Source organism: Photorhabdus caribbeanensis, from assembly GCF_018448885.1.
Classification (GTDB): Bacteria; Pseudomonadota; Gammaproteobacteria; order Enterobacterales; family Enterobacteriaceae; genus Photorhabdus; species Photorhabdus caribbeanensis.
The window spans coordinates 1-57,671 of record NZ_RCWB01000007.1; the positions used below are offsets into that span (position 1 = coordinate 1).

The 57,671-nt window shown below is 42.9% G+C and carries 44 protein-coding genes and 1 pseudogene (1 of these 45 running past the window's edge); 15 read left to right on the forward strand and 30 right to left on the reverse strand.

Translation table 11 applies throughout. The annotated features are described in order from the left end of the window. The 9 genes from EAE90_RS23675 to EAE90_RS06815 all read right to left on the reverse strand — a co-directional run. A partial coding sequence (locus EAE90_RS23675; RefSeq protein WP_246550447.1) for a DcrB-related protein occupies positions 1 to 258 on the reverse strand: 258 nt, incomplete at its 3' end. A gap of 2,054 nt (positions 259 to 2,312) precedes the next feature. Further along, positions 2,313 to 12,248, reverse strand: a complete 9,936-nt coding sequence (locus EAE90_RS06780; RefSeq protein ID WP_214052864.1) for a non-ribosomal peptide synthetase — start codon at positions 12,246 to 12,248, stop codon at positions 2,313 to 2,315. A gap of 975 nt (positions 12,249 to 13,223) precedes the next feature. Then, complete coding sequence (locus EAE90_RS06785; RefSeq protein WP_214052865.1) at positions 13,224 to 14,552, reverse strand: MFS transporter; 1,329 nt, start codon at positions 14,550 to 14,552, stop codon at positions 13,224 to 13,226. Positions 14,553 to 14,860: 308 nt separating this feature from the next. Then, on the reverse strand, positions 14,861 to 16,471 hold the full coding sequence (locus tag EAE90_RS06790; RefSeq protein WP_214052866.1) for an AMP-binding protein: 1,611 nt from the start codon (positions 16,469 to 16,471) through the stop codon (positions 14,861 to 14,863). Beyond that, positions 16,464 to 17,630: an MFS transporter gene (locus EAE90_RS06795; RefSeq protein ID WP_214052867.1), complete on the reverse strand. Its 1,167-nt coding sequence runs from the start codon at positions 17,628 to 17,630 to the stop codon at positions 16,464 to 16,466. The genes EAE90_RS06790 and EAE90_RS06795 overlap by 8 nt, the downstream gene beginning before the upstream one ends. A 27-nt stretch (positions 17,631 to 17,657) precedes the next feature. After that, positions 17,658 to 19,019: a Gfo/Idh/MocA family oxidoreductase gene (locus EAE90_RS06800; RefSeq protein ID WP_214052868.1), complete on the reverse strand. Its 1,362-nt coding sequence runs from the start codon at positions 19,017 to 19,019 to the stop codon at positions 17,658 to 17,660. Then, entirely contained in the window at positions 19,016 to 20,227 is a 1,212-nt protein-coding gene (locus tag EAE90_RS06805; protein WP_214052869.1) for a citrate/2-methylcitrate synthase, read from the reverse strand. Before EAE90_RS06805 ends, EAE90_RS06800 begins: the two co-directional genes overlap by 4 nt. 286 nt (positions 20,228 to 20,513) lie before the next feature. Further along, complete coding sequence (locus EAE90_RS06810; RefSeq protein ID WP_214052870.1) at positions 20,514 to 21,980, reverse strand: nucleotidyltransferase domain-containing protein; 1,467 nt, start codon at positions 21,978 to 21,980, stop codon at positions 20,514 to 20,516. A gap of 47 nt (positions 21,981 to 22,027) precedes the next feature. Next, entirely contained in the window at positions 22,028 to 23,026 is a 999-nt protein-coding gene (locus tag EAE90_RS06815; RefSeq protein WP_281422322.1) for a thiamine pyrophosphate-dependent enzyme, read from the reverse strand. A gap of 335 nt (positions 23,027 to 23,361) precedes the next feature. On the opposite strand from EAE90_RS06815, the gene EAE90_RS06820 reads away from it, so the two are divergent. Continuing rightward, the gene (locus tag EAE90_RS06820; protein ID WP_246550449.1) at positions 23,362 to 23,619 is read left to right on the forward strand and encodes a type II toxin-antitoxin system ParD family antitoxin; all 258 of its coding nucleotides are present in this window, start codon (positions 23,362 to 23,364) and stop codon (positions 23,617 to 23,619) included. Further along, on the forward strand, positions 23,612 to 23,911 hold the full coding sequence (locus tag EAE90_RS06825) for a type II toxin-antitoxin system RelE/ParE family toxin (RefSeq protein ID WP_214052873.1): 300 nt from the start codon (positions 23,612 to 23,614) through the stop codon (positions 23,909 to 23,911). The genes EAE90_RS06820 and EAE90_RS06825 overlap by 8 nt, the downstream gene beginning before the upstream one ends. Before the next feature lie 477 nt (positions 23,912 to 24,388). Here EAE90_RS06825 and lsrK read toward each other — a convergent pair whose 3' ends face one another. Both lsrK and lsrR read right to left on the reverse strand, forming a co-directional pair. After that, complete coding sequence (lsrK, locus tag EAE90_RS06830) at positions 24,389 to 25,981, reverse strand: autoinducer-2 kinase (RefSeq protein WP_214052874.1); 1,593 nt, start codon at positions 25,979 to 25,981, stop codon at positions 24,389 to 24,391. Between the two features lie 89 nt (positions 25,982 to 26,070). After that, positions 26,071 to 27,072, reverse strand: coding sequence for a transcriptional regulator LsrR (gene lsrR, locus EAE90_RS06835; protein WP_214052875.1), 1,002 nt, complete (start codon positions 27,070 to 27,072; stop codon positions 26,071 to 26,073). Between the two features lie 231 nt (positions 27,073 to 27,303). On the opposite strand from lsrR, the gene lsrA reads away from it, so the two are divergent. From lsrA to lsrG, 6 genes are all read left to right on the forward strand, one after another. After that, a complete protein-coding gene (gene lsrA, locus EAE90_RS06840; RefSeq protein WP_214052876.1) occupies positions 27,304 to 28,839 on the forward strand; it encodes an autoinducer 2 ABC transporter ATP-binding protein LsrA in 1,536 nt (511 codons plus the stop codon). After that, on the forward strand, positions 28,833 to 29,834 hold the full coding sequence (lsrC, locus tag EAE90_RS06845; RefSeq protein ID WP_214052877.1) for an autoinducer 2 ABC transporter permease LsrC: 1,002 nt from the start codon (positions 28,833 to 28,835) through the stop codon (positions 29,832 to 29,834). The genes lsrA and lsrC overlap by 7 nt, the downstream gene beginning before the upstream one ends. Beyond that, positions 29,834 to 30,835, forward strand: a complete 1,002-nt coding sequence (gene lsrD, locus EAE90_RS06850; protein WP_214052878.1) for an autoinducer 2 ABC transporter permease LsrD — start codon at positions 29,834 to 29,836, stop codon at positions 30,833 to 30,835. Before lsrC ends, lsrD begins: the two co-directional genes overlap by 1 nt. Positions 30,836 to 30,897: 62 nt before the next feature. Next, positions 30,898 to 31,917 carry an autoinducer 2 ABC transporter substrate-binding protein LsrB gene (gene lsrB / locus EAE90_RS06855; RefSeq protein WP_214052879.1) on the forward strand — a complete coding sequence of 340 codons (1,020 nt, stop codon included), beginning with the start codon at positions 30,898 to 30,900 and terminating at the stop codon, positions 31,915 to 31,917. A 68-nt stretch (positions 31,918 to 31,985) separates the two neighbouring features. Beyond that, positions 31,986 to 32,861 carry a 3-hydroxy-5-phosphonooxypentane-2,4-dione thiolase gene (gene lsrF / locus EAE90_RS06860; protein ID WP_214052880.1) on the forward strand — a complete coding sequence of 292 codons (876 nt, stop codon included), beginning with the start codon at positions 31,986 to 31,988 and terminating at the stop codon, positions 32,859 to 32,861. 11 nt (positions 32,862 to 32,872) lie between these two features. Then, positions 32,873 to 33,172, forward strand: coding sequence for a (4S)-4-hydroxy-5-phosphonooxypentane-2,3-dione isomerase (gene lsrG, locus EAE90_RS06865; RefSeq protein WP_214052881.1), 300 nt, complete (start codon positions 32,873 to 32,875; stop codon positions 33,170 to 33,172). A gap of 317 nt (positions 33,173 to 33,489) precedes the next feature. Here the strand turns inward: lsrG and EAE90_RS06870 are convergent, their stop codons facing one another. Genes EAE90_RS06870 through EAE90_RS06880 form a run of 3 tightly spaced genes read right to left on the reverse strand, consistent with a single transcriptional unit; the run spans position 33,490 to position 34,381 of the window. Beyond that, complete coding sequence (locus EAE90_RS06870; protein ID WP_011147360.1) at positions 33,490 to 33,894, reverse strand: type II toxin-antitoxin system YafO family toxin; 405 nt, start codon at positions 33,892 to 33,894, stop codon at positions 33,490 to 33,492. A 2-nt stretch (positions 33,895 to 33,896) separates the two neighbouring features. Continuing rightward, positions 33,897 to 34,076, reverse strand: a complete 180-nt coding sequence (locus EAE90_RS06875; protein WP_011147361.1) for a hypothetical protein — start codon at positions 34,074 to 34,076, stop codon at positions 33,897 to 33,899. Continuing rightward, positions 34,067 to 34,381, reverse strand: coding sequence for a hypothetical protein (locus EAE90_RS06880; protein ID WP_011147362.1), 315 nt, complete (start codon positions 34,379 to 34,381; stop codon positions 34,067 to 34,069). Before EAE90_RS06880 ends, EAE90_RS06875 begins: the two co-directional genes overlap by 10 nt. Positions 34,382 to 35,067: 686 nt before the next feature. On the opposite strand from EAE90_RS06880, the pseudogene EAE90_RS06885 reads away from it, so the two are divergent. Next, positions 35,068 to 35,547 (forward strand): annotated as a pseudogene (locus EAE90_RS06885) (Hcp family type VI secretion system effector). A gap of 97 nt (positions 35,548 to 35,644) precedes the next feature. Here EAE90_RS06885 and EAE90_RS06890 read toward each other — a convergent pair. The 3 genes from EAE90_RS06890 to EAE90_RS06900 are packed head-to-tail and all read right to left on the reverse strand — an operon-like array spanning position 35,645 to position 37,098. After that, positions 35,645 to 35,989 carry a hypothetical protein gene (locus tag EAE90_RS06890; protein ID WP_214052882.1) on the reverse strand — a complete coding sequence of 115 codons (345 nt, stop codon included), beginning with the start codon at positions 35,987 to 35,989 and terminating at the stop codon, positions 35,645 to 35,647. Then, positions 35,982 to 36,335, reverse strand: coding sequence for a hypothetical protein (locus tag EAE90_RS06895; protein ID WP_041380192.1), 354 nt, complete (start codon positions 36,333 to 36,335; stop codon positions 35,982 to 35,984). The genes EAE90_RS06890 and EAE90_RS06895 overlap by 8 nt, the downstream gene beginning before the upstream one ends. Beyond that, positions 36,328 to 37,098, reverse strand: a complete 771-nt coding sequence (locus tag EAE90_RS06900) for a DUF4225 domain-containing protein (protein ID WP_214052883.1) — start codon at positions 37,096 to 37,098, stop codon at positions 36,328 to 36,330. The genes EAE90_RS06895 and EAE90_RS06900 overlap by 8 nt, the downstream gene beginning before the upstream one ends. 700 nt (positions 37,099 to 37,798) lie before the next feature. Here EAE90_RS06900 and EAE90_RS06905 point away from each other — a divergent pair. Beyond that, positions 37,799 to 38,668, forward strand: a complete 870-nt coding sequence (locus EAE90_RS06905) for an AraC family transcriptional regulator (protein WP_214052884.1) — start codon at positions 37,799 to 37,801, stop codon at positions 38,666 to 38,668. A 302-nt stretch (positions 38,669 to 38,970) separates the two neighbouring features. Here EAE90_RS06905 and yfcD read toward each other — a convergent pair whose 3' ends face one another. Beyond that, entirely contained in the window at positions 38,971 to 39,522 is a 552-nt protein-coding gene (gene yfcD, locus EAE90_RS06910; protein ID WP_214052885.1) for an NUDIX hydrolase YfcD, read from the reverse strand. A gap of 357 nt (positions 39,523 to 39,879) precedes the next feature. After that, positions 39,880 to 41,757: a lipase family protein gene (locus tag EAE90_RS06915; RefSeq protein WP_214052886.1), complete on the reverse strand. Its 1,878-nt coding sequence runs from the start codon at positions 41,755 to 41,757 to the stop codon at positions 39,880 to 39,882. Between the two features lie 887 nt (positions 41,758 to 42,644). Here EAE90_RS06915 and EAE90_RS06920 point away from each other — a divergent pair. The 4 genes from EAE90_RS06920 (at position 42,645) to EAE90_RS06935 (ending at position 46,502) form a co-directional block, all read left to right on the forward strand. Next, complete coding sequence (locus EAE90_RS06920; protein WP_214052887.1) at positions 42,645 to 43,055, forward strand: type III secretion system chaperone; 411 nt, start codon at positions 42,645 to 42,647, stop codon at positions 43,053 to 43,055. 56 nt (positions 43,056 to 43,111) lie between these two features. Next, on the forward strand, positions 43,112 to 44,641 hold the full coding sequence (locus tag EAE90_RS06925) for a hypothetical protein (RefSeq protein WP_214052888.1): 1,530 nt from the start codon (positions 43,112 to 43,114) through the stop codon (positions 44,639 to 44,641). A gap of 171 nt (positions 44,642 to 44,812) precedes the next feature. Further along, positions 44,813 to 45,433, forward strand: coding sequence for a GSH-dependent disulfide bond oxidoreductase (gene yfcG / locus EAE90_RS06930; RefSeq protein WP_214052889.1), 621 nt, complete (start codon positions 44,813 to 44,815; stop codon positions 45,431 to 45,433). 154 nt (positions 45,434 to 45,587) lie between these two features. Next, positions 45,588 to 46,502, forward strand: coding sequence for a TIGR01777 family oxidoreductase (locus EAE90_RS06935; protein ID WP_214052890.1), 915 nt, complete (start codon positions 45,588 to 45,590; stop codon positions 46,500 to 46,502). Here EAE90_RS06935 and EAE90_RS06940 read toward each other — a convergent pair. The 11 genes from EAE90_RS06940 to EAE90_RS06990 all read right to left on the reverse strand — a co-directional run bounded on the left by EAE90_RS06940 (position 46,483) and on the right by EAE90_RS06990 (position 57,006). Continuing rightward, positions 46,483 to 47,067, reverse strand: coding sequence for a UbiX family flavin prenyltransferase (locus EAE90_RS06940; RefSeq protein WP_214052891.1), 585 nt, complete (start codon positions 47,065 to 47,067; stop codon positions 46,483 to 46,485). The two genes, EAE90_RS06935 and EAE90_RS06940, sit on opposite strands and share 20 nt — an antisense overlap. A 45-nt stretch (positions 47,068 to 47,112) precedes the next feature. Next, a complete protein-coding gene (gene purF / locus EAE90_RS06945) occupies positions 47,113 to 48,630 on the reverse strand; it encodes an amidophosphoribosyltransferase (RefSeq protein ID WP_214052892.1) in 1,518 nt (505 codons plus the stop codon). A 14-nt stretch (positions 48,631 to 48,644) separates the two neighbouring features. Then, a complete protein-coding gene (gene cvpA / locus EAE90_RS06950) occupies positions 48,645 to 49,151 on the reverse strand; it encodes a colicin V production protein (protein WP_036778783.1) in 507 nt (168 codons plus the stop codon). Positions 49,152 to 49,370: 219 nt separating this feature from the next. After that, entirely contained in the window at positions 49,371 to 50,054 is a 684-nt protein-coding gene (gene dedD / locus EAE90_RS06955) for a cell division protein DedD (protein WP_214052893.1), read from the reverse strand. Further along, positions 50,044 to 51,342, reverse strand: coding sequence for a bifunctional tetrahydrofolate synthase/dihydrofolate synthase (gene folC, locus EAE90_RS06960; RefSeq protein ID WP_214052894.1), 1,299 nt, complete (start codon positions 51,340 to 51,342; stop codon positions 50,044 to 50,046). The genes dedD and folC overlap by 11 nt, the downstream gene beginning before the upstream one ends. After that, positions 51,335 to 52,279 carry an acetyl-CoA carboxylase, carboxyltransferase subunit beta gene (gene accD, locus EAE90_RS06965; RefSeq protein ID WP_214052895.1) on the reverse strand — a complete coding sequence of 315 codons (945 nt, stop codon included), beginning with the start codon at positions 52,277 to 52,279 and terminating at the stop codon, positions 51,335 to 51,337. The genes folC and accD overlap by 8 nt, the downstream gene beginning before the upstream one ends. A gap of 102 nt (positions 52,280 to 52,381) precedes the next feature. Further along, positions 52,382 to 53,071 (reverse strand): DedA family protein, encoded by a 690-nt coding sequence (locus EAE90_RS06970; RefSeq protein WP_214052896.1) that lies wholly within the window; start codon positions 53,069 to 53,071, stop codon positions 52,382 to 52,384. 46 nt (positions 53,072 to 53,117) lie between these two features. Further along, positions 53,118 to 53,912 carry a tRNA pseudouridine(38-40) synthase TruA gene (gene truA / locus EAE90_RS06975; protein ID WP_214052967.1) on the reverse strand — a complete coding sequence of 265 codons (795 nt, stop codon included), beginning with the start codon at positions 53,910 to 53,912 and terminating at the stop codon, positions 53,118 to 53,120. A gap of 41 nt (positions 53,913 to 53,953) precedes the next feature. Continuing rightward, positions 53,954 to 54,964 carry an aspartate-semialdehyde dehydrogenase gene (locus EAE90_RS06980; RefSeq protein ID WP_214052897.1) on the reverse strand — a complete coding sequence of 337 codons (1,011 nt, stop codon included), beginning with the start codon at positions 54,962 to 54,964 and terminating at the stop codon, positions 53,954 to 53,956. Between the two features lie 51 nt (positions 54,965 to 55,015). Continuing rightward, complete coding sequence (gene pdxB, locus EAE90_RS06985) at positions 55,016 to 56,143, reverse strand: 4-phosphoerythronate dehydrogenase PdxB (RefSeq protein WP_214052898.1); 1,128 nt, start codon at positions 56,141 to 56,143, stop codon at positions 55,016 to 55,018. 89 nt (positions 56,144 to 56,232) lie between these two features. After that, on the reverse strand, positions 56,233 to 57,006 hold the full coding sequence (locus EAE90_RS06990; protein ID WP_214052899.1) for an AraC family transcriptional regulator: 774 nt from the start codon (positions 57,004 to 57,006) through the stop codon (positions 56,233 to 56,235). Positions 57,007 to 57,108: 102 nt separating this feature from the next. On the opposite strand from EAE90_RS06990, the gene EAE90_RS06995 reads away from it, so the two are divergent. Next, positions 57,109 to 57,671 carry the 5' portion of a DMT family transporter gene (locus EAE90_RS06995; protein ID WP_214052900.1) on the forward strand. Its footprint extends 352 nt past the window's final position, so the window shows 563 of its 915 coding nt (coding positions 1-563); it begins with the start codon at positions 57,109 to 57,111; its stop codon lies beyond the right edge, outside the window.

Sequence of the window (57,671 nt, forward strand, 5' to 3'; positions counted from 1 at the left end):
GGCGGGGACCGGGGTGCGGCTGACCACCAGATTGATGCCGCTGTCGTCCGGCAGCACAAATACATTCATGGATTCATCCCGCCAGTTGTCCGGGATAGCCAGTGAGCCTTCATTCATCTGATAGGTTGTGTTTTCCATGCTTTTTCCGTTGTTGATTGAAACAGGTTGTAATGTTCCAGTGAACTCCCCTGGCGTGGTCAGATAACAACAAGATGAGATGTTAACTGAACGCATTATCAGGCCAGGAGAGCAGCTCATAAGCTCCTCAAGGGTTAAAGAGCCTCGGGCAAGTTTCAGAACTATAAAGGCGCCAGCAGTTTGTCGCTGATAGTCTTATTGATAACCTGTATGAACAGGCAACGTCGGGGATATTCCATTACTGTTAAGATAACTGAACTGATAAGTCATTTTATGTGTTTAATATCCAGTCAGGAACATATAACAAAAAACTTAGGTTGTCCCGTCTGTTTAGGTGATGAATATTTGATTAACTTAATAAATGTGACATAAATCCCAAATTTTTAACCCACTACGCTCACCCAAAACCCGAATTTTATTCAATGGAAGCAATGATAAAACCTGAGGCTTCCTAACAAGGAATCCTAAAAAAGCCAAGAGTAGCAACTTGGCATGGGCATTAAACTCTTTTTTTATCGTATTTTGCTACCACCGGCGGGGTTTTAACGTTGTTTTTACTGTCTTTAATCTTTCGTTTTAGCGTTTTTTATATCGTTTGAAAGCCAGAGGGTCAGAAATTTTCACTCATTCAGGCAAGATAAGAGACGCTTTATCTGGATATGATAAAACCGTCGTTAAAAAGCAGTTTAGGGTCTGTCAGTATCGTTTTAACATCTGGAAAAAATAGTCAGTGTGTGATGAAAAAACAGGTGAAAACTTTAATCATTAACGGTGAAAATAAGTGATTAAGGCTTTTAAAAACGGGTAAAAAATTCGCTGCTATATTGATATTGGCAGAGAAAACATCAGGCAAAACCAGTCCTGAGTTGATTAACAAAGTGACCGCGTTAATCCAATAATAAAAGTAAAAATATTTAACAGGATTAACCGAATTAAGCTAATGTGCTTAAATAAGCGGTTTTGCATGGGCTGTAAGGGGTTTACGAAAAACAGAGACAATCATTAAAGAAAATCGATAAGTTTTTAGATTGATTAGATTAGCATTATTAAACATGACGAAATAATCAGGCATTAAGCTTAAATATGATTAGCATCCCGGTTATCTGCTTGGGTTTTAATGTTGAAGAGTTAAATACAGGGAAGAGAGAAAACTTAAACATCAGTTTAATGAACATAGGGCAGTTAAATGCGTATCAGGAAACGAAAAATCATTAGGTTGATAAAAACTGCTTAATCAAAACCATCTATTGGATGCATTTTTGCTTTAAAAAAATAGGAAAAACCTAGGAATGATAATGGTTTTACAGATCCCTTCTCTTTTAACATGGTCAACTTTCTCTTTTTACTTGTATTTCCCGTTCTTAGCGATTGCAAGCGATTTTTTATCGGTAATTAACTCAGCTAAGTATTAAAAAAGTAGGTATCCCGTTAATAACAGCTTTTTAACAGGGATTAAAGTGCATAAAAAAGCGCTTATTCCTTGCTGTGGTCATTTAAAAGTGAGAATACAAAGAATTTAAAGGTTTTATGTGAAAGTAAAAGGCGGATTTAACGCAATAGATGTACTTTTTATAAAGGCAGTTAATTACATTTAATCAAATGCTATTAACCATTACACAGAGAGTTGAAAAGCAATCAGCAGATAAAATAATATTACCCGGCCTGTTGATATTAACGTGTTTTCTCACTGTTATTTTACTCAGCAAGTTATAAACATAACGCAATAAAAAGAGGGGTAAAACGGTTAGTGTGGCAGGATTTAAACTCTAAACAGCACGTTGATTATCCGAGAAAATATAAATGGGCATCTTTAATATTATCAGGCTAAATAGCCTCAGCAAAGATAAAAAGCGGGTATGATTAATGTTTGTTAAATGTAAAATACGATATGCCATAATGATTAAACTGAATAAAAATCAGGTAGTAAATGTGATAAAAACAACGGTTAAAACCTGATACCGATTAAAATCAGAGATTAAAACAAGGTTTTTAAAAACAGTTTAAAACCTGCCTACCATAAAGCCATCAGTGAAAAATGAAAATCGGCTTTGTTTTTGTTAATGCGCATACACCTTGGAGAAAAGGATAAACAAGAAAAATAATCCGGTATAAAAAGCATATACCGGATTATCATATCAAGGTTAAATTATTCAGAACTTCTGACTATATCAGTATTACGATGTCTCCTCATCACAACTGATTGCCAGCGCCCTATTTAAAGCCTGAGCTAAAGCCATTTTATTCTCATCATCCTCCAATAAACTAAAATGATTACCCGGCATTGCAATCAGTTTAAGCGAAGTATCAGCTATTATCTGCGCCCAACCTAGCGATGGATCGATATTTAAAGGCTCTGATTTTTCATCCGTCACAAAAGAAATAGATGGGTAAGGTTCCATCGCATAAAACTGATGCAACGTTGCCGCTAAGGCTGGTGGCTCATAATCTTTGACTATTTGATCATAATGTTCTATCTGTTCCCAACGTTTTGCTATTAAGTCAGCACTCAAATTGGCGGGATATAACGCCAGTTCCTGAGCCGCTGCAATAAATTGCACCAAATTCAATTCATCGATTCGCTGATATAACGTCGCAATCTCTTCAGCGTGTTCTTCCCCTAATTGCCTGACCAATTCGGCAAAGAATTGGTGTTTTGGTTGCGCTACCTGCTCACCAAGGCTCTGTCCACCAAAACAATGAGGAGCAAGCGTGTCAATCAGCCCCAGGAAATTAACCTGTTCGCCAGCACTCAAAAGCTGTTGGGCTATGGCATAAGCCAATATTCCACCAGAAGAGTAACCACCTATCCGATATGGACCTACCGGTTGAACGGTTTTCATCAAGGTGATCATTCTGGCAGCCTGCTCTTCCATCGTTGACATCGGTTCTTCATTGATGGAAGGCCAAGGCAGCGCATAAATCGGATAGCCTGACGAAATATGTTGAGCTAGCCCGAAAGCATAGGAGTAGTCACCCATGCCACTGGGAACAAAGAACAGCGGCAGTTCTGTTCCATCAAGTCGTACCGATATAGCACTGTTTTGCGGTTGAGACAGTAAATCTGAGGTGATTTTCGCAGCCAGTTCAGCCAGCACCGGGAATTGGAACAAGGTATTCAATGTGCAAACCATCCCTCGACCAGCGACAATATTGGTCATTCGCATAGCAAGCAGTGAATGGCCGCCTAATGAGAAGAAGTTGTCATATCGACTGATCTGTTCAACACCCAATAGCTCACTCCAAATAGCCGCCAATGCAATTTCCGTTTCCCCTTGCGGCGCTTCATAGACCTGACGGGAAAAATCTTCCTCCCTCGGTGCCGGTAATGCCCGGCGATCTAGCTTGCCGTTCGGAGTTTGCGGGAAGGCATCCAGACGCACAAAAGCTGATGGCACCATATAGTCTGGTAAAATGGCGCTCAGATGAGCACGCAAACTGGCCGTCAAACCTTCATTCGCCTCCGCTACCATATAGGCGACCAAATGTTTGTCTCTACCATCCTCCCACACCGACACCGCCGCCTCTTGCACTTCCGGGTGTTCCAACAACCGGATTTCAATCTCCCCTAGCTCAATTCGGAAGCCCCGAATTTTAACCTGCTCGTCGTTACGTCCCAGAAATTCCAGATTACCGTTCGGTAAGTAACGAGCCAAATCCCCCGTGCGATACATCCGTGCACCGGATACCGGACTAAAAGGATCAGCTATAAAACGTTCCGTACTCAATTCCGGCTGATTAAGATAACCCCGTGCTACACCGACGCCACCAATATACATTTCGCCAATGCAGCCTAATGGGACGGGTTGACCATATCTGTCCAGTAGGTAGATGCAGGTATTTTTAAGCGGCCGACCGATAGAACTATCATCCGCCAAGGATAATATCTCCTTACAGGTCGCCGTCACGGTATTTTCTGTCGGGCCATAGGCGTTCAACAGGCGAGGTCGGTAGGTTTCCCGCGCAAACCAGTCGTGAATAGCGCTCTTTTTAACCGCTTCACCACCAATAATGATAAACCTGAGGCAATCCGGTAGCGGTAATGTATTGTCTCCAGCAATCAGTTCAGACCAAAATAACGCCGGCAGAGACATCACTGTGATACGATTCTGCCAGGCTAAGGTAATAAATTCCTGCATCGAAGTCAGCCAGCGATCATCACGTATGACCAATGTGGCGCCATTACATAATGACAAGCAGCACTCTTCTACTGAAACGTCAAACGCAAAAGAGGCAAATTGTAACAACCGGTCTTGCGCAGTCACCGCATAGGTCTCATTAAAACCCAGATGACGCTGATACACCGCTTGATGTTCTATCATCACCCCTTTCGGCTGCCCAGTTGAGCCGGAGGTATAGATAACATAAGCGAGATGTTGTGGCATCAACCCAGTTACCTGTGGGTTACTGTCCGGCTGGTCTGGCAGGGTATTCAAATCAAGTACCATCAGCCCGGCCAATGCCTGTTCGCCAAGCGCCGTCCGGCCAGCTTCATCAACCAGTACCACTGATGGGGCCGTATCATCCAGAATATACGCCAGGCGTTCTCCCGGATAAGTCGGGTCCAGCGGCACATAAGCCCCGCCCGCTTTCAGCACCGCCAACAAAGCCTCCACTATCGCCGGTGAACGCGCCATGCAAATCGCCACCCGTTGATCCGGTATGACGCCCAGTGCAATCAGTTGATGGGCAAGCCGGTTGGCGCGGGCATTTAATTCGGCATAGCTGAAACGCTGCTCTTCATATACTAACGCGGTCGCCTCCGGGGCTTTCTCCACCTGTTGTTCAAACAGTTGGTGAATACATAGTGGGTCAGGATACGGGTTTTCCGTGGTATTCCAGGTTTCCAGCAACAATGTGCGTTCCGTTTCAGGCAGGATGTTCAGCGCACGTACCGGCGTTTCAGGCGCCTGTTCAAGCGCTTCCACCAGACTTTCCAGAGCCTGCTGCATATAACCACATAGTCTCTCTGGCTCAAACGGCTGCACCACCAGAGCGGTCAGCCCCAGTGTGGAACCACCATCCTCCACCGACAGCCCAAATGGATAGTTAGTCCGCTCCTGTCCATCCAGAAATTCAACACCTGTGATGATGTCATCCGACATTGCCGATAAGACATTATGTCGATAGTTGAACAAAGCGCTAAAAAGTGGCGTACCGCTGGCAATGCCACTGCACCGTTGGGCCAGCGCCAGCGAAGCATGCTCATGTTCCAGCAACCCAGCCAATCGCAAATGTACCGCACGCACACTATCCCGAACCGAGGTATCATCGATATCCAGTCGCAACGGCAGGGTATTCATAAACAGCCCCATGCCATTGTCTGCCCCCTCTCCCGCTTCCATGCGCCCAAATAGAACGGTGCCAAACACCACTTTCTCTTGCCCGCTGGTATGCGATAGTACCTGTGCCCAGGCCAGATGACACAACGCCGCCAAACTGACACCAAAACGCCGAGCCAGGCTGCGCAAACGGTCATTCAGCTCAGGCGCCAACATCCGGTGAAATTCCCTCATTTGAGAGCCGTCGCGATGCACTTCCGCCAGTCCGAATGGGAATGTTGGCTCATCCACCTCCGCCAACATGTCGGTAAAGAAACGGGTATGTGCTGCCTGATCCCCCTTCAACCGGGTCTGAGCCACCAGATTGCGGAAAGGAACCGGCACCGGCAAGCTATCCCCCTGCTCGGTAAAGTAGGCCCGCACCTCACGGTGCATCACTTCCAGTGTTTCATGGTCGCCAATCAAGTGATGTTGCAATTCCAGTAAGAACCAGCGGCCATCGGTTTCCTGAGCAATGACAAAATGCAGTAATGGTGCCTGACTCAAATTAAGACGATGATGCCCCGGATCAAAACGCCGGGTTAACTGGTCAATGACAGGGCCGTCAGCCGGGTCTAACGTCAGTTCCGTCACAGGCAACCGAGCCTGACGCCAAACCACCTGCGCCGGAACTGATAATCCTTCCCAGATAAAAGCCGTACGCAAGATGTCATGGCGATCAATCGCCTGTTGTACCGCCGCCAGATAACGCTCCAATAGCGAGCGATTCTCAAAGATCACCGGATAGAGCAGCAGATACGGGTCGCCTTTCTGCTCTAACAAGTGGTGGAACAGGATACCGTCCTGCAATGGTGACAAGGCATAGATATCCTGAATATTAGCCACGCCACCCGGCACCTGCCCGACAATGCGATCAATATCAGTCTGATTCAGATCAATCAGCGGCAACATTTCCGGCGTCAGCGTCATCGTGGCCGGGGTGATGACGTTAGGCGGCACCACGACAGCCTGATGCTGTCCCAATGTTTGGGCCAAGTCTGACAACACCGGAAATTGGAACAGATCCCGCGCCGTCAGAGTTAACCCCAAGTGACGCAGACGTTCAATCATGCGTACAGCGAGCAATGAATGGCCGCCCAATACAAAGAAGCTGTCATGCCGACTAATCTGCTCAATACCCAATAACTGACTCCAAATAGCAGCCAAGGCGATCTCAGCCTCCCCTTGCGGCGCTTCATAGACCTGACGGACAAAATCCTCTTCCTGCGGTGCCGGTAATGCCCGGCGATCTAGCTTGCCGTTCGGGGTCTGCGGGAAAGCATCCAGACGAACAAAGGCCACTGGAACCATATAGTCAGGTAAAATCGCACTCAAGTATTCACGTAAATCAGCCGCTAATCTCTCATGTGCCTCCGCTGCCACATAGGCGACCAGCCGTTTGTGCTGCCCATCATCCAATGCCAGCACTGCCGCCTCTCGTACCATCGGGTGTTCTATCAACCGGGTTTCAATCTCCCCTAGTTCGATCCGGAAGCCCCGAATTTTTACCTGTTCGTCGTTACGGCCCAGGAATTCCAGTTCACCATCCGGCAGGTAGCGGGCCAAATCGCCCGTACGATACATTCGCGCACCAGATGCCGGGCTAAAAGGATCGGGTATAAAACGTTCCGTACTCAATTCCGGCTGGTTAAGATAGCTCCGTGCCACACCCACGCCGCCAATATACATTTCGCCAATACAGCCTAATGGAACGGGCCGACCATATTTATCCAGCAGGTAAATACAGGTATTTTTAACCGGTCGACCGATAGAACTATCATCAGTCGGGAATAATATCTCCTTACAGGTCGCCGTCACGGTATTTTCCGTCGGGCCATAAGCATTCAACAGGCGAGGTCGGTGGATTTCCCGTGCAAACCAGTCCTGAACGGCGCTCTTTTTCACCGCCTCCCCGCCAATAATGATGAGCCGGAGGCAATCTGGTAACGGCAATCCATTATCTCTGACAACCAGTTCGGACCAAAATAACGCCGGCAGAGACATCACTGTGATACGGTTTTGCCGGGCTAAGGTAATAAATTCCTGCATCGAAGTTAGCCAACGCTCATCACGCATCACTAATGTGGCGCCATTACACAGTGACAAGCAGCACTCCTCTACCGAAACATCAAATGCAAAAGAGGCAAATTGTAATAACCGGTCCTGCTCAGTGACGCCATAGACATCATTAAAACCCAGATGACGTTGATACAGCGCCTGATGTTCTATCAGTACCCCTTTAGGCTGCCCGGTTGAACCGGAGGTATAGATGACATAAGCCAAATGTTGTGGCGTCAATTCGGCTACCTGTGGGTTCCTGTCTGGCTGGTCTGGCAGAATATTCGGGTCAAGTACCGTCAACCCGGCCAGTGCCTGTTCGCCAAGCGCCGCCCGACCAGCTTCATCAACCAATACCACTGATGGGGCCGTATCATTCAGGATATATGCCAGACGTTCTCCCGGATAAGTCGGGTCCAGCGGCACATAAGCCCCGCCCGCTTTCAGCACCGCCAACAAAGCCACCACTACCGCCGGTGAACGTGCCATGCAAATCACTACCCGCTGATCCGGTATCACGCCCAATGCAATCAGTTGATGGGCAAAACGGTTGGCGCGATCATTTAATTCAGCATAACTGAGGCTCTGCCCTTGGTACTCTAACGCCGTGGCCTCCGGTTTTTTTTCTACCTGTTGTTCAAACAGTTGGTGAATACATAATGGGTCAGGATAGGGGATTGCTATGGCATTCAAGGTTTCCAGTAATAGTGTACGCTCCGTTTCAGGCAGGACATTTAACTCGCGTATCGGCGTCTCCGGGGACTGTTCAAGCGCTTCCACCAGACTTTCCAGCGCCTGCTGCATATAACCGCATAGTCTCTCTGGTTCAAACGGCTGCACCACCTGAGCAGTCAATCCCAACGTGGAACCACCATCCTCTACCGACAATCCAAATGGATAGTTGGTCCGTTCCTGTTCCCCCAAGAATTCAATCCCGGCCATCGTCTCATCGAGCATTTCCGGTTGCTCATTATGGCGATAGTTGAATAGGGCGCTAAAGAGTGGGCTTTCACCTTGTACCCCGCTGCACCGCTGGGCCAGCGCTAGTGAAGCATGCTCATGCTCCAGCAATTCAGCCAATCGTAGATGAACCGCACGCACGCTATCCTGTACCGGGGTATCATCAATATCCAGTCGTAACGGCAAGGTATTCATAAACAGCCCCATGCCATTATCTGCCCCTTCCCCCGCCGCCATTCGCCCAAACAGGACGGTGCCAAACACCACTTTCTCTTGTCCACTGATACGCGATAACACTTGCGCCCAGGCCAGATGACACAACGCCGCCAGACTGATACCCAAACGCCGAGCTTGGCTACGTAGACGGTCATTTAATGAGGTGGTTAGCATCCGGTAGGATTCCGTCATTCGAGATCCGTCACGATGCACCTCCGCGAGTCCGAATGGCAATGTTGGCTCATCCACCGCCGCCAACATGTCGGTAAAGAAACGGGTATGCTCTGCCTGACTCACCCCCAGCCGGAATTGAGCTACCAGATTGCGGAAAGGAGTCGGCGTAGGCAGGTTCTCTTCCTGCCCTGAAAAATAGGCCCGTACTTCACGGTGCATCACTTCCATCGTTTCATGATCGCCAATCAGGTGATGCTGCACTTCCAGCAAGAACCAACGACCATCCGTTTCCTGAGCGATAACAAAATGCAATAACGGGGCCTGCCCCAGATCAAGACGATACTGACTCGGGTCAAAACGCCGAGTTAATTGATCAATGACTGGGCCGTCAGCCGGATCTAGCGTCAGTTCCGTTACGGGCAACCGTGCCCGGCGCAAGACCACTTGTGCCGGGACTGACAATCCTTGCCAAATAAAAGCCGTTCGCAGGGTGTCATGACGATCAATCGCCTGTTGCACCGCCGCCAGATAACGCTCCAGCAGAGAGCGGTTAGCAAAGACCACCGGATAGAGCAACAGATACGGGTCGCCTTCTTGTTCCAATAGGTGGTGGAACAGAATACCATCCTGCAACGGCGACAACGCATAGATATCCTGAATATTGGTCATCCCGCCCGGCACCAGTTCAACGATGCGATCGATATCAGTCTGAGTCAGATCAATCAGTGGCAACATCTCCGGCGTCAGCGCCGTAGTAGTGGGAGTGATAATGTTAGGCGGTATTATCACCTCTTGGTGCTGTCCCAATACTTGGGCCAGCGCTGACAGCACCGGCGACTGGAACAGATCACGCGCAGTTAATGTCAATCCCCAGTGACGCAGGCGTTCAATCATGCGTACAGCAAGCAGTGAATGGCCGCCCAACGCAAAGAAACTGTCATGCCGACTTATCTGCTCAATGCCCAATAATTCACGCCAGATAGCAGCCAGAGCAATCTCAGCCTCCCCTTGTGGGGCTTCATAAATCTGACGGGCAAAATCTTCCTCTCTTGGCGCCGGTAATGCCCGGCGATCCAGTTTGCCGCTCGGAGTCTGCGGGAAGGTATCCAGACGCACAAAAGCGACCGGAACCATATAGTCAGGTAAAATCGCACTCAAGTATTCACGTAAATCAGCCGCTAATCTCTCGTGTGCTTCCGCCGCCACATAGGCGACCAGCCGTTTGTGCTGCCCATCATCCAATGCCAGCACTGCCGCCTCTTGTACCGCCGGGTGTTCCACTAAACGGGTTTCGATTTCCCCCAACTCAACCCGGAAGCCACGGATTTTAACCTGCTCATCGTTACGGCCCAAGAATTCCAGATCACCGTCCGGCAGGAAGCGGGCCAAATCCCCTGAGCGATACATCCGCGCATCAGATTCCGGACTAAAGGGATCAGGTAGAAAACGTTCCGAGCTCAATGTAGGTCGATTCAGATAACCCCGTGCCACCCCCACACCGCCAATGTACATTTCACCAATGCCACCCAGAGGAACCAATTGCCCCTCTCTGTCCAACAGATAGATGCGGGAATTTTTAACTGGTCGGCCAATAGAACGGGCATCTTCCGGGGATAATAGGTCCTTATAAGTCACTGTCACAGTATTTTCCGTCGGACCGTAACCGTTCAATAACCGGGGCCGATAACCTTCCTGCATAAACCAGTCCTGAACGGCGCTCTTTTTTACCGCCTCACCGCCAATCATGATGAGTCGAAGGCAATCCGGCAGTGGCAACCCAGACTCTCTGGCCGCCAGTTCAGACCAGAATAGAGTCGGTAGAGAAACGATCGTAATACGATGTTGCCGGGCTAAAGCAATAAATTCCTGTACCGAAGCCAGCCAGCTATCATCCCGGATCACCAGTGTGGCCCCATTGCATAATGTCGAGAAAAATTCTTCTACTGAAACATCAAACGCAAAAGCGGCAAATTGCAATACCCGATCTTGCGCTGTGACGGCATAGGTGTCATTAAAGCCCAGATAACGTTGATAAATCGCCTGATGTTCTATCATCACCCCTTTCGGCTGCCCGGTTGAACCGGAGGTGTAAATCACATAGGCCAGATGCTGTGGCGTCAACGCAGCCACCAATGGATTGCTGTCCGGTTGGTCAGGCAGGGTATTCGGATCAAGCACTGTCAACCCGACCAGCGCAGTTTCACCCAACGCGGCCCGTCCGGTTGCATCAGCCAAGACCACTGGCGGGGCAGTATCATTCAGGATATACGCCAGACGTTCCGCCGGGTAGGTTGAGTCCAGCGGCACATAAGCCCCGCCAGCTTTCAACACTGCCAGCAGCGCCACCACCATCGCCGGGGAGCGTGCTACACAGATCGCTACTCGCTGGTCCGGTATGACACCCAATGCAATCAACTGGTGTGCCAGCCGGTTAGCGCGAGCATTTAATTCAGCATAACTGAGGCTCTGTCCTTGATGCTCTAACGCCGTGGCCCCCGGAGTTCGTTCTACCTGTTGCTCAAATAACTGATGAATACATAACGGGTCTGGATAAGGGGTTTCAGTCGCATTCCAAGTTTCCAGTAATAATGTACGTTCAGCCTTAGGCAACAAATTAAGCTGCCCGACGGGAATTTCGTCCCCCATCCTGTTCGATGCTGCCAGCACCTGTAAGTGTTCACTCATCCGTAAAACAACTTCCGTGCTCAGGCGGTTTTCATCGTAGATCCAACGAAAACCCCCCTGTTCATTTATCTGGAAAGTCAGCAATTCGCCAGATACCTTCTTATCTCGCGGCCTACCATCCTTTATTAACGAGACGGCGATTCGCCACGGCCGACTGGTTGCCAACGCCGGGATATCATGCAATGAAGGAGAACAAGAGAAGAGATCACAACTAAATGTACCGTGCTGCGCCAACCGGGACAGCTCGCCATCAACCCAGCCAGCTACCTCACGCCAAGGCTTATCAAGCGCTACCTCAACGGCCATAGGCACCACCGTCGCCAGATTTGCTGATTTATCTTTTACCTCATCCACACGCCAACCGATTTGGAATTCAGTCTGTTGAGTCAAGCGTGCAAGGTAAATGACAAAAGTCTGCAACAACGTTCGCAATGGCTCCTCTTCACGATTTTTAGGCAGAGGGGGCAGCCAAGCGCTCATTGTCCATCTGGGTTCTGTTTGTTCTCCGGCGGTTTCGAAAGGTAACTGGAGGGGTTGCAAAGCAGTAAGACGCTCATACCAGAATAATTCACTGGGTGTGAGTCTTTGAAGGATATTCTTTGTATTTCGAGTCTGTTGTGAAACGTCATTTGCGTCGGTCATATTTTCTGACGTCTGAGTTTTAAACGCACTTCCCACTTTAGCAATGTTATTTTTCATCTACTACTACCTCAATGAATCTGTTAGAAATTTGAAAACCGTCATTCCCGACAGTCATCACTAATGTTTCTCTCCTACTTCTTGCCCAAAAATAAAAATAGACACATCTGCTATCCATCCAAGAGACTCAGATACCGGATGCCACAACTCGATTAATTAATCGCAATTTTTGTTGACTGACGCTGAATTACATAATCAAAAACTTAATCATTAACTGTATTTATTATCCATGACTACCCAATAACCTTTATATTTTATCCGTTTTCCATTAATACCCAATTAAAACTATTTAGAAAACAAACCAAGCGTTTTTAAAGACAAAACAGACCAACTCACATTTAATTATCAAAGTATTACTTTGACAATCACCTATAAAACAGTCTCCATTCCAATAATAAAAAGATATACTAATTACAAATGCAGTTATTGAATAGGCATAAAATAATTCTGTGTATTCAATTATATCAAAATATAACACCAAGTTAAAAATAATTCATAAAAAATCATTTTTCAACAATAAGACAATACCACTAATGAATATACCACAAATGGATAAATGAAAATTATATTTAAATTAATTACATATATCCCGTAATAATTAAAAAATAAAAAAATACAAATGTTACTATATCAATAACCATCAAAAAATAATTTCAAATTAGAACAACTTAATTTTTCATTGCTTTATAATAATACACAATGCAATCTATATACTACTCAATAGTATTTACCATCGCACAAATTAACCTCCCATTTAAATGATTTAACTTTAAGACATCTTATACCTCATTCAAATTTTAAATGTAATTTTCATCACATATATTTACAACTAAATACCTATATTAAATCATTTATTAAAATCATAAGAAAACGACAACATTAATTTAAATTTCATGATTAATGCTATTTTAAAAACAGCATGGATATTAACACCAGCTATTTTTAAAATATTAATTGCTATTTTTATAAAATTATCTATTTATGTCTTCTATAACTCACCCCCTTAAATGTTAGTGATAAAGCAGCTATAATAGCCGGAATAGATAAAATGGCAAAAATAGTGCTATAACTTAATCCAAGCTTGATCAATTCCGCGCCAAATAAAGTACCGAAAATCCCACCGAATCTTCCAAATCCTAACATCCAGGCAACACCCGTTGCCCGACAATGAGTAGGATAAAATTGTGCAGAGATTGCTCCCATCGACGCCTGAGCGCCATTCATCGTTATCCCTGCAAGAAATATAAGAATACTCAATAATAATACATTTTCTTCCCGGCCAATAAAAAAGACCAAAACACCAGCCAAGGCATAACTCGTTGCAACGACTTTATGAGGATTAATGCGATCCATTAGCCAACCGGAAAAAACCGTGCTTATCACGCCTCCCAAAGGGAATAATGCTGTCAGTGTTGCCGCCATACTAATACTGAAACCAACATCGTTCATTAAAAACGGCATCCAACTTGTCAGAACATAAAAAACCAATGCTCCCATGCAATAGGTTATCCATAACATTATCGTCCCAACTAAGAATCGATTAGATAAAACCGTTTTAATTGACGACTTATGTATAACTTCTTCTCCCTCAAAGGTAAACTTGTTTATATCATTTAAATTATTGCCGGTCATTTTAGACAAAATTCGTCTTATATTATTATTATCCTCTGGACCACCTTTCAAAACCAAATACCTAAGTGATTCAGGTAACAGAGAAAAGAGAAATAGCGCCAGCAATAACGGCAGAATACCCCCTAAAATCAAAACTCCCTGCCAACCAAAATGGGGAATAATCCATGCGGAAATGATCCCACCCACTGCTGCACCAAGAAGAAAACCACAAAAAACGATATTTATTAACAAAGATCGCCGATTCTCTGGTGCATATTCAGATATTAAGGTTATTGCATTTGACATTGCGGCACCAAGACCTAACCCAGTCAAAAAACGCAAAATAATTAATATCTGTATTGAATCTGCGGCAGCGGTAGCAAGACTAAAAAGGCCAAAAACAGTGACGGATATTGTCAACACTGACTTTCGACCAAACCGATCCGCAAGTGGACCGGCAAAAATCGAGCCTAACGATAACCCAACAAGAGCGGCGTTCATAGCCAGCCCAAGAATAGCACCGTCTACTTTAAAATCATTTACCACGGCTGGTGCAATATACCCCATTAATACCGTGTCAAAACCATCAATAACAACAATTAAAAAACATAAAATTAAGACTTGCCATTGAACTTTCGAGAATTTTTGATTATCAATAATATGTTGGACACTGACTGTTTTAGTGCTATTCATCTTGAATCACCAATGTCATAAAATTCACTCCCTTTGACTATAAAGATAAATTATCAGTTTAATATTAGATGTAAAGAAAATTTATTTTCAATGTTACCTAAGTTAATTTCATCAATATCCATATTATCACCATGAAAATATAACTAACGTTATTATTTTCAATTTATAATATTTACCTGAAATATTTCCATTGACTGACAGTCATACCTTTAATTTAAAATCTCTGTCCTCTTAATTCACAGATAAAAATCCGCATTAATAATAACGAAAGACATGTGATTCTAATAATCCATCCCTCTCTTGGGATCTCAGGAATTCCTAATCAACTTTCTTAATTGCTCTTTTATAATTTTTCCACTCGCGTTTCTAGGTAAAGTTAAAAAAGTATATCCTTTAGGGCGCTTATACCGTGCTATTACCGTACAAATATAATTATTCAGTTCATTCTCAGTAACTGATGAATTTTCTTCGAGCTCTATAAATGCATACGGTACTTCACCCCAATGTGAATCTGGCTTTGCTACAACGGCGGCAGCTAAAACACCGGGATAGTTTGACAGCATATTTTCCAATTCCAGACTAGAAATATTTTCACCACCAGAAATAATGATATCTTTCTTCCTATCTATAATTCTGACATAGCCGTCATTTTCAACAACAGCCAAGTCCCCCGTAAAAAGCCATTGACTTGCTGTGTCAAAAGTCACATGCCGATCTGGGTCATAAGATGCAACCATATTTCCACGAATTACGAGCTCACCAACAGTCTTTCCATCAAAAGGCACCTGTAGTCCCGTATTTTCCTCAATAACACAAACTTGACCTTGTAAATTTGAGACAATGCCTTGACGCATCCTCTTGGATATTCTTACGGATTTATAGAGCTTCTCCCAATCGCTCTTCTCTTCACACACAACGACCGGCCCATATGTCTCAGTCATACCATAGACTTGCGTTACTGCTATTCCAATGGAATCTAATAGAGAAAACATCATCTCTGTAGGCGGCGCACCTGCGACTAATCCATGAATTTTCTCCTTAAAATGCAGCCCTTGTTTCCGCGCCATAGTACCTAATGCACAATGGACAATAGGCGCTCCACAATAGTGTGTTACCTTATGCTTCTGCATTAGCAATATCGCTTCTTCTGCGTCAAACTTGCGCATACAGATGTGTGTACCTCCCCGAGCAGTGATAGCCCACGGAAAACACCACCCATTACAGTGAAACATTGGTAACGTCCATAAGAACGTCGGTCGTTTTGGTATATCCCAATCCAGAACATTAGAAATAGAATTAAGAAACACGCCACGGTGAGAATAGACAATAAGTTTAGGTTGTCCACTTGTTCCTGAAGTTACATTTATGCTGATCGCCTCTTGTTCATCTCGTAGAGAAAAAGACAGCTCTCCCGATTTATGCGTAGTTATCAGCGATTCATATTGAATAAATTCCCGGTCAAAAATTGATTCTGAAATGACTGCGCCATCTACATCAACAACGATGATCTTTACTTGTTTGTCTAGGGAAACATCGTCCAACAGTGAAATAAAGGTTCTATCAATGAATAATACCTTAGGATTAAGTTTTTTAAATATAAAATTTAAAGTATTTGAGTCTGTTCGGGTACTGAGCGCATTCAAGATACCGCCTGCCATTGGAACCGCAAAATGTAATTCAAGAAGTTCGTGTATATTAGGTAGAAGCGCGGACACAACTGTTTCTTTACAAACGCCAATATTTTTCAGAGCTATTGCAAGCCTTTCGCACCGAGATGCATATTGGCTCCAAGTCCAACGATATTCTCCATCTATTACCGCAATATCATCTACGTTACTCAGTACTGCTCGTCTTAGAAATGAAATAGGTGAAAGTGCGACACCATCATATTCACTCAAGAAGAAATTAAAATCAGTCATATTTCTCACTCCCTTTTTTATATATTCTAAAAGCGATTGATATCATGATAAGAAGCAATATAGCGTCGATAATAATTGGTGCATCGACTCCACCAAATTGCTGAGCATATGGTGTTACAGCTTGACCGACTGCTTGAGCTAAAAAAGTACTTGTGCCTAAGAATCCATAAATTACAGGTATGTGTTCAACAGGATAAGTCTTCGATATAAACTGATGAAAGGCAGTGAAATAAATGGTACTACCAAGACCACCCAATAGTAACATTATCCAAAGACCTAAGTGAGCTGATACCAAAAGAGCACCGCTCGGTTGTAAAAACAAAAGCATAAGAGAGATGACGAATCGTGCCTCTAAAGCTGTTTTTCGTAACAACTTACGCAGTGGTAAAACCAAAAAACCTCCCGCAGCCGCAACAGCAAACGAATAACCAACCTCTGTTGGATTGAATCCACTAGCGTATATAGCAAAGATAGGCCATGAGGCTAACCATAAACCAAGACATATAAATTCCAGATGGTGAACTAGGAGTAGTCTCCAATTACGACTAAAGAGCTGAGCGTACGTTATCCGAATATGTTCACGACTATGATTGTCAGTAGGTGTAATTGCAGTTTTTTGGGGCAATATTATCAGACACAAAGAATACAGAATTGCTGAGAGTAAGAAAACACTATAAAGGTCAAATTTCGCAACGATAATCCCACCGGCCATTGGACCTGCTAAACGTCCAGCATTTTGGGAAATAACATAGCTATCATTCACCGACTCAAAATTCGGAGATTGGGAAAATCTATTAAGCTGTGTTCGCCAAGAGATAATGAATCCTGAAAAAAAAGCCCCTTCCAGCAGCTTGGAACACAATAGTAAACTAACAGGGTTGCTAAAAAGGAATAGACAGAGGCTGCAAGACATAAGTCCAATTAATGCACCGGTATATACCTGTAAACAGTTTTTAGGTGAGATAAATTGCCCCATAATAGGCTGGAATACCATTCTTCCAATAGCAGTTCCCGATAGGAAGACGGCTGCTTGTGTTGTGGAAAAACCCGTCGTTTCTACAAGCAAAGGCATATAACCCACGGCCGCAGTAGCTGCGGCCCAAAAAAGGAAACCTCGAACAAATGTAGTAAAAGGTAGCAGATCTAATTTTCCATTCATAACTCGGCCTCTACTCTACTTGAGCTATTAAGGAACTGTATTTGTCTTAGAGACCTGTTCATAAACCGCAGCAAGCAATGCAACTGAATTTTCGTGAGTTGATAATTCTGAATTCGCATCTCCACCACTTAAAAAATCGCGAAGCTGCTCTTTTCTTGCGTGGACATTCAAGCCCGCGCATAGAGGGAGGCTTGGATTTAACTGTGATAGATCTTTACGGTTGATTCGTAACACAGTTCGTTCCCCCCTCCGGGTAAACATTGGATGGGTAGCAATAGTTATATTAAAATCTTCCGGTATCGTGTTACCCCCTGTCAGTTTCCTGAAAGAATTCGATACGATGCTAATTGAGCAGAAATGCCCTAGATGAATATTTACGATTTCCTGTCGTATTCGTCCATCGCTTGGAATACTATTCGGCATTATCCTGCCAGTTAAGGTTGTTTCTATCAGATCCATGCTGAAAAACATTCTATGCTGAATACCTTTGGAATAATTTCCTATTACTGAGAAGTCTAATTCACCATAGTCCGATAATTGATGTGCAATTTGATCTTGGCTTTTATCCTCTTTCTTAAGGACATGTGAATAAGTCGTAAATGGTAGAGCTTCCGCCAGCGCATTTGGGCGTACTACCATTGTTTTGACATGTGGTTTCAGGAGGTCTATCTCCTGTATTTTTTTATTGTAGAATGCAAAGCGAGCAACCAGATCTAAATAATGATACCCAGAATAAAATAATACTCCATAACCGTATTTAAGTGGATGGTTTTCCAAATTGAGCATTTCCGATGGAATTACCCACCACCCGCCACCAAAATGAACATGCATTGATGTGATAGGTATTTGGAATGAGCCCATGAATTCAGTTAGAAACTTTTCCACATATCTATATCCAAATTGCATTCGACGTTCACAACTGATTACAAATCTACTGTTGGTTTTTCTTGAGGCAGCCAATAGTTCTGCAAAATCTACCATTAAATTTTCTGCGTTTGATGAATAAGGGGCGGTTATTGGTTTATCCATGAACACGTTCAATCCATTTTCGGCTGCCCATAGAGCATACACTTTATGAGCTTTTGGTTCAGTACTCACTATAACAGCATCAGCTTGATGGGCTTCTGGAATTGTAGAAAGTAACCTGTAAATTTCGTCTGAATCTGGATAATTTCTATATTGTTCATCAAGAAACAAGTATGCTCTGGGCTTTAATCCTTTCTCATTTAATGCACAACGAATTTTCATTTCTCGGCATTTCAAGTCAACTATAAGCATAACCTCAATGGTATCTCGGTACTCCAATAGAACATCCAAATATCTATTTAAAAAGTGAGGACCACATCCAAATACGATTAGTTTCCGTACTGGTTTATGCTTTGTTTTCATAAATATAGCTCCTGTGGTCGCAGAATTGGCGCTTTACTGTCAATACTGTCATAGTAATGAGCCAACCAACCAGCGGCACGGCTAAAGCAAAGGAGAGCAGTATTCATGTGCGACTTGAAACCAGCCCTACGAAGTAGCAACCCATTAAATAGATCCGGATTTGGATATAATCCCCGTTGCGAAAAATACGGCCTTTTCGATACTTCTGATGCAAGTTCCTGCGAAATATTTACATAGGAAGAAATAACATCGAATTTTTCCTTCTGTTTGATAAGAATATCGCTCATGTAAGAAGCTCTAGGGTCTGGTTGTTTATAAATTCGATGACCAAATCCCATAAGACGTTGCTTTCTTTCTACTAGCTCATCAATAAAAGTACTAATATTTTTAGAATTGTCGTGTATATCATCGATCATTAAACCAACTTCCCCACTCGCTCCTCCATGAAGAGGGCCACTGAATGCGCAAATACCCGCAGCTACAGCATTAAATGGATCTGCACCGGAACTCGCTACAGCTCTAACGGTTGCAGTTGAGCAGTTCAGCCCATGTTCTGCATGAAGAATTAAAAACTTGTTTAACATTTCTTCTGCTACATCGTCACACTGTTGTCCAAAACATGTTGCTAAAAAGCTTGCCAAGAATCGATGCTTAGTACCGAAAAAAGTTTTAAATACAGGTTCGGATATAGCATATTTCTGAACATATATAGCAATTGCGGCAGCTATTGCTGCCAAAATAGATGCAGTAATTATCAAACGTTCGTCCTTTGTTTTTACAGAACAGTCAGAAAGCCATTTACCCTGCAAAGATAGAACTGCAATTGTAAGGAAATCAGTAGGAGTAGTATCGAATATTACTGGTGTTAACTTTTCAATATGCTTGAGTGCTGATAGGTAATTGTTATGGAGCATATCTAAAAACTCCTCACTTCCTTCTGAATTTAGTTTTCCTGTAATTAGAAGATACACAACATCACTAAAAGAATAGTTATTTGCCAGATCTCTGACATTATGGCCTCGGTACTCAAGCTTCAACTCTTTTTCATCGATTCGTCCTACATTACTTCTACAGATGGCTGTTTGCATTAAACCTTCATCGAGGATCTTCATCTTTATTTTTCTATTTGGCTTGAGAATAGTTTGGTCTGATAATTGTTGTACTTCAAAAAATTCATTAATTGATTTTGGTAAGATTTTGGACGTCATACTTTATTCCTCTTAATAATATATGTGCATTAAACTGACACATTGATTTAAATAGGATTACAATAATCAAATTATTACACTAGCTAATGACGATGTTTGGATACGAATCAATACCTTACTGATCGTAATATGTTTATACCCGTTATCTTTCAAGTTGCCTCTTTGTTGGCTGCACTCGCTCACCCCGGTCACATAGTTTGCTATGCCCCCGGGGATTCTCTCCCTTACCGTCGCGATGCATCTTGAAATCCGTAGGGTATAGTTAAAAGAACTAGCGTCATTCCGTCTATAAAATTGACTTCTCGACCTGTACCATATTTAATCTCTCTGCCACTATTTCACATGCGTCAAGTAATAAATAGAATAAATTTTCTAATTCCGCTCGACTTCCAATAAGCAATTTTTGCTTCAGCGTATTCTCACATTCTTTTAGGTTTTGCGTATATTTAATAATGTCGGTGAGGATTTCGTTGTCTCTGTAATATTCCAAAACCTGAGTTTTCTTTGTTGGATAGAAACCACTTTTTAGGATTTGCAAAGGGCGTAAGCAACCGTGATCGGTAAGTTTCATCATCAGCCCAAGCATATAATGTGCTCGATGTCCATATGTACCAGAAATCAGATAAGAACGAGCTATTTGCCTTATAGTAAATAAGTTATTAATAATGCCATATATATCGCTTTTCAATGACGGTTTCATTTCTAAAGCAAGATTACCATAGACACGCTTAGTTCCATTAATGAGCGCATATGCTCTGAAACTAGGATACTGGTGAACATTCGATTTACTATATACAGAGATGGATAAATCCTTGAACCTAGATTGTGTTGAGCGAATTGCTTCAAGGATAACTGTATCGACTTTATCCACGATAACAATAGAGTCTATATCTGAACCACTTCGCATATCACCCCGGGCAGCACTACCGTGGAGATAAAAGGCTAATAATCTACCTCCAATAAACTGTCTTAAAAGAATAATCACTTGATCAATAAGCGGTTGTAATGAAAGAAGATCGTCTACTTTACCCTGTGTTGAAACAATACGTGTCTCCGGGTAAAAGTGCTGCAACAACGTCGAATAGTACTCCGCGATTCCACTTAACCGTGCCGCTGCATCACGAAAAATATTAATATTGGACAAAAGTTCTTTTTCAAATTTTTGCCAAGATGTATTGCAAGTGACCAGCCAATTAAGATCTTCTGTTGGTATTTTCAAAACATATGCACTATTTTTGTGAATACAAGATAGTTCCTCCGATTCGAGCAAACGATATAGCCCCAATTCGGCGTAACGCATTGCCCAACCAAGCTGGCGTACTCCCCAAACGTGAGTCTTTGGCGTCAAGTTTCTGAGGTAGTAAAGACGTGCAATATGGGCAACGCTAAAAACTGCTTGTCTATATATATCAAGATTTCCTTTGATATTAGGGAGTACCACATCACTTATTTTTTCCGACCGTAAGAGCCAAGGATTCTTAGTAAATTGCCACATACAATGAGGCGGATAATATGACAACTCACTAATCGTAAGATAATTTAGGGTAAACTCAAAAAACTCTGCCTGAAGGTATCTTAGCGATGTAATGCAACCTGTGACGAAATTATCAGGTAAAATCACGTAGAAATGCCTCACACACCGAGAAGAATAATCGGGTTGACGGAGATATGAATCAGTTTCCACAATACCAAGGAGATTCTCTCCAAAAACTTCTAATGCGGACTGAATAAAATAGTCAGTTCTTGCGTCCATATAAATTTACCCTATAAGTATATCAAATCTATAAATCATGCATCGAATCAAGCTACATGCTTTAATAAGTTATAGTCGTAAGCAACAGGGATCTCAATTAAAAACGGTTCATTAAGAAGATATGCCTGTTCCAAGACTTTCGGAAGTTCTTCTGGATTCCTGAGTAAAACAGATTTCATGCCGTTAGCATTCGCCAATAAATGAAATTGAACCGGCCCTAGCTCCGTCATGCCTTTTGCCGGTTCTTCACTGTGTAAGCCTTGATAATACTTTATTAAACCGAAACAAGAATCTGACAGTACTATGATGATAACTGGCAATTTATATCTAACAGCTGTTTCCAAGTCTTGACTTGTAGAATGAAAACCGCCATCGCCACAAATGGCTACAACTTTTTCTGAGGGATTACAAAGCTTCGCGGCTAACGCTGCGGGAAGGCCGAAACCAAAACTTCCACACACGTTGGAACAGATGAATCTATTAGGCATATGAGTACGGGCTAATAAACCAGCATACTGTTTGTGCAAACCGACATCACTGCATAGAATACCACTATCCCCCAAATAGTTGCTGATTACCTTCATAATCCTAGGAATATCAGTCGTTCCAGGCTTAACACTAATTGCTTTTCGTTCATCGAAGATCTCTTTAAGCTCTTTATGCTTTTCAGAGAAACCTTGGTTCCTCACAGTACAAACATTCCTGAGATAACGCAATGACTGCTCAATATTGCCTAAACAATTCACTTTTGGCTGAAAAACTTCTTCCATCGGAATATCGAAACTATTTATTACAATAGTATCCTTATTACAGCCCCACAAAGATGGTTTTAGATCTTCCCCAAAGTCGTAACCGATTAAAATAAGAAGATCAACATCGTCGAAAAGGTCTGATACTATTGGCCGACGATATACTCCATCAAGATATTTATTAGCTGCGGTTAAAAATAAACGATGTTTTTCAGATATTGCACCTTTTGCAGCCAAAGAACATATTATTGGAACATTGAGCTGTTCTGCAAAGAGTCTTACTTCGTTATGAAACAGTTGCCGGGTATGGGCCTATTAGCACCTCAGCCCTGATAACTGGACAGTCTTTCCATCAAAAGGCACCTGTCGTCCCGTATTTTCCTCAAAAACACAAATTTGACCTTGTAAATTTGAGGCAATGCCCTGACGCATCCTCTTGGATATTCTTGCAGATTTATGGAGCTTCTCCCAATCGCTCTTCTCTTCACACATAACGACAAGTCATACCATAGACTTATGTTACTGTTATTCCAATGGAATCTAATAATGAACGTCCTACGTGATGAAATATTTTCGAAGTGTAAGAATATGTCTTATACTATAGAATATTAATTATCTGAATGAGGTGTATTATGGTATCGCGTACAATGACAGTAGATACCGGCGAAGAATTACGTGGTTTTGTAGAAAGCTTGGTTAAATCAGGTTATTACAAAACTAATAGTGAAGTCGTTCGGGAAGGATTACGGTTATTACAGGAAAAACAAGCTGAGTCCAAACTGGAAGCGCTTCGTCAGCTAATTGATGAAGGTGATAACAGTGGCGAAGTTGTAGCGTGGAATCTCAATACTTTCCTTACACGTATGAAAAATAAAACACACAATGTCTAGTAAAACATTTTTTCTAAAGCCTAAAGCTGAACAGGATTTAGAAGCCATTTTTGAATACAGTTATCAAGAATTTGGCCTAGAAAAAGCGTATCAATATATCAAGAATATCGACAGGGCTTTTCATACACTTGTTGAAGCTCCCGGGCTGGCCCGGAATTACAACCATGTTCGACTTGGGCTAAAGGCATTCCCGGTTGCTTCACATATTATCTTTTTTCGTTTAATGGCAAATGGGATCACAATTGTAAGAGTCTTACATCAATCTATGGATTATCAACAGCACATGGAATGAATACTGAGGTTTCGCAAAAACCAGCCTGGCAGGAAGGAGGGGAAGATCAGGATCTCTAATGATCGGGTTTTGAGATTCAATCGTGTAAAAAATCACTTAACACGTGCTGAACATTTGGCATTGGCATCTTGATCGTCATAGTTAAATATAGAGGCTGTCCTAGATAAGTCATTTGCTCTAGGATATCCAAATGAGAAAAATCCTGATTATTAAGAAGATATGCTTGTTCCAAGACTTTCGGAAGTTCTTCTTTTTGAATTTGTTCCCATATTAAGAAATACAGTCGGTACCTTTCAATTCCAGATCCACATCACAGTATTATTGAAGCAGCCAGACCATGAATACTGGTAAATTCACTGTTATCACAAACCACTACCACGACATCACACAATTTCAGGTATTAAGGGAATACTTGGTGCACCAGTCGCCTATCAGCACAAGCGCACCTAGCAATACGGTAGATCAATCCATTGCAAGCTATAATCCCGGCGCTTTCCATAATGAAGTTGTCAAACCATGATCGACCAACGTTAATTGATCGGCATATATCGCCTGCCAGTCCTGTTTAGCCTTTTGATACACTTCATAATGTTCAGGATTTGGCTGATATTCATGCTGCCAACGCACCAGTTTTTCCCCTGTCGTTCCCATTGCATCATAAAGCCCAACCCCCACTCCGGCGGCAATGGCACACCCCAAAGCAGTTGATTCTTTAACCATCGGCACCCGAACCGGCAATCCTGTCACATCAGATAAAATCTGGCTCCATAATTTTCCTTTTGAACCACCACCAGCGAATACCAGTGAATCCGGTTTCACTGCGGAAAAAGCAGAAATCAGATCCAGATTACAGGCCGAGACAATCGCTGCGTTCTCTTCCAACGCACGAAATAGGGTCGCTTTATTACATTTTTCAGGATCAATGGAAAGGTTAATAAAGGAAGGCGCGGCGTGATACCAAGCTTTAAATCGCATCACATCAGAGAAAATTGGCATGATACCGTAAGAGCCTGCCGGGACTCTGGCCGCCATATCTTCCAGTAAGCTATAAGTATCAACACCAAGACGCTCCGCCAACAGCTTTTCTTCTGCGCAAAATGCATCCCTAAACCAACGCATGGTTAAGCCAGTAAAGAAACTAATGGACTCCGCCTGAACCATGCCGGGAATAACATGAGGATTTATCCGTGTATTCATATTTGGGTCAGTGACCGGTTCCGGCAGATTGACCACCTGCTGCCAAAATGTGCCGCCAATCACGGCGGTCTGAGCTGGCTTGACAACACCTAAACCAAGGCAGCCGAGCTGTACATCACCACCCCCCATAATGACCGGTGTGCCAACGTTCAGTCCACATTGAGTAGCGGCTTTCTCAGTGACGTAACCTAACAAGGTTCCCGTCTCTTTTACCGGCGAAAGAATATCAGAGCGCAATCCTGCCATCTCAAGGAGATCAGGACGCCAATCACGGCTTGCCAGATCCAGCATGCCTGTCGTACCGGCATTGGAGGGATCAACCGCCAACTCACCACTGAGCATACTTGCCAGCCAGTCGCTGATCATGGTTAAGGCCGTCGCCTGATGATAGATATCCGGGCGATGATGAGCCAACCATAACAGACGAGGCATCGCACCCAAGGCTAATGTTTGCCCTGAACACTGATAAACATCATACTCAAAAGTGTTGTTATACAGCGCCTTCAATTCACTCACTTCATGGCTGGAACGCGCATCCACATTGGCACAAGCCCAAATCGGCTCACCATTGCGGTTATAAAGCACAATGCCTTCCCGCATGGAACAGGATGCCACCCCCTGAATAGCACTGGCAGGCAATCCCGCGGTTTTTAGCGCCTGGCGAATACATTGGCATGCAAGTTGCCAGTTCGTCGCTAAATCAAATTCCATTGATCCCGGTACATCAGGCACAGGCTGATGTATCCATTCAGCCTGCCCTGCGGCGATCTGATTCCCTTCAAGATCAAATATCACTGCACGAACACTCCCTGTTCCTGCATCAAGCGCCATCAGATATTTTCCCGATGGATTAGCACTACGGCGTTGATTCATGATGCTATCCTCAGTTTAATTACTTTTTGAACTTATAGCTTTACCTCAAATTTTTTCTGCTTATTTCACGGATAGAATCAATACAGGGTTCAGCGCAGCAAATTCAACATTGCTTTGGCAGTCTGTTCTTCTGTCACCAGTCCATTGATATATTGACCATTCAGCGCAGCAATAATGGCTTCCGCTTTCTCTTCCCCTCCCGCAACGCCAATCACTGTCGGGATGGTTTTCAGTTCTGGCATGGAGATGCCAATCAGCTCCTGATGAATCTGCATATCCTCCACCAATTCACCATCAGCGCGCATAAAATAGCCAAGAATATCGCCCACAGCGCCTTTCCGGCCAAACATTAGCTGTTCACCACCACTGATATAACCAGAACGCATAATTGTCGCCTGCTGTTGCTGATTAACTGCGCCAATGCCAACGATAGCAATATCAGCCGCGCAAGCCGCTAGCAATACATCTCGGACACTGCTTTCCTGACGGAATGTCTCAGCAACCTGAGCCGTGGAAGCGCGTAATGGGGCGGGGATAATACTGATTGAACAAGCTGCATCCAGTTGACCAATACCGGTCATATAAGGACCGACTCCACCGGATAATGTGACTAGCCTAATTTGTTGCGATGAGATAAAACCACTTAAATGTTGCAATGTGCACATGGTCGTTTCACCAAATCCCACTGCTAATAATTGCTGGGGTTCAATCAATGCCATCAGCAAATGTGCCGCGCCAACCCCCAATCTGGCATTAAGATTCATATTCGCCAGCGCAGGTAAAACGCGCACCTGTTTCAAAGAGAAATGTTTTTGCAGGGTATCTTCCAGCTCCAGACACCCCTCATAACGAGAGTTAATTTGTACCCGAATGACACCTGATTGCCGCCCTTTCTCCAGTAATCTGGAAACTTTTAACCGGCTCAAACCAAGCAAATCGCCGATGTCGCCTTGTGTCAGGCCATCGTGATAGTAAAACCATGCAATACGCGCAAGCAGCTCTTCTTCACTCATGCTATTACCCGGATAGGTGTCCTCAGACGATATATTTTTCTCTTTAGCTGATTTTTCTTTCACTGATTTTATCGACATAACCACTTTCTTTTATCCGCACTCAACAGATAACCATTAAAACGTATAACACGCCAGAGTCTTACTGCAAAAATTTGAACACAATGCAATTAATATGTAAATTTTTCACAAAGTGTGATCTAAATATTGCCAATATCATAATTTAACAGCTACCATGTTGAACAATTGTTTTTCAAATATATAAATGTTCATTTTATTTGCCTCCGCACCTGTATGTAAGAGGATGCCGCGATGTTACATAACAACACCGCAGTACCACCGCTATTAGAAGTCAGTGGCATCAGTAAGCAATTTTCCGGCGTAATGGTACTGAAACATATTGATTTTACTCTGCTTCCAGGGCAGATACATGCTCTGTTAGGGGGTAATGGCGCGGGCAAATCAACACTGATGAAGATTATTGCCGGTCTCGAACAGCCGGATAAAGGCATTCTCAAGATCAGCGGTAATCATGTTAGCCATCTTAATCCCACTAAAGCCCATCAATTCGGTATTTATCTGATACCACAAGAACCATTGCTATTTCCGAATTTGTCTGTACAGGAAAACATCCTGTTTTGTTTGCCAAAGCATCAGGTAGATAAGTCTAAAATGAAACAGCTACTGGCATTACTTGGCTGTCAACTAGATCTACATGTCAGTGCTAGCAGCCTTAATGTTGCCGATCAGCAATTGGTCGAAATTATGCGTGGCCTGATGCGTAATTCAAAAATCTTAATCCTTGATGAACCAACCGCCTCCCTGACGCCAGCAGAAACCGAACGCCTATTTGCCCAGCTCCGCGAGTTACAACAGCAAGGGGTCGGCATCATTTTTATTTCTCACAAGATCCCTGAAATTTACCAATTAGCGGATCAGGTCAGTGTCATGCGTGACGGTAGTATTGCTTTAAGTGGCAAAATCCACGATTACACAACCGATGACATTATTCAGGCCATTACACCAATCACGAAAAATCAGCCATTAAATGGCGCCCCAAAATTGAGCCTGGATCTCGGCAATAACCGGTGCCAAACAGCACCCGATCAACCAATACTGACAGTCACAAAACTGAGCGGCGAGGGTTTCAGTAATATCACTTTCTCAGTGAAACCGGGTGAAATTCTTGGCTTGGCCGGGGTTGTTGGCGCAGGTCGTACAGAACTGGCTGAAACACTTTATGGCCTGCGCCCTGCAATATCCGGTGAAATCAAGTTAAAACAACATGCTGTTAATGGGCTAACAACCGCTCAACGTCTGGCTCAGGGTTTGGTTTATTTGCCGGAAGATCGGCAATCATCAGGGTTATTTCTGGATTCATCACTCGGCTGGAATATCTGCTCTCTAACCCACAACCGCAATACATTCTGGATACGCCCTGCCTATGACAACGCGGTACTTGAACGCTATTGTCAAATTCTGAATATCAAATTCAGCCATATCAACCAACCGATTAAAACGCTATCCGGCGGTAATCAACAAAAAATTCTGATTGCTAAATGTCTGGAAGCTCACCCCGCCGTCCTTATTATTGATGAACCTACACGTGGTGTGGATGTCGCGGCCCGCAATGATATTTATCAACTGATTCGTCATATCGCCCAACAGCAAGTGGCCATTATTTTTATTTCATCGGATCTGGATGAGGTGGTGCGCATGGCTGATCGGGTATTAGTCATGCATCAAGGAGAAATCAGTGGCGAATTAACTAAGCAACAGATGGATGTTGACACCATTATGCATATCGCCTTCGGCGAACATAAATCACAACAGGCGGCATCATGTTGAAACTTATCCAGAATAACCGCGAAATTACCGCATTGATTGCCATTCTCGGTCTATTTGGCTTACTTAGTATCATCGACCACCAATATTTTAGCTTACAAACTGTCACCCTCGTTTTCAGCAGTGCGCAGATCCTTATCTTGCTTGCCATAGGGGCAACACTGGTCATGCTGACTCGCAATATTGATGTCTCTGTCGGTTCCATTGCCGGTTTATGCGCAGTCATGATGGGAATGTCATTGAATGCCGGTTTTGGCCTGCCGGTTTCCTGCCTGTTGACTCTTCTACTCGGCACGTGTGCCGGGTTCATCAATGGCGCACTGGTCGCCTGGCTGAAAATTCCCGCGATTGTTACCACTCTCGGCACCTTGGGGCTTTACCGTGGACTGATGTTATTACTTACTGACGGTAAATGGATTGAAGGCTTACCGGACGAGCTAAAGCGCCTCTCCACACCTTTATGGCTCAATATCTCACCTATCGGCTGGCTGTTAATGATCCTGATATTAGCAATGACGTGGATACTAGCAAAAACCCCATTTGGCCGGAGCTTTTACGCCACCGGAGACAACCTGCAAGGCGCTCGTCAACTGGGTGTCCGTACAGATAGCATTCAAATTATCGCTTTCTCCGTGAATGGCGTCATGGCAGCGCTGGCCGGGATTGTTTTTGCTTCCCAGATCGGTTTTATCCCGAATCAGACCGGCAGTGGGCTAGAAATGAGAGCTATCGCAGCTTGTGTGCTAGGCGGCATCAGTCTGCTTGGCGGCACCGGTACCGTGATCGGCGCTATTTTAGGCGCATTTTTCCTGACGCAGATAAACAGCGGATTAGTACTGTTAAAACTCCCTGCCTGGTGGAACGATTTTATTGCCGGATTTGTTCTGCTGGCGGTATTGATTTTTGATGGACGCCTTCGTTGTGCCATCGAAAAAAATATCCGCCAACAGAAATATTCCCGTTTCCTCAAAAATGACAAACGTAATCAGGTGACATAATGAGTATCGGTCAACGTTATGGCTGGGAATTCGCTTTAGCCGCATTACTGATTATTGAAATTCTGCTGTTTGGCATAGCAAACCCGCGCATGCTGGATATCAATATATTGTTGCTGAGTACCAGCGATTTTATCTGCATCGGGATTGTGGCCTTGCCATTGACGATGGTTATTGTGAGTGGCGGCATCGATATTTCATTTGGCTCAACCATTGGTTTGTGCGCGATATCGCTCGGAGTGATGAATCAGGCCGGTATTCCAATGGCCGCCGCGATTCCTTTGACGCTACTGGTCGGTGCAATATGTGGAATAATCAATGCAGCGCTAATTTTATATACCGGCATTAATCCATTGGTTATCACACTCGGTACCCTATATCTGTTCGGCGGCAGTGCTCTGCTGCTTTCCGGCATCTCCGGCGCAACCGGTTACGAAGGTATTGGCGGCTTTCCACCAGCATTGACTGATTTCGCTAATTTGACTGTGTTTGGCCTACCTATGCCATTAGTGCTGTTTTTACTCTGCCTCCTTATTTGCTGGCTGTTCATGCATCGTACCCACAGTGGACGCAATATTTTTCTAATTGGGCAAAGCAGTAAGGTTGCCCGTTACGCGGCAATTCCCATTGCCCGAACACTGTATCTTCTCTATACCCTGACCGGCATAGCTTCTGCTATCGCCGCCATTGTATTAGTTTCCTATTTTGGATCAGCTCGCTCTGACCTTGGCGCGTCATTTCTGATGCCGGCAATCACCGCGGTAGTATTGGGCGGAGCCAATATTTACGGTGGTTCAGGTTCAATCATCGGCACCGCGCTGGCTATATTATTAATTGGTTATTTACAACAGGGATTACAGATGGCAGGCGTTCCCAATCAGGTATCCAGCGCCCTCGCTGGCGCCCTGTTGATTATTGCAGTCGTAGGACGTTCCATCAGCCTGCACCACCACCAAATCCGTGATTGGATACAGCGATGGCGAAATCAGAGATTGTCTTCATAAAACCTACAGATTGAATTTTATGACATTACAACCCCTCTGAAACCCAACAAATGGAGAGAGTAATGAAAACATTAATCCTGAAAAAACTGGCTCTAATTAGCCTATTAAGTCTGGCTTGCGCCTCTTGGGTACACGCCGCCGAAAGAATCGCTTTCATCCCTAAACTGGTCGGTGTCGGCTTTTTTACCAGTGGCGGTCAAGGTGCGGTAGCCGCCGGGAAAGCCTTGGGTGTCAATGTTACCTATGATGGACCAACAGAACCCAGTGTTGCCGGGCAGGTTCAGCTTATCAACAACTTTGTGAACCAAGGCTATAACGCTATTGTGGTCTCTGCGGTTTCACCGGATGGCCTGTGCCCCGCGTTGAAACGGGCCATGCAACGAGGTGTGAAAATTCTAACTTGGGATTCAGACACTTCGCCGGAATGCCGTTCTATCTATATTAACCAAGGAACGCCAACCCAATTGGGCGGAATGCTGGTGGATATGGCGGCTAATCAGGTGCAAAAAAAGCAAGCCAAGATCGCGTTTTTCTACTCCAGCCCAACGGTAACTGACCAGAATCAATGGGTAAAAGAGGCCAAAGATAAAATTGCCGCGGAACATCCCGGTTGGGAGATTGTTACCACCCAATTTGGTTATAACGATGCCACCAAATCCTTACAAACCGCAGAAGGGATCTTAAAAGCCTGGAGTGATCTAGACGCCATTATTGCCCCGGATGCTAACGCCCTGCCAGCCGCGGCACAAGCGGCAGAAAATCTGAAACGACAAGATGTTGCGATCGTGGGTTTCAGCACCCCCAATGTCATGCGTCCTTATGTTGAACGCGGAACCGTCAAGCAATTCGGACTCTGGGATGTGGTCAACCAAGGCAAAATATCAATTTATGTCGCCAATGAATTACTCAAAAAAGGTGATTTAAATGTCGGCGATAAACTAGATATTCCCGATATTGGCATTGTTGAAGTAGTACCAAACCGCGTTCAGGGCTACCGCTATGAAGCCAAAGGAAACGGTATTGTTGTTCTGCCTGAACGGGTCATTTTCACCAAAGACAATATCAATCAATACGATTTCTAATACTACGGCCCAGCAATCTCTGCCATGCATGGTTGCTGGCCCAATGTCAGTGAGTTAGGAGAAGAAAAATGGCAGATTTAGATGATATTAAAGATGGTAAAGATTTTGGTATTGATATCCCGCAGAAGAACAGCCTGTTTGAACTGAAAGGCTGCGGCGCACTGGATTGGGGAATGCAATCGCGACTTTCACGCATTTTTAATCCCAAAACCAATCGAACGGTTATGCTGGCTTTCGACCACGGCTATTTTCAGGGGCCAACAACCGGGCTTGAACGTATCGATATCAATATCGCTCCGCTGTTTCCCCATACCGATGTCTTGATGTGTACCCGCGGTATTCTGCGTAGTCAGGTTCCACCCGCAACCAACAAACCCGTGGTCTTGCGGGCCTCCGGCGCCAACTCGATTCTGACGGAGCTGTCTAATGAGGCAGTCGCGGTTGCGATGGAAGATGCTTTACGCCTGAATGTCTGTGCAGTAGCCGCTCAGGTCTATATCGGCTCTGAATATGAGCATCAATCAATTAAGAACATTATCAAATTAGTCGATCAGGGAATGCGTTACGGTATGCCAACAATGGCAGTCACCGGCGTTGGCAAAGATATGGTTCGGGATCAACGTTATTTTTCTCTGGCGACGCGCATTGCGGCCGAAATGGGCGCACAAATCATTAAAACTTACTATGTCGATACTGGCTTTGAGCGTATTGCCAGCGGATGTCCAGTTCCTATTGTGATTGCCGGTGGTAAAAAGTTACCAGAAAAAGAGGCTCTGGAGATGTGTCACCAGGCAATCGATCAAGGGGCTGCCGGTGTTGATATGGGACGTAATATTTTCCAATCCGAAGCACCGGTTGCCATGTTAAAAGCGGTTCAAGCCGTCGTACACCAGAATGAGAGTGCCAGCAAAGCTTACGAGTTATTTTTAAGTGAAAAACAATAAGGAGAATCGAGATGCACGTAACTTTGGTTGAAATTAATGTTAAGCAAGACAAATTAGACGAATTTATTGAAGTTTTTCGCCTTAATCATCTGGGATCAATTAAAGAAGCGGGCAATTTACGTTTTGATGTATTACGGGATGAAAATATCCCTACCCGCTTTTATATTTATGAAGCCTATGTTGATGAAAACGCAGCTAACATACACAAGCAAACCCCTCATTATCTGAAATGTGTTGAACAACTCGAATCTCTGATGTCTGAACCAAGGAAAAAGAGATCGTTTATTGGTGTGATGCCAGAAATAAAATAAATATACCCGTCACCTTTCAAGCTGCCTCTTTGTTGGCTGCACTCACCCCGGTAACATAGTTACCTATGCTGCCGGGGATTCGCTCCCTTGCCGTCGCGATCCATCTTGAAATCCATAGGGTATAAAACGCTTCAATATAACGAGAAAATACAACTTCGCTTAAATCACTAAATTACCCGGGACAGAATATTCTGCTTGGGGGTTTTGTTCTCGTATCACTCTTAATATTTCACAACCAAGAACAACATTGCGTCCATTAGGTATATCAGTAAAATCAATCAACAATAAATTCATATAAAGATTGAAGATCAACAAAATTAAAATTTTTCCCTGAAGCGTTCGGCAATCTTTTCAAGCTCGTCCATTAATCCAATGTCTCTGTCAGTTCCCACTATGTCATTAGATTCATTGTGATTCCAGTGCTTAATAATCGCAATTAACAAATAGGTACTTCGGTCAAAGAACCCAGAACAGTAAACTAGAACATAACCGCTCGTTCGTCTAAATTGCACCAGCTTGAGTGAAAAACCACTTTCTCTGTAATGCAAGTGTTGCAACTCAAGGTAAGAACGGTTATTCGTGAACTTATAGGGAACATCCCGACCAAAGGTAATGGGCAAACCTTTTCCTTCTTTGTAGGCTTTGAAGTCATCAACCAAGGCTTTGGTTTTTTGTTCACCCAAAGCATCTTTCAAATTGCTGTATGTGAATATTCTTACCACCGTTAATTTCCCTTTTTCTTGATCAGCAATTCCGCCATTTTATCTGCAACTTTTTTCATCTCACTTTCATTAAGGTGAAAATTGCCGGTAGCTGAAAGCACTCCTTGTTCATCAAACTCGCAAATCACTAATGGCTTGCCTTGCCCCTTCTTTGAAGAAATTTGTATGTTTTTTATGACCATTCTTCGTAATCTCCAGTGGAGCCGTGTTTAAGCTTCGTTGCCATCTCAGTAGCAATCTGATTCATATCCAAACCTTCACCAGTAAAATTAGCAGGAATGTTTTTTAACTCAGTTGTCCCCCGTTGAGCAAACTCAACAAAATTAATAATCTCTTCATACATATGTGCAGGCACAGCATAAAACTGGATCTGATTGTTTGATGAGACAGCAATAGCATCTCCTTGGGCTTCCGCCAAGGCCGCGCTAGGATTGGATTTAAACTTGCTTATCGGTATGGTGTAACCACACATAACCTTCTGTAACATATAGAATACCTCCACTTTACACTGCCATATATAGTTCCAAATTCAGCTCTAAGTATAGATCTATATTTGGAGACAACCAACATTTTGTTGGTTGTAGACAACAACCTATCAGCGTCTAGCGAGCAATCCGCTCCTACACTTTTTAGTTACCGTTTACTCTGAATATACATACATATTAATTAAACACTCGCCTATAGTGCAGTTATTAGTCCTGATGAATCATTATAAAGCAGCTATATATTGCCGTTTGCAAAATGAATTTATTGACTTACAGAATGCTTACAACAAACTTTATCTTCCAAGAATAACGCTGCATTCTTCCTGTCTATTAATAAAATCAACCAACAATAATTCCCAACAGAATCTCTCAAAGTCAAAATCTGCATTACTGAATGTCGTGTTAATAACACCGATATCGTCAACAAACAATTGCTTTAAAACCAACCAAAAAGATTGACTTTTAATCAAATTTCGCTATTTTTGAGGAATGGAAAGAGCCTTGATTAGCATTCTCCTCTTTGATACTAACTTAGGATATTTCAAAATGCTCTCCAAACAGGCAAGCATACTTATGTTTTACCTTCTTGGCAGCATGACGAAAGTTAGAAGAAAGAGAGATGAGTCTGAAAACAAAACTACTTTCTTATCTACATCATTCATACCAATGACATAGGAGTAAATATATTTTGGCTGACTTAATCTATTTGACGATAAAAGGGAAAAATCAGGGACTCATCTCCGCGGGTTGTTCATCAATTGACTCGATTGGTAATAAATACCAAGTTAACCATCAAGATGAAATTCTGGTTTACGGTTTGAGCCACTCAATGTTACGTAAGAAAAACGTTAAACATCAACCGGTGATAATTAGAAAACCCATTGATAAATCAACACCTCTGTTAGGTGTTGCAATTTCCAATAATGAAGTAATGGATTGTTTTATTAACCATTATCGGACAAGTTTAAATGGAGGATTAGAATTATATTTTAATTTAAAGCTAATCGGAGCTCAAATATTGGAATACAGTGTACTCCATCCTAACTCTTTAGAAAATAATGACCAGCAACCTCAATAAACGCTATCGTTAATATATAAAAGTATAACGTGGAACCATATTATCGCAGGGACCGGCGGTTATAGTATATGGGAAGATACGGTATATTAACTCTCAATAAAATACCACCTCCCAAACGGGAGGTATTTAGATAAACCTCAAAACAAACTTCAAAATAAATTTCACTCTATAATCCATTAAATAAATATCAATTATTTTCTTTTTCTTTTTCTTTTTCTTCACTATCAGATTTATTCATAGTAAGAAGACAAGAATATGCAATTGCAAAAAACAAAGCACCAAACCGGATTGATCTATAATCATAAATACTAAAATAATGTGGAAATATATATACCAGTACACCGCCATTTACAGCAATGTTATGCTGTACAGTATTAACAATCACAAAGATAACAGTAAAAAGCACCGTTCGAATATGACCCCTTACATATTCCCTCAACTTAAACAGTACAATAAGCACCAAAATAGACATTGCGTAATAAATAATTACAAAAAAGACATTGTAATAGGATAATGTCACATCATCACTCATCTTTTTCACCATTATCTCTGCTTTCCTTTTCTTTACTATAGGGTCTATCCATAATAAGAAGACAAGGATATAAAAATAAAAGAAAATTCGCACCATATCTAATTGAATCATAATCGTCAATGCTAAAATAATGTGGGAATATATATACCAGCACACCACCATTTACAAAAATACCATATTGAATAGCACCAATAACCACAATAATAACAGTAAAAATCACCTCTCTAATATAGCCCCTGACATATTCACTCAGCTTAAACAGTACAATAAGCACCAAAATAGACATTACGTAATAAATAATTACAAAAAAGACATTGTAATAGGATAATGTCACATCATCATTCATGTTTCTCACCTTCAGAAATCGAATAAATACTGAGACCTGTCACCATATCACCAATAAGTTCAGCAATCAAAGGTATCCTCCCCATCACCTGCCATCCCCTAATGTAATCAGTTTTTATATACCGAAATAAACGAAAAGTTCCGGGCCTCACAACAGATCTTGCCATTCCGTACCCAGACAACGCCAGATCTACATAACCGTAAACTCTATCACCATCAGTTTCACTATAACCAAGCGTTTTAGCTGCATCACGATAAACATCTCTTACCGGACCTGAAACCTCTTTCCTTAATAACAGGTAATACCCATTCTCATAAACATTATTTCCTCCCTGTATCAGTAGAGGTACACCAAAACCGGCACAAGCGGCGCCAAGAGAGGCCACACATACGCCAAGACCGGCAAAAATCTGAGAACCACCGCTAACAAAACCAATTCGTTTCAAAGTTAAATTGGTTTTTTCATCCTCTTCTTCTTTTTGAACAATCATATATATCTGGCTATCATTCATTAACAGGTCAAATTCCTGTCTCTTTAGGTTATCTATTTCATCTTGCAGGATTGCAATACCACCATCAACAGACAAGCAATTTGTACCTATCTCATGATTAACCGTTCTGATTAGTTCATTTATTTCAAAAAGGAAACGACTTCCGCTTCTAGCATCAGAAAGATATCTAAAATTAAGCCTGGATGATATCTCATGTAGTTCTTTAATTTTGAGCTCTAAATAATGCAAACTCTGTCTTGATGAAAATGCCATGTTAAACCTCTAAACTCGTTAATTTTGACTCATACGATCCCCAAACAATGTGATAACCATTCCATGATCCTGTCCAAAAGAGCGCTGCAAGCCCTTAACCTTAGAATGCTGATTGTAAATTCCAATGGATAACCGTGATATAAAAAGGCTCTCATCCACTGCTGAATCAGATAGCTATGATTTGGTCCCACATGATCCTAATTCCTAACAACACCTATTAAAGCACTCCAATATCGAGAAATGTTTTTCCATAGCGAATACCCAGATTATCTGGGCGATACAATATCTTTACGACTTCTATCAAATCAAACCCATTAAATCACAACAATAGAACAACAAACAGTCTTTTTTCCCCGAATATTCTATTTCATAAACACTAACCATTATTCAAACCTAATTTTTTATTTAAACACTATCTATTCTTCAACAATAACGATCATATCCCCCCAGAGTTCTCCACCCTTAAAGAACTCGGTTATTTTCATTAATAAGATCAAGAGGCTTAAAATCTTCATGCTCTTTTTACTATCTAATGCGCTTTACATTCATTGCCCTGCTATATGCTATTATTTTCTTCCTTACACGATTAGAGTTTCATTTAAAATAATGTTCCTCGCATCGGCTTAATGCCAAAATCAGCAATATCAGTCAGGCAATGTCTCTTATGTTCAGGCATAGTGCTCTCTAATTGGAGGATGCAATGCACAATGATAAAACTGACGCCTACGTCAAACGATTCAATCAGGTATTTCATTATATTGAACGCCATTTGGATGAGCCGCTCACATTGGAACAACTGAGTGAGGTAGCGAATTTTTCGCGTTATCACTTTCACAGGCAGTTTGCCAATTACTGCGGTATACCTGTAGGACGCTATATCCAATTAATGCGATTAAAGCGTGCTTCCTACCGTCTGGCATTCAATCCGTTAGAAAAAATCATCGATATTGCGTTGGACGCAGGTTTTCAAAACCCAGAATCGTTCAGCCGAGCCTTCAAGCAGTCATTTGGTCTGACACCAAGCCAATTCCGAAAACAACCGGCTTGGATAAATTGGCACCAATGTATTCCTGAACAAAAACATATAAGGAGACAAACCATGAATGTAAAAATTGTTAATTTTCCAGAAACACTTGTTGCTATATTGCCCCATCACGGTCAACCCGAATTGGTCAATGCAACCGCTGCACGTTTTATCGAATGGCGCAAAACCACAGGACTGTCGCCTGTCACCAGCAGCCAAACCTACGGTATCGCTCCACACGATCCGGCAACGATAAAAGGAGAAGATTTCCGCTTTGATATTTGCGGTACAATAGTCGCGCCAATCCAAGAGGATAATCTGTTCGGAGTGACTAACGGCACCATACCCGGTGGGCGTTGTGCCGTGGCTCGCCATCATGGTTCACATGATTCTTTATCGGAAAGTGCGCGATATTTGTATCGCGACTGGCTACCTGCCAGCGGCGAAGAACTGCGCGATTTCCCACTGTACTTTCATTACCTTAATTTTGTGCATGAAGTCGCTACACACGAATTACTGACGGATATTTACTTGCCGCTTAAATAGAGTGGTACTTGTACCGCCAAGCACATATTTTACGGCACGTTATTAACAACCTCGAAAGGACAGTACAGTCGTATTGGAGGATGGCTAACAACCATCCTCCAGCATTTCATCAATAAGAATATGCCCGTCATCTTTCAAGCTGCCTCCTTGTTGGCTGCACTCGCTCACTCCGGTAACAGAGTTATCTATGCTCCCGGGAATTCACTCCCTTGCCGTCTCAATGCATCTTGAAATCCATAGGGTATATGCAACCTCATTAATTTTTACTCAGATTAATTTAGATAATTCTTTTTGGGCTATTCTCATTTTTTTCTATTGACAATAATTGCATCAAAATCGTTATTACGTGTCAGCCACAGAGAAAGTGCTTTCAGCGAATCAGGAGTGAATTCATCACAACGCGCGGTTATCTCCTCCGGCGTCAACCAGCACACATCATCAATTTCCGCTTCCTGTAAAGCAAACGGACCATGACTGATGCAACTGAATAATGCGCCACAAATACGGCAATCCTCTGCTTCATAATAAAAACTACCATGTTCTGCAAAAGGCACACCGGCAATACCTAACTCTTCTTCTGCTTCGCGCCGGGCAGAATCCAGCATATTTTCACCCGCCATCACCACACCGCCTGCGGTCGCGTCCAATTTTCCCGGATAAAAATCTTTAGTTATTGTACGATGTTGAACCAAAATCTTTCCCATGCCGTTATGCACGACAATATAAGTCGCACGGTGTCGTAAACGTTGGGCGCGCATTTGCCGACGTGTAGCCTGAGCAATGACTTCGTTATTTTCATTAACGATATCAATCCACTCAACACTCACTACATTCTCTTGATTCTCTTGTTCCATCTTCAAAAAACCTTTTTTATTAGCAAAAATTTGCAAATCTACAAGATGTTTATTCTACTCAAAACAACCAAATCGATAAGGGCTCTACGAAGTTATTCGTTTCGGACGGCTCATGCAACCTTTTCGCTAAACTCGAAATAAAACTGTAAAGAAACTGTAGTCTGATAAGATTTTTACTGGTAATGATAACAGGGTTGATAGCTTCATCTTATCAACCCTGAAAATTAGCAAAGAGAATATTCATCATCGTCCGCCCATATTATTCATTATGGCGGCGTCATTTTCCAGCATTCTATTGTTTGGTTATAAATGTCAATTTCACTGATCTTGATATTTGATTTATTCACCTCTGTCTCGTCATAACTCTTTCTCAATCCGCGTAGCAATATTGCTATAACGTGTTAAAGCCAAAATACCACGTTCATCTTGCAGCGTATCAATAAGTGCTAGCTCTAATTGGTCATCCATATTCAAAAACAGTGTATTACGTTGCCGAATATCAGGAATAATATCACTCCTTTCATTCATTGTTTTTATAAATAATTGTTTCTGCTCTTGATAAAAAGAGTATTTATCGGGAACAAACAACTCTGCAATTCTATCGCCAATATAATGAATATAGTTAAGCATACGGTGATCAGGGACACCTAAGGCATATTTTAAGGTCGGGTTTGCATTGCGTGGAAACCATTTATCCTTATCAGCATTACTTATCTGTTTAAAAAATTCTTTTTGAATCTCCAATGCCACCTTCATATTATCTTTAGTTTCATGATTCAGTGATGGAATCAAATACAATTTTGCCATGACAGGCAATACCTCTGTAAGCCGTATAAAGTTGTTTGAATTATCCTTTTTTAAAGTTTCAATAATAAGATCAGCTTTATAAAAATGAACTATTTCTCCATGATGTAAGAAAACTTCCTGACCTTTTGTCAAACCCAACAATTCAATGGTACTAAATAGATAACCCAATGGTCCCCAATAATTATAAAGCCAGTTATCCAAATCTTTTTCCGGCGGCATTGAGGGAACCAGATCATTTTCATTCACATGACGGTAATGTGTCATATCCTCCAATTCTTGTACCGCGCTACGAGTTAATGTCCGAGGCATCCCATAGCTATACAAGCAAGGATGATGTTCCTTCAATTGGGCACTATGCAATAACCCTAAAGCGCCACCCAAACTATGTCCACAAACAAATACGTTTCGGTTTTTAGCTAAATCAATAATTTTATCAAACACATTTTCATCAGAACCGGGAACTTTTAATTGACCAATAAGATTGAATGCCTCCCAAAACCCCCGATGAACTTTACCATTATTAATAAAACCACTGCATACCCCATCTGGTTCACAACCCAATTTCAATGGTTGATACATAATATCAGTAATGGCGTCATCAACACTCGCCGTCCCCCGCCAACTGACAATAATATCTTGTTGATTAGCTACATAAAATAATTCCGTATCTCCTATTCCGTTTTCACCTGCTTTTGAATCAATAAATACAACATCAGTGTAACGTTCACTAAATGGCACATCATAAACAATGGGCGTACGCGCTATTTTTTCCACCTTACTGGGCAATTGAGATATATCCAGCATCTGTCGGTTAAAAAAATGAGTAATAGAACCTGCTATATCGACATTATCATCAAAATATGACAGCAATCCCATCAATGCCAAATTATAAGCATTCACCAGGGAATAATCTTTCTGATGATGTAACAATAGTACCCACGCACGAAACGGACACACTTCCAAAACATACCGGCAGTTTGTCGAGAGAACACGAAAACCTTTCGGTACCGGGTCTGGGAAATGATAACGTGGCGGCTGCTCTTCTATCCATTTATCAATTACAGGCAAGCCATCACTTATCTGTCCAATCGTCACATAACGATGTTGATAACCTTCCGTTTCTGCTTTGGGTTTGACAACTGACGCCCTAATACTGCGTTTTTCCCGTAATGGACGCAGTTCCATTTCATCAGCTAATGGTTGAGCACTGATATATAACGTCACCGCATCAGGTGATAAGTTTTCTTCCCTAAGCAATCCTTGATTATTAGTGACACCTTTGCGTTCATCTCTAAACCTCCCGCTACTTATCAGACGATAAGGCATATTCACTAATGGATTACCTTGTTCATCAACTAATTGAAACTCCACCCAATTTTCTGCTATTTTTTGGCTATCAATAATATCATGCAGGCATAATTCGCTCATAATTATTATCTTCCTTTTTTTATTCTGCAATATTAATTCGACACTTATTATTAGGTCGATACACTAATAATAGTGGGAGAGAAAATTCATTCACTCAAGCCTGTAATTACAATAAAATTCAATAAATGCAAAACGAATATAATTATGAAAAACACAAAGTAAAAAATGGCAACCAAATAACAATGCAGATCATTGATTTATTTAATTTCATAAATACTAAATCCACAAAAACTAAAAATCACAAATTTATTCACCTGACATGGAGTTATCATCACCATAAAATTGAAAAATAATACTTTGATTTACATAAGAAAAAAATTAACCATACTAACTGTCATGATTAATCATTAAATTTTATTTTTAATGAATTAAATAATGAAAAAATTCCATCCATGCTCAATAAAAACATAAATAAGAAATAAACTAATAATTTATCATTGATATCACATTTTCATTTTAATATTATTAAAACAATAAGAAAATGTGTAGATTATTTTAACAGTTATATAAGGTGTTGTAGTTTTAAATAAACCAGATAAAATCCAATTATATCAAGGCAATAGCAAGCATTAAATATCTCCATTTTCTTGCCATAGTCATCATGCAATTTATTTAGCCTATTCCCTCAGTCTACAAAGGCTTAGAAACCATCACCGAAGAGTAGTATTGAAATTGGCTATTCACCTTATCCCGTTAGATTTAGCGCCAAATTCTTCATAGAAACCAACCGTCACTATATGTTGACGATATTATTTCATTACCCCCAACAACCCACCCATCTGATTAATTCTTACAATATTTTTGTCTATTTTTGATAGACGATCGCATGCTTCGACCACATAATTTGAACAATATTTTATTGTTAATTTTTTTGATGAGATTTATTGATGTCCAAATTAGAAAAATTATGCGCAGATTTTGCCGCTCAGACCAACATTATGTTGAATCTTTCCACTGGCGCAGTCCAATTGAACATTGGTGATTATGGCCCTTGGTGGTTAGAAGTGGATTCAACGGGATCGATGCTGACTTTTCATCATACGGTGGCTTCGTTTGTGAATAGTGATGCGGAATTTTGGCTCTCATTGAACAGTAACATAAATATACTGGGAGGAGCATGGCTTGCATTACATCAGCCAACGCAAACTATTCGCCTCTGTTTATTACAAGATATAGAACGAATCGATGCTACTGACTTGGCTAATATTCTGGGAAACCTGCAAAAAATAAGAGCTGAACTTCCTTTTCCAGACACTAAATCCACCACTTCTGCGGCGGCCCACGATATTTTTGTTTGACCTGTTTTCTCAGACCAAACGGTTCACAACAGAAAATAAAATAATGGAGAAAAAATATGCCAGATTTTTCAATACATAGAGCTAACACCAGAATCGATATTCATCAAACTGAATTACATCAACCAACTGCAACAGATAAAACTAGCCATTGCTGCGAGCCATTATTAAATAATACCATTGATAATCCGCTTACTGCACCGACCTCTATTATCACACGATGGAATGAAAAATCCGTCGTAACCAATAAACAAGTTGAAGCTAATATTTCTCGTTTAGCCAGCGAAAGCACCGCCGCCCATAAAACGGTTGATTCTCTCTTATCCAACCTGGTGAAACTTTTTGTTCGGGCGGAGGGTAATGAGTTAACCGCAATCACTAAAATGCTTAATGCCTATACCGGTGATAAACCCGGTTTTAGTATTGTCGGTCAGCTCGGCGCAGGTGGATTTACTCGTATCATTAGCGAAGCACGGCAGAATGGCGTCAGATCTGATAGGGCAGATACAGAGCCGCTAACATTAAGGGAGAAGGCCACTGCTTACTATGATCTCACCAACTCAGCTTATTTCCGAGACACTCTGGAGAAGATCTATTCATCACCTGAATTGAAATCAGAATTTAAGGATATAATTGATATTGGTTACTTGGAAAGTAAAAACTTTGCGCCAGCCCGCGGTTCCACTAAGGAAAAACCCTTACCTGACCAATTGGCACTCTACACGTTCAAAAATGAAAATAAATTTAATGCCTCTGAAAACCCCGAATTATATCAGGTGACGAAACAGGTCAATGGGCAAGAAGTTATCAGTAATCCGGCTCTGGCTGGCAATAGTCTTACAAAAGTCCAGAATGATTTCAGAGCACCAGCTCCTGATAAGGATGGGGTCTGGTCAACCGCCGCTTCACTTGAGGCCGATAATCGTCTGACCAATCGGGAGTTGGCGTTTGCCAGTCTAAATCCTCGCAACCGGCTGGATAGAACTGACTATCAATTTGGTCAGTCAGAACCTATCAAAGCACATCAAGAATTAGCTAAGGAAAACATTATCGTACAACGTGGTAACGGTTTTTCTGTCTGGAATGTGAAAGAAAATACCGGATTTTCTCAGGATGCCGCTCTACACAATTTGCCAACTGTCGCTGCGCCTTCTGGCACCACAGATCGTTTTATTACTGCGGCCAGGTTGTTGGGTGCGGGCCTGAAAAATGATCTTGCTTTAGGTACGCCTACTAACGGCGAATCAACAGAGCAGTCAATTCAACGTGGGGATCGGGAAATGAAAGAACTCACTCGATGGCTGGCAACAGGTTATCTGGTTGATGATAATCATCACTCTATGATTGAAGTTAATTTAGGTGCGGCTAACCACGGTTTAGCGCCTCAGTGGGGATTGAATCTCTATACCGAGCCCTTCTCTTCTCCTATCCATGCCAAAGGATTTAGCATATCCAGCCAGGAAATATTGGCAGAATTAGAAGGCCGTGATGATGTCCACACAGATTATTCTACTTTTAGGAAAGATCTGTACGGCGGAAGCCGAGCAACAGTTAACGCCGATGGCAGCATAAAGACAAGCTCCAGATAAGTACGCTTTTCTCCAGAAGAAAAACTGATCATTTCTTTATCAGATCTTCCTGTCGTACTGTTCAGGAAGATCATTATTCAGGCGCCGTTGCGTTAGTGCATCAACATATCTTACACGCTGCGCTAATTAGTGATAATGTGTGATGCAATTACGTGTTCCACTGGAGGTTCCATGATCGATCTGTATTATGCTCCAACGCCAAACGGCCATAAAATCACACTCTTCTTGGAAGAAGCTGGCCTTCCCTACAATATTCACCGAATTGATATTGGCGCTGGGGATCAATTCAAACCTGAATTTCTTGCCATTTCGCCTAATAATAAGATTCCCGCTATTGTTGATCAGCAGCCAATCGATGGTGGTAAACCTATCGCCATTTTTGAATCTGGCGCCATTCTTACTTATCTGGCAGAAAAAACAGGCAAGTTACTGAGCAAAGATATGCGTGAACGCATGCAAAGCCTGCAATGGCTGTTTTGGCAGGTCGGTGGTTTTGGCCCAATGCTAGGACAAAATCACCATTTTAGTCATTTCGCGCCAGAGAAAGTCCCTTACGCGATTAATCGTTACCAAGAAGAGACAAAGCGCTTGTATCAAGTTCTGAATACTCAATTGGAAAAAACACCCTATCTGGGCGGTCAGGAATACAGTATTGCTGATATCTCAACTTATCCGTGGGTTCGTGCCTATGAACGTCAGAATATTGATCTGAACGATTATCCGGCAGTGAAAAAATGGTTTGACGTTATCAGCCAACGCCCCGCCACTCAAATTGCTTATAGCAAAGCTTAATACCTGTCTGCGGGGTAACTATTTCCCCGCAAAACTTGATCCGACTGACAGATAGCTATATCTTTAACCACCAGCCCTTATATCTCTGCTATATGCTATAGTTTTTATATCAACAACAGTTCTTATATCAACAATTTAGGTTATAGGAGTGGTTATGCGTATTTTAATCACTGGAGGAACAGGTTTGATTGGTAGCCGTCTGGTTTGCCAACTTCTTTCCCTATCCCATTCCATTACTATTCTAAGCCGCTCACCTCAAAAAGTTTATTCTCTATTCAGCAATCAAGCTGAATGCTGGACTAGCCTGAAAGATAAAACCGATCTCGACGATTTTGATGCCGTAATCAATCTTGCTGGCGAGCCCATAGCAAATAAGCTATGGACTTCAACTCAAAAAGAGAAGCTGTGCCAGAGTCGCTGGACATTAACAGAGCAACTCAGCAAGCTCATTAATGCCAGCCAGACACCACCAGAAGTCTTTATTTCCGGCTCTGCTGTAGGCTATTACGGGGATCAAAATCAAACAGTTGTCACAGAGCATGAGCCACCTCATGATGAATTTACTCATCAGCTATGTAAGCAATGGGAACAACTTGCATTACAGGCAGCTAGTGATAAAACCCGGGTTTGTCTTTTACGTACTGGTGTTGTACTGGCAAAAAACGGCGGGGCACTGAAAAAAATGCTTCCCCTGTTCCGTCTTGGGCTTGGCGGCCCGATGGGAAGCGGAAAACAGTATCTGCCCTGGATTCATATTGACGATATGGTGAATGGCATCTATTACCTGTTAATGACGCCTAACTTGAGTGGTCCTTTTAATATGACCGCCCCTTATCCAGTACATAATGATCAATTTGCCGCAACATTGGGAGAAGTATTGCATCGCCCCGCCATTATTCGAACACCCGCTTTTGTGCTGAAATTACTGATGGGAGAAGCTTCGGCACTGGTACTCGGCGGACAACAGGCCATACCGCATAACCTGGAGCAAGCAGGTTTTGGCTTTCGCTATTTTCAGCTAAAAGAGGCATTTCAAGACTTGCTGGACACTAAATCTCAACGCTTTTAGCCCCTCGCCAACGGGTAAATAGATCATGAGGCAGCTCGATATCAAATTGATCAATCACGCGGTTAACCGTCTGGTCGATAATATCCTGAATCTGTTGAGGCTGATGATAAAATGCAGGTACAGGCGGCATAATCACCGCGCCAATTTCCGCCGCTTGAGTCATTAGCCTGAGATGCCCCAAATGCAACGGCGTTTCTCTCACCCCAAGCACTAACTTACGGCTTTCTTTTAATACAACATCTGCCGCTCTGGTCACTAATCCATCAGTATAACTGTGAACAATACCTGAAAGCGTTTTTATTGAGCATGGTAGAATGACCATGCCCGAAGTTTTGAATGAACCTGAAGAGATGGCAGCAGCAATATCTCTGTTGTCATACACAACATCAGCCAGCGCCTGCACATCTCGTAAACTATAATCTGTTTCAAGCGCCAGTGTCTGGCGGGCGGAACGACTGATAACCAGATGTGTCTCTACTCCTTCAACTGGTTGTAAAACTTGCAGTAGCCTTACGCCATAAATAGCCCCGCTTGCTCCTGTAAGCCCTACTATCAATCTTTTCATTTTTTCCTCATCAAACACCGAACAGCTATTTAAACCCGAAGGTCATCAACCTTCATTATAGATATCCAGGTTTTCGATTTCATTCTGATTATTCAGTTTTACTTCATCATCTTTACGCAGATTCTCCAGATAATAGAGATAAGTCTGGTCAACGTCTTTGGTAACATAAACACCATTGAATACTGAACTCTCAAACCCGTCAACATCCGGGTTTTCTTCACGAACAGCGTCGATCAGATCGGTTAAATCCTGAAATATCAATGCATCTGCACCAATAAGTTGGCGAATTTCATCCACTTCACGCCCATGAGCAATCAGTTCATTTGCATTGGGCATATCAATGCCATAAACATTCGGGAAACGCACTTCCGGCGCTGCCGAAGCAAGATAAACTCTTTTCGCGCCAGCTTCACGAGCCATATCAACAATCTGTTCTGATGTTGTTCCACGCACAATAGAATCATCCACCAATAACACATTTTTATCACGGAATTCTGCGCGATTAGCATTCAGTTTACGGCGAACTGATTTCCGGCGCTCCTGTTGCCCAGGCATGATAAATGTCCGGCCGACATAACGGTTTTTCACAAATCCCTGACGATAGGGTTTGCCGAGTATGCGGGCAATTTCTAGCGCGACATCGCAAGATGTTTCGGGGATTGGAATAACCACATCAATATGCAAGTCTTCCCATTCACGGGCAATTTTCGCCCCTAGCTTATGCCCCATCCGTATGCGGGCGTTATAAACCGAAATTTTATCAATAAAGGAATCTGGGCGAGCCAAATAGACAAATTCAAATAAACAGGGCGTCAGAGAAGGATTTTCAGCACATTGACGAGTAAATAACTGACCTTGCTCAGTAATGTAAATCGCTTCACCTGATGCAACATCCCGCAGGAATTCAAAGCCTAGCGTATCCAATGCAACGCTTTCAGAAGCGACCATATATTCATTACGGCCATCATCCAAAGTACGCTTACCTAAAACCAACGGACGAATACCATGCGGATCACGGAAAGCCACTAACCCATGACCAATAATCATCGCAATGCAGGCATAAGCACCACTCACCTGTTTATGCATTGCCGCTACTGCCGCAAAAATATTGTCAGGCTCTAATGGATAATGCTGGAAGCAATCCAGTTCACTAGCAAACACATTGAGCAAAATCTCAGAATCTGACGTGGTATTCACATGGCGACGGGCATTCTCAAACAGCTTTTTCTTCAACTCATGAGCATTCGTCAAATTACCATTGTGTGTCAATGTAATACCAAATGGAGAGTTCACATAAAACGGTTGAGCCTCCGATGCACTGGAACTGCCCGCTGTCGGGTAGCGAACATGACCGATCCCGATCGTTCCCTGTAAACGGAGCATATGCCGGGCTTCAAACACGTCTCTCACTAAGCCATTGGCTTTGCGTAAACGAAACCCATTGTTACCATCAATAGTGGCAATGCCCGCAGCATCTTGCCCACGGTGCTGAAGCACCGTCAACGCATCATAAATCGACTGGTTAACCGGTGTAAAACCGACGATACCAACAATACCGCACATGTAGTTTTTCCTCATCAGCCAAACGGAGAGGTATATTTCTCCGGCAAGAAACTTGACGCATTTTGCAGGTAGTCAAAGAACCACCTAATGATATGACTGAACTGTGGGATCAATTGTGACTGTTTCCAATCTTCACTTCGAGCTAATGGTGTAAATGTATCCAGAAAAAATAGAATAGCCGCAACAATCAGCACACCACGTAATGCCCCAAAGCAGACCCCCAGTACTCGATCAGTACCTGACAATCCAGTCCGTTGCACAAGAGAACCTATCACATAGTTCACCACAGAACCGACAATCAAAGTAGCAATAAACAGCAACGCAATAGCGATCCCATTACGCACCAATTCATCTTCAAAACGGGTGAAATAGACCGCTAAGTAAGTATAGAAATGGCTTGCTACAAAGAAAGCACACCCCCAAGTGACCAGTGATAATGCCTCACGAATAAACCCACGAATCAGGCTAACTAACGCCGAGAAGCCAATAATGGCGATAATAACGTAATCAATCCAAACCATGTTTTAATTCCAAAATAGACACCTCGGCATCCGTTTCAAGTGCATTCTAACAGAAAACGAAAACGTTTGCGTAGCAAGATTTCCTATCCTACTGAAAATAATTGAACGGCGAATTTGAGTAATCATCATCACCGCAATCACTTAATATTTACTTCTTCATGAACATTTACTTCTTCATGATAGTTGTCCTATTCGTCACATAGGCATCACCCACTTTTATTACGGCCTGTAACTCCTTACCTGCCCTTGTAATCCAGTCAAACTTTTCAATTCTGATAATGCCGAGTCAAGTTGTTGCTTAGAAGCATTCGGACCAACATATATTCTGGTTAATTGACCCTGAACCGGAGATGAAGGAACCGTATAAACCTGATAACCAGACAAACGTAGTCTGGCAACGATCTCATCTACCTTTCCAGCATTTTTCAAAGCACCCAGTTGTACGACATAAGCCTGCCCTTGCGGGGCGGTTTCAACCGGTTTAACTTCCGGTTTCGGCTCCGGCTTAATGTCTGGTTTAGGTTTAAGCGCCGGGGCTAGCGGCTTGATCTCTGGTTTTGGTTCAGGCTTTATCTGTGGTTGAGGCTTTACTTCTGGCTGAACAGCCGGAGGGACTATCGGCGTGGTCTGAGGAGTAGTAACCAATGGTATTTCCGGCTGCTCCAGTGTTTCTGGCTGCAATGCCTCTGTCTCATCTTCCAGAGGCACTGATAATATTGGTGGATTAAGTGGAGGTATAGATTCAATTTCTTGCTCGTCCCCTGGCTTTGGAACCAGGGGAATTGATGCAAATTTATCTTCGTTATATTTCTTGTTGCCGTCTAACAACGCAGGCAGCACAATGACACCCAATGCTACCAATACAATTGTACCAACCAAGCGATTCTGAAATTTACTTGCCACTTTCCTTCTCCCTGCCCAGAACCTCCATGACATGCGCTACTGTGTGGAATGAACCACAAACGACCACAATATCTTGCTCATCAGCATCAGCCATCGCCTGATGCCAAGCACTTTCCACATCAGTAAATAGCCGTGGCTGTTCAAGATACTGAGCCAGTGTCTGCGTATCGGCACCACGGAATTCAGTCAACGGAGCGCAATACCACTCATTTATTTGTTGTGACAGGCAAGTCAGTGTACCGGCAATATCTTTATCACCCAACATACCCACAACGCCAAGGACTCGACTACCCGGTTGACGGGGCAATTGAGCCAATCTCTGTACCAGATAAGCCGCCGCATGGGGATTATGCGCCACATCCAAGATCAATAATGGATTTTCACGAACTATCTGGAAACGCCCGGGCAACTGTGCATTTTGCAACCCTTGATGGATGGCGTTCTCATTAATAGCCTGACCGACTTTATCATCTTGCCGTAACAGACAACAAATAACCCCCATCGCCGTTGCAGCATTCATCAGAGGAACATTTGGCAAAGGTAGATTACTAAATAGTCTATCATCAGATTGCCAGTGCCAGTTTTTATCCTGTTGAGAGAAACGCCAATCAGTGCCGCAGCGGAACAATTTGGCTCCTAATTCGCCCGCAACTTCCGCAACAGAAGATGGCATATCTGGCTCACCCACTACGGCAAAATGATCTTTGCGGAAAATGCCCGCTTTCTCACGACCAATATGCTCGCGGTCCGATCCCAACCAATCAATATGATCAATTGCAATGCTGGTAATAGCGGCAATATCGGCATCCACAATATTTGTCGCATCCAGCCGACCACCTAAGCCTACTTCTAAGATGACCACATCCAGACAAGCTTGTTTAAACAGTTGCAAAGCCGCCAATGTGCCATATTCAAAATAAGTTAGTGAAATATCACCACGACGAGATTCAATATCCGCAAATACACGGCAGAATTCCTGTTCAGGTAACTCTTTCCCCTGAATACGAACTCTTTCGGTATAACGTACAAGATGCGGAGAGCTGTAAACACCCACTCTCAGCCCAGCCGCCAATAGAATAGATTCTATCGTGCAACAGGTGGTTCCTTTGCCATTAGTACCGGATACCGTTATCACCTTAGGCGCGGGGTTAACCAATTCCAAGGTGCGGGCAAGTTTCCCCACACGCTCAAGCCCCATATCAATGGCCTTGGTATGCAGATTTCCAAGATAGGAAAGCCACGTCATCAATGGCGACGTGGCTTGAGGAATTTGTAAATTATCAGACATCTTCTTTATTGGTATTGATTTGAATATCCGCCTCAACATCAGCGGGTTCTGCCACAAATTCAGCAACAATTGGCTTAGTACCTGGCTGAGATTGATGAGTTAGTTTAGAAAGTAAACTGGCAAGTGTGTCACGCATTTCAGGACGACGAACAATCATGTCAATCGCCCCTTTTTCCAGCAAAAACTCACTACGCTGGAAACCAGACGGTAATTTTTCACGAACCGTCTGCTCAATAACTCGTGGCCCGGCAAAACCAATCAATGCCTTTGGTTCAGCAATATTGATATCACCCAACATCGCCAGACTTGCTGAAACACCACCCATTGTCGGATCGGTCATGACAGAGATATAAGGCAAACCACGTTCTTGCATTTTTGCTAAAGCAGCACTGGTTTTCGCCATCTGCATCAGTGACATCAATGCTTCTTGCATACGAGCGCCGCCACTGGCAGAAAAACAAATCAGAGGACAATTGTCTGCCAACGCCTGTTCTACGGCTCGAACAAAACGGGCGCCAACAACCGAAGCCATAGAACCGCCCATAAATGCAAATTCAAAAGCAGCAGCAACAACTGGCATACCACTCAGGGCGCCTTTCATCACGACCAGCGCATCTTTCTCTTGAGTTTGCTTCTGCGCTGCTGATATACGATCTTTATACTTTTTGGAATCGCGGAATTTAAGAATATCTTTTGGCTCTAATTCCCCCCCTAATTCCGTCGTTGTTCCTTCATCAAGGAATGTAGCCAATCGGGTTCGCGCCGAAATACGCATGTGATGATCACATTTAGGACAAACCTCAAGATTACGCTCTAGCTCAGCACGGTAGAGCACCTGACTGCAACTATCACATTTAGTCCAAACCCCTTCTGGAATGTTCGCTTTACGAGTTTGGGTAATGTTGCTTTTATTAAGAATTTTTTCAATCCAGCTCATTGAATGATCTTTCCGTCTGAATCTGGCTTATGCCAGTTTTGTTATTGTGTGCCATTAAACCACAATGCTATTACAGTGTGGATAAAAAACTGCTCAAACCTGTTACCGGTTATTGGTCTTCTGCTTCATCGCCGTACGACGATGACGCCAGATTTCAATCACTCCGGGCAGGATTGAGATAAAGATGATAGCGACAATCAACAGTTTCAAATTCTGTTGTACCATTGGCATATCACCGAATATATAACCAGAATAGGTGAATAACAGTACCCAAACTAGTGCGCCAATCACGTTATAAGCAGCAAAACGACGATAAGACATTTTCCCCATACCTGCAACAAATGGTGCAAATGTTCTGATAATCGGCACAAATCGCGCTAAAATAATTGCCTTCCCACCATGTTTTTCATAAAACTCATGTGTTTTATCTAAATAACTGCGGCGGAAAATCTTTGAATTTGGATTAGTAAATAACCTTTCGCCAAAGATGCGGCCAATAGCATAGTTCACCGCATCACCAATAACAGCCGCAATAATCATCAATACCACCATGAGATGTACATTCAGATCATTTGAGCCCAAAGCCGCTAAAGCGCCAGCAACAAATAACAACGAATCTCCCGGCAGAAACGGAGTAATCACTAACCCTGTTTCACAAAATAAAATCAGAAACAGAATGCCATACACCCAATTACCATATTGTGCGACTAGCTCGGCTAAATGAATGTCAATATGGAGAATAAAATCAATAATAAATTTGGCAAAATCAACAAAATGAGTCAAAAATTCCATAATATTCCCCGCTATGCTCAAACATCCGTGTCGGCAATTAAAAAGGTTAAATCAGATCATCTGCCAAAAACAGAGGTCCCATAACAGCGCCAGGTAAATCAAATTGCGCAGGATAATCAACAGCAACCAGATACAACCCTGCCGCTTTTGCCGTCGCAGCGGCTTTCGTCCGATCTTTTAACGCAAGTAACTGGGCCATCCAATTAATACCCTGATTCCCGCAACCAATTTCCATCAAACTGCCGACAATATTACGCACCATATGATGTACAAAAGCATTGGCTTTAATATCTATGACGACGTAATGTCCGTAACGATTGACATTAATATGCATCACATTACGCCAAGGCGTTTTAGATTGGCATTGGACTGCACGGAAAGAGGTAAAATCATTTTCCCCTAACAAACATTGCGCAGCCTGATGCATCCGCTTTTCATCCAATAGATAGTGAAAATGAGTCACGCCATTAGCCAGCACGGCCGGACGATAACGATGATTAAAAATAATGTAACGGTATCGCCGGGCAGTCGCACTAAAACGGGCATGGAAACTCTCATCCACGTTTTTTACCCAACGAACCGCAATATCCGGCGGTAAGTGTACGTTCACCCCCATTGTCCATGCGGCATCCTTGCGCTGAACAGACGTTTCAAAATGCACAACTTGCCCTGTTGCATGTACTCCTGCATCAGTCCGACCAGCACAAAATACCGATATAGGTTCATCGGCGACTTTTGATAATGCCTCCTCAAGGCATCCCTGAACACTTTTCACTTCTTGCTGACGTTGCCAGCCATAATATCGGCTGCCATCGTACTCAATTCCCAATGCAATTTTCATTTTTGAACCTGGCACAGATTCTGTTTGTTCTGTACCAAACATCAGTAAAATTGCTCCTGAACCAGTTTTTCCGCGGTCTCAACAGCCATTAATGCACCGCCAAACCGGATATTATCGGCCACAGACCAGAATTGTAATACTTCCGGCATACCATAATCATGGCGCAGACAACCAATACTCAGCACATCATTACCCGATGCTTCTGTCACCGGAGTCGGATAATCGCCTTCATCTGCAACGTTAATATCAACCATCCGCGCTAATTCTTCTCGCGCTTCTTCTACCCCAACCGGACGCAAGGTTTCCAAATGGACTACCTGAGCATTACCATAAAAAACAGAAGATTGAACGCAACTCACTGAAATAGGTAATCCCTCATCCTGCAAAATTTTGCGGATTTGATCCACAAGGCGACGCTCTTCACGCACAGAGCCTTCAACATCTGTTGGCAACGGCAGAAGATTAAATGCCAGTTGTTTACTGAAACGACCTGGCTCCGGTGGGATGCCGTTAAGTAAACGGGCGCTCTGCCCTGCTAACTCATCAACCGCCGCTTTGCCGTGAACAGAAACAGAGAACAGATTAGTCAAATGCAAACGTGCAATTCCAGCAGCATCCACCAGCGGTTTAATGGCTGTCAGTACTTGACTGGTCATACTGTCTGCCAAGGCAATAATATTTCGGTTACGATAATCCGCCAGAGCATGAGGATTCACCCCGGGAACAACCAAAGGCACATCCGGTTCCATAGCAAACAACCCACTGCTATCAATCACCAAACAACCTTCTTCCGTCGCTTTTTCAATATATTGTGCCGTAGCTTCCAATCCAGCGACGAAAAAAGCGAGTTGTACCTGTGACCAGTCAAAATCAGCCGCATCACCAACAACAAAATTTTTACCATTAAAACGCAGGCTTTCACCGGCACTACGCTCACTAGCGAGAGGATACAATTCACCAACGGGAAACTGACGCTCTTGTAATAACGCCAATATCGCTTCACCTACTGCCCCTGTTGCACCCAACAGGGCAATATTCCAACCTTCTGACATGTTGGTTTTCTCCATCTATATTTCTGACATGCAGATATATTTCTGCACGGATTAAATCAGTTCTGTACTGAAACCAAGAGCGGCTAACAATTCAGCACTCTCTTTGTTATCACAACATACAGTCAATGATGACCATTCCCGGCGTTCTAAATAATTTTTGCGCAAATAATCAAATTGCCCTTTTTGACCGGCTACTTGCCGTAATGGGGTATCATCGCGGCGCACATCATACACTAAATGCATCAACCGCTTTAGTGTGCTTTGAGTTACATTACCATGCAGGGTAACACGGCTGAAATCCGGCTCCGGCAATAGATCAGATAAAGCCACTTTGCGAGGGTGGCCGAGGAATCCACAGTAAGCTTCAAATACCTGCGTAGTACCACGCGCTTTACCTTCGAGGGTATAACCTGCGATATGTGGTGTACCAATATCAACTAATTCCAGTAACGGCAGGGATAAATCAGGCTCCGGCTCCCAAACATCCAGAACAACACGAAGTTTCTTGCCGCGTTTCAACTCGGTAAGCAATGCTTGATTATCAACAACTTCACCACGGCTAGCATTAATCAATATGCGATTATTCGGCAAAGCCGACAATAATTCAGCATCCACCAAATGATAGGTTTTATATGGGCCCGATTTATTCAATGGCGTGTGAAATGTCAGAATATCCGCCTCTTTGACCAGTTTTTCCAATGGCCAAAATTCGCCAACATCCCCTCTGGCAGCTCTTGGTGGATCACATAAGAGTGTCCGCACGCCAAGAACAGCTAATCGTTCCGCCAGTCTACTGCCGACATTACCGACACCGATAATGCCTACAACCTTATCTTTGAGCTCAAAATTGTCACGTTCAGCCAGCAACATTAATGCAGAGAAAACATATTCAACCACAGCAATAGCATTACATCCCGGCGCAGCAGAGAATCCAATTCCTGCGTGCGATAACCACGACTTATCCACATGGTCAGTCCCTGCGGTAGCCGTACCGATAAATTTTATCGTGCTGCCTTTCAACAATTCTTCATCAATCTTAGTCACCGAACGAACCATAAAGGCATCTGCGTTATCCAATGCTCCCTCCGGCACTGGACGCCCCGGAATAGCTTGCACATCCCCCAATGGCTGAAATAGTTGTTCAGCATAAGGCATATTTTCATCAACCAGAATCTTCATTTAATTCCATCCTGTGGCATAAAACGGACGTAGCCAGCTATTTTGCCACTGAATCATAACAAAACCCATAATAACGGTTTGTTTTATTATTAACTCTTCCTGAAACGCTCCGGTGTCGTACCCGCCAACTGCTGAAACATAGCAATAAACGCAGAAGATGAGCTATACCCCACATCAAAAGCGACTTCATTCACTGTTTTCCCTTGTTCCAATAAGGAAATAGCATGTAAAAACCGTAACCGTTGCCGCCACTCACGAAATGACATTCCCAATTCTTGTTGGCAACGCCGTGACAAAGTACGCTCCGAGGTATAACGCAGCTTTGCCCATTGCGCCAATGAAGTATTATCAGCCGGATTATGTTCGATTTCCTGTAATATCGATGCCAAAAGTTTATCTTTAGATGAAGGCAGATAGGTATACTGCACAGGGGATTGAACCAATTGATCAATCAGCACCTGAGCTAACCGCAAATCCTGCTCTGTTTCCGGTACCTTCAAGCCACGTTCAAAACAATCAGCCATAATGATATTGAATATTGGACTCAGCCGGATAATACAAGGTTGATCTGGTAATAATTTTCCCCATTGAGGAGAGATATCTATTGCCCTAAATCGCATAGCCTTTTTGCTATAACCCGAATGTTCTACTCCTTCCGGTATCCAGACACAAAATTGTGGTGGAGCCAAAAAATGTTGTTCCCCAACATTCATTGCCATTACGCCACAAACGACATAAATAAGCTGCCCAAATGGATGGATATGACGTAAACATTCTGTATTCGCACTGAATAATTCGTTACGAAAAGAGATACTCGCAGGAATAGCCATGATATCTACAGGTTCATTCAGCTTTTCTGTCATATTGTCTTAATTGCCTTATCTATTGTCTGATTATCGTTATATATAATAAACCAGACACCTTTAGACTAAACCTTCATTTTTATCTCAATGTGATTCACTTATATGAATATGATTTTTCCACTTCTGGCAGTCTTGATTTGGTCAATTAATGCTGTGGTGAGTAAAGCCTCCGCCACCGTTATTGATCCGGCTGCAATCTCTTTTTACCGTTGGTTCCTTGCTTTTCTCACATTAACCCCCTTTGTTGTATTACCTGTCATTCGCCAATGGAAAACAATCCGTCAACACTGGTGGAAATTTTTAATACTTAGCTCGCTTGGCATGGTGCTTTATCAGAGCCTGGCTTATTACGCAGCACACAGCGTCAGCGCAACATTTATGGGAATTCTTAACTCACTTATTCCTCTTTTAACTGTCGTCATTAGTATATTTATTTTACGTGTTATCCCCACTGTCGGTATTGTTCTCGGTACCGTTATATCTTTGTTTGGTTTAGTCTGGTTGGTTAGTACCGGTGATCCTATGTCATTGCTACAACATGGTTTAGGTCGCGGAGAGTTGATGATGTTGATTGCTTCCATCTCCTACGCACTCTATGGCGTATTAACCAAACGTTGGTCTATTCCATTACCCAACTGGCAATCACTGTATGTACAAATCGCTTT

Bases quoted from the DNA above. Each gene is read 5' to 3' on its own strand.
- EAE90_RS06780 (WP_214052864.1), bottom strand. From the start codon at position 12,248: ATGAAAAATAACATTGCTAAAGTGGGAAGTGCGTTTAAAACTCAGACG.
- EAE90_RS06785 (WP_214052865.1), bottom strand. From the start codon at position 14,552: ATGAATAGCACTAAAACAGTCAGTGTCCAACATATTATTGATAATCAA.
- EAE90_RS06790 (WP_214052866.1), bottom strand. From the start codon at position 16,471: ATGACTGATTTTAATTTCTTCTTGAGTGAATATGATGGTGTCGCACTT.
- EAE90_RS06795 (WP_214052867.1), bottom strand. From the start codon at position 17,630: ATGAATGGAAAATTAGATCTGCTACCTTTTACTACATTTGTTCGAGGT.
- EAE90_RS06800 (WP_214052868.1), bottom strand. From the start codon at position 19,019: ATGAAAACAAAGCATAAACCAGTACGGAAACTAATCGTATTTGGATGT.
- EAE90_RS06805 (WP_214052869.1), bottom strand. From the start codon at position 20,227: ATGACGTCCAAAATCTTACCAAAATCAATTAATGAATTTTTTGAAGTA.
- EAE90_RS06810 (WP_214052870.1), bottom strand. From the start codon at position 21,980: ATGGACGCAAGAACTGACTATTTTATTCAGTCCGCATTAGAAGTTTTT.
- EAE90_RS06820 (WP_246550449.1), top strand. From the start codon at position 23,362: ATGGTATCGCGTACAATGACAGTAGATACCGGCGAAGAATTACGTGGT.
- EAE90_RS06825 (WP_214052873.1), top strand. From the start codon at position 23,612: ATGTCTAGTAAAACATTTTTTCTAAAGCCTAAAGCTGAACAGGATTTA.
- lsrK (WP_214052874.1), bottom strand. From the start codon at position 25,981: ATGAATCAACGCCGTAGTGCTAATCCATCGGGAAAATATCTGATGGCG.
- lsrR (WP_214052875.1), bottom strand. From the start codon at position 27,072: ATGTCGATAAAATCAGTGAAAGAAAAATCAGCTAAAGAGAAAAATATA.
- lsrA (WP_214052876.1), top strand. From the start codon at position 27,304: ATGTTACATAACAACACCGCAGTACCACCGCTATTAGAAGTCAGTGGC.
- lsrC (WP_214052877.1), top strand. From the start codon at position 28,833: ATGTTGAAACTTATCCAGAATAACCGCGAAATTACCGCATTGATTGCC.
- lsrD (WP_214052878.1), top strand. From the start codon at position 29,834: ATGAGTATCGGTCAACGTTATGGCTGGGAATTCGCTTTAGCCGCATTA.
- lsrB (WP_214052879.1), top strand. From the start codon at position 30,898: ATGAAAACATTAATCCTGAAAAAACTGGCTCTAATTAGCCTATTAAGT.
- lsrF (WP_214052880.1), top strand. From the start codon at position 31,986: ATGGCAGATTTAGATGATATTAAAGATGGTAAAGATTTTGGTATTGAT.
- lsrG (WP_214052881.1), top strand. From the start codon at position 32,873: ATGCACGTAACTTTGGTTGAAATTAATGTTAAGCAAGACAAATTAGAC.
- EAE90_RS06875 (WP_011147361.1), bottom strand. From the start codon at position 34,076: ATGGTCATAAAAAACATACAAATTTCTTCAAAGAAGGGGCAAGGCAAG.
- EAE90_RS06880 (WP_011147362.1), bottom strand. From the start codon at position 34,381: ATGTTACAGAAGGTTATGTGTGGTTACACCATACCGATAAGCAAGTTT.
- EAE90_RS06890 (WP_214052882.1), bottom strand. From the start codon at position 35,989: ATGAGTGATGATGTGACATTATCCTATTACAATGTCTTTTTTGTAATT.
- EAE90_RS06895 (WP_041380192.1), bottom strand. From the start codon at position 36,335: ATGAATGATGATGTGACATTATCCTATTACAATGTCTTTTTTGTAATT.
- EAE90_RS06900 (WP_214052883.1), bottom strand. From the start codon at position 37,098: ATGGCATTTTCATCAAGACAGAGTTTGCATTATTTAGAGCTCAAAATT.
- EAE90_RS06905 (WP_214052884.1), top strand. From the start codon at position 37,799: ATGCACAATGATAAAACTGACGCCTACGTCAAACGATTCAATCAGGTA.
- yfcD (WP_214052885.1), bottom strand. From the start codon at position 39,522: ATGGAACAAGAGAATCAAGAGAATGTAGTGAGTGTTGAGTGGATTGAT.
- EAE90_RS06915 (WP_214052886.1), bottom strand. From the start codon at position 41,757: ATGAGCGAATTATGCCTGCATGATATTATTGATAGCCAAAAAATAGCA.
- EAE90_RS06920 (WP_214052887.1), top strand. From the start codon at position 42,645: ATGTCCAAATTAGAAAAATTATGCGCAGATTTTGCCGCTCAGACCAAC.
- EAE90_RS06925 (WP_214052888.1), top strand. From the start codon at position 43,112: ATGCCAGATTTTTCAATACATAGAGCTAACACCAGAATCGATATTCAT.
- yfcG (WP_214052889.1), top strand. From the start codon at position 44,813: ATGATCGATCTGTATTATGCTCCAACGCCAAACGGCCATAAAATCACA.
- EAE90_RS06935 (WP_214052890.1), top strand. From the start codon at position 45,588: ATGCGTATTTTAATCACTGGAGGAACAGGTTTGATTGGTAGCCGTCTG.
- EAE90_RS06940 (WP_214052891.1), bottom strand. From the start codon at position 47,067: ATGAAAAGATTGATAGTAGGGCTTACAGGAGCAAGCGGGGCTATTTAT.
- purF (WP_214052892.1), bottom strand. From the start codon at position 48,630: ATGTGCGGTATTGTTGGTATCGTCGGTTTTACACCGGTTAACCAGTCG.
- cvpA (WP_036778783.1), bottom strand. From the start codon at position 49,151: ATGGTTTGGATTGATTACGTTATTATCGCCATTATTGGCTTCTCGGCG.
- folC (WP_214052894.1), bottom strand. From the start codon at position 51,342: ATGTCTGATAATTTACAAATTCCTCAAGCCACGTCGCCATTGATGACG.
- accD (WP_214052895.1), bottom strand. From the start codon at position 52,279: ATGAGCTGGATTGAAAAAATTCTTAATAAAAGCAACATTACCCAAACT.
- EAE90_RS06970 (WP_214052896.1), bottom strand. From the start codon at position 53,071: ATGGAATTTTTGACTCATTTTGTTGATTTTGCCAAATTTATTATTGAT.
- truA (WP_214052967.1), bottom strand. From the start codon at position 53,912: ATGAAAATTGCATTGGGAATTGAGTACGATGGCAGCCGATATTATGGC.
- EAE90_RS06980 (WP_214052897.1), bottom strand. From the start codon at position 54,964: ATGTCAGAAGGTTGGAATATTGCCCTGTTGGGTGCAACAGGGGCAGTA.
- pdxB (WP_214052898.1), bottom strand. From the start codon at position 56,143: ATGAAGATTCTGGTTGATGAAAATATGCCTTATGCTGAACAACTATTT.
- EAE90_RS06990 (WP_214052899.1), bottom strand. From the start codon at position 57,006: ATGACAGAAAAGCTGAATGAACCTGTAGATATCATGGCTATTCCTGCG.